At 70.9% G+C, this 55,659-nt stretch carries 54 protein-coding genes and 1 tRNA gene (1 of these 55 cut by a window edge); 25 read left to right on the top strand and 30 right to left on the bottom strand.

What is annotated here, in order from left to right; translation table 11 throughout:
• The 4 genes in view from iolB to ABZ880_RS08470 are tightly spaced (at most 41 nt apart) and all read left to right on the top strand, a layout consistent with a single transcriptional unit that may run on beyond the window.
• A protein-coding gene (iolB, locus tag ABZ880_RS08455; protein WP_361258908.1) for a 5-deoxy-glucuronate isomerase crosses the window boundary here: on the top strand, positions 1–328 show its end. Its footprint begins 563 nt before the window's first position; the window shows 328 of its 891 coding nt (coding positions 564–891); the start codon falls outside the window, past its left edge; it ends in the stop codon at positions 326–328.
• Positions 328–2,205: a 3D-(3,5/4)-trihydroxycyclohexane-1,2-dione acylhydrolase (decyclizing) gene (gene iolD / locus ABZ880_RS08460; protein ID WP_361258911.1), complete on the top strand. Its 1,878-nt coding sequence runs from the start codon at positions 328–330 to the stop codon at positions 2,203–2,205. Before iolB ends, iolD begins: the two co-directional genes overlap by 1 nt.
• A 41-nt stretch (positions 2,206–2,246) precedes the next feature.
• Complete coding sequence (locus ABZ880_RS08465; RefSeq protein ID WP_361258914.1) at positions 2,247–3,740, top strand: CoA-acylating methylmalonate-semialdehyde dehydrogenase; 1,494 nt, start codon at positions 2,247–2,249, stop codon at positions 3,738–3,740.
• 35 nt (positions 3,741–3,775) lie between these two features.
• A complete protein-coding gene (locus tag ABZ880_RS08470) occupies positions 3,776–4,561 on the top strand; it encodes a GntR family transcriptional regulator (RefSeq protein ID WP_361258917.1) in 786 nt (261 codons plus the stop codon).
• 33 nt (positions 4,562–4,594) lie between these two features.
• On the opposite strand, the gene ABZ880_RS08475 is transcribed toward ABZ880_RS08470, so the two are convergent.
• The 8 genes from ABZ880_RS08475 to ABZ880_RS08510 all read right to left on the bottom strand — a co-directional run bounded on the left by ABZ880_RS08475 (position 4,595) and on the right by ABZ880_RS08510 (position 14,690).
• A complete protein-coding gene (locus ABZ880_RS08475) occupies positions 4,595–5,542 on the bottom strand; it encodes an NAD-dependent epimerase/dehydratase family protein (protein WP_361258920.1) in 948 nt (315 codons plus the stop codon).
• Positions 5,539–6,879 (bottom strand): nucleotide sugar dehydrogenase, encoded by a 1,341-nt coding sequence (locus ABZ880_RS08480; protein ID WP_361258923.1) that lies wholly within the window; start codon positions 6,877–6,879, stop codon positions 5,539–5,541. Before ABZ880_RS08480 ends, ABZ880_RS08475 begins: the two co-directional genes overlap by 4 nt.
• Before the next feature lie 74 nt (positions 6,880–6,953).
• On the bottom strand, positions 6,954–7,946 hold the full coding sequence (locus ABZ880_RS08485) for an endo alpha-1,4 polygalactosaminidase (RefSeq protein ID WP_361258926.1): 993 nt from the start codon (positions 7,944–7,946) through the stop codon (positions 6,954–6,956).
• Positions 7,906–8,820, bottom strand: a complete 915-nt coding sequence (locus ABZ880_RS08490) for an NAD(P)-dependent oxidoreductase (RefSeq protein WP_361258929.1) — start codon at positions 8,818–8,820, stop codon at positions 7,906–7,908. The genes ABZ880_RS08485 and ABZ880_RS08490 overlap by 41 nt, the downstream gene beginning before the upstream one ends.
• Complete coding sequence (locus tag ABZ880_RS08495; RefSeq protein WP_361258932.1) at positions 8,817–9,554, bottom strand: sugar phosphate nucleotidyltransferase; 738 nt, start codon at positions 9,552–9,554, stop codon at positions 8,817–8,819. The genes ABZ880_RS08490 and ABZ880_RS08495 overlap by 4 nt, the downstream gene beginning before the upstream one ends.
• Before the next feature lie 35 nt (positions 9,555–9,589).
• Positions 9,590–11,008: a hypothetical protein gene (locus ABZ880_RS08500; protein ID WP_361258936.1), complete on the bottom strand. Its 1,419-nt coding sequence runs from the start codon at positions 11,006–11,008 to the stop codon at positions 9,590–9,592.
• On the bottom strand, positions 11,005–12,585 hold the full coding sequence (pelF, locus tag ABZ880_RS08505) for a GT4 family glycosyltransferase PelF (RefSeq protein ID WP_361258939.1): 1,581 nt from the start codon (positions 12,583–12,585) through the stop codon (positions 11,005–11,007). The genes ABZ880_RS08500 and pelF overlap by 4 nt, the downstream gene beginning before the upstream one ends.
• Positions 12,586–12,599: 14 nt before the next feature.
• Entirely contained in the window at positions 12,600–14,690 is a 2,091-nt protein-coding gene (locus ABZ880_RS08510; RefSeq protein WP_361258942.1) for a hypothetical protein, read from the bottom strand.
• Between the two features lie 262 nt (positions 14,691–14,952).
• Between ABZ880_RS08510 and ABZ880_RS08515 the strand changes: the two genes are divergently transcribed.
• Positions 14,953–15,675, top strand: coding sequence for a TetR/AcrR family transcriptional regulator (locus tag ABZ880_RS08515; protein WP_361258945.1), 723 nt, complete (start codon positions 14,953–14,955; stop codon positions 15,673–15,675).
• Between the two features lie 134 nt (positions 15,676–15,809).
• Positions 15,810–16,898 (top strand): UDP-glucose 4-epimerase GalE, encoded by a 1,089-nt coding sequence (gene galE, locus ABZ880_RS08520; RefSeq protein WP_361258948.1) that lies wholly within the window; start codon positions 15,810–15,812, stop codon positions 16,896–16,898.
• On the opposite strand, the gene ABZ880_RS08525 is transcribed toward galE, so the two are convergent.
• Together ABZ880_RS08525 and ABZ880_RS08530 are read right to left on the bottom strand one after the other, a co-directional pair.
• Positions 16,846–18,651, bottom strand: a complete 1,806-nt coding sequence (locus ABZ880_RS08525) for a glycoside hydrolase family 15 protein (RefSeq protein ID WP_361258951.1) — start codon at positions 18,649–18,651, stop codon at positions 16,846–16,848. The genes galE and ABZ880_RS08525 overlap by 53 nt on opposite strands.
• 192 nt (positions 18,652–18,843) lie before the next feature.
• Positions 18,844–20,079, bottom strand: a complete 1,236-nt coding sequence (locus tag ABZ880_RS08530) for an FAD-dependent oxidoreductase (RefSeq protein ID WP_361258954.1) — start codon at positions 20,077–20,079, stop codon at positions 18,844–18,846.
• Positions 20,080–20,293: 214 nt separating this feature from the next.
• On the opposite strand from ABZ880_RS08530, the gene ABZ880_RS08535 reads away from it, so the two are divergent.
• Genes ABZ880_RS08535 through ABZ880_RS08545 form a run of 3 tightly spaced genes read left to right on the top strand, consistent with a single transcriptional unit; the run spans position 20,294 to position 23,961 of the window.
• Positions 20,294–21,589, top strand: a complete 1,296-nt coding sequence (locus ABZ880_RS08535) for an exopolysaccharide biosynthesis polyprenyl glycosylphosphotransferase (protein WP_361258957.1) — start codon at positions 20,294–20,296, stop codon at positions 21,587–21,589.
• A gap of 12 nt (positions 21,590–21,601) precedes the next feature.
• The gene (locus ABZ880_RS08540; protein WP_361258960.1) at positions 21,602–22,822 is read left to right on the top strand and encodes an ATP-grasp domain-containing protein; all 1,221 of its coding nucleotides are present in this window, start codon (positions 21,602–21,604) and stop codon (positions 22,820–22,822) included.
• Positions 22,819–23,961 carry a glycosyltransferase gene (locus ABZ880_RS08545; RefSeq protein ID WP_361258963.1) on the top strand — a complete coding sequence of 381 codons (1,143 nt, stop codon included), beginning with the start codon at positions 22,819–22,821 and terminating at the stop codon, positions 23,959–23,961. Before ABZ880_RS08540 ends, ABZ880_RS08545 begins: the two co-directional genes overlap by 4 nt.
• Here the strand turns inward: ABZ880_RS08545 and ABZ880_RS08550 are convergent.
• A complete protein-coding gene (locus ABZ880_RS08550) occupies positions 23,932–24,705 on the bottom strand; it encodes a polysaccharide deacetylase family protein (protein WP_361258966.1) in 774 nt (257 codons plus the stop codon). The two genes, ABZ880_RS08545 and ABZ880_RS08550, sit on opposite strands and share 30 nt — an antisense overlap.
• Positions 24,702–26,855, bottom strand: a complete 2,154-nt coding sequence (locus ABZ880_RS08555; protein ID WP_361258969.1) for a glycosyltransferase — start codon at positions 26,853–26,855, stop codon at positions 24,702–24,704. The genes ABZ880_RS08550 and ABZ880_RS08555 overlap by 4 nt, the downstream gene beginning before the upstream one ends.
• A gap of 249 nt (positions 26,856–27,104) precedes the next feature.
• Between ABZ880_RS08555 and ABZ880_RS08560 the strand changes: the two genes are divergently transcribed.
• Entirely contained in the window at positions 27,105–27,839 is a 735-nt protein-coding gene (locus tag ABZ880_RS08560; protein WP_361258972.1) for a TetR/AcrR family transcriptional regulator, read from the top strand.
• 7 nt (positions 27,840–27,846) lie between these two features.
• On the opposite strand, the gene ABZ880_RS08565 is transcribed toward ABZ880_RS08560, so the two are convergent.
• Together ABZ880_RS08565 and ABZ880_RS08570 are read right to left on the bottom strand one after the other, a co-directional pair.
• Positions 27,847–29,145, bottom strand: coding sequence for a phospholipase D-like domain-containing protein (locus ABZ880_RS08565; RefSeq protein WP_361258975.1), 1,299 nt, complete (start codon positions 29,143–29,145; stop codon positions 27,847–27,849).
• Positions 29,146–29,372: 227 nt separating this feature from the next.
• Positions 29,373–29,446 (bottom strand) — tRNA-Pro (locus ABZ880_RS08570).
• Between the two features lie 100 nt (positions 29,447–29,546).
• On the opposite strand from ABZ880_RS08570, the gene ABZ880_RS08575 reads away from it, so the two are divergent.
• From ABZ880_RS08575 to ABZ880_RS08585, 3 genes are all read left to right on the top strand, one after another.
• Positions 29,547–30,071, top strand: coding sequence for a DUF309 domain-containing protein (locus ABZ880_RS08575; RefSeq protein WP_361258978.1), 525 nt, complete (start codon positions 29,547–29,549; stop codon positions 30,069–30,071).
• Between the two features lie 76 nt (positions 30,072–30,147).
• Positions 30,148–30,921: a precorrin-6A synthase (deacetylating) gene (cobF, locus tag ABZ880_RS08580; protein ID WP_361258981.1), complete on the top strand. Its 774-nt coding sequence runs from the start codon at positions 30,148–30,150 to the stop codon at positions 30,919–30,921.
• Between the two features lie 82 nt (positions 30,922–31,003).
• Positions 31,004–33,124 (top strand): MDR family MFS transporter, encoded by a 2,121-nt coding sequence (locus ABZ880_RS08585; RefSeq protein ID WP_361258984.1) that lies wholly within the window; start codon positions 31,004–31,006, stop codon positions 33,122–33,124.
• On the opposite strand, the gene ykgO is transcribed toward ABZ880_RS08585, so the two are convergent.
• Genes ykgO through rpmG form a run of 3 tightly spaced genes read right to left on the bottom strand, consistent with a single transcriptional unit; the run spans position 33,105 to position 33,718 of the window.
• Entirely contained in the window at positions 33,105–33,227 is a 123-nt protein-coding gene (gene ykgO, locus ABZ880_RS08590) for a type B 50S ribosomal protein L36 (protein ID WP_361258987.1), read from the bottom strand. The two genes, ABZ880_RS08585 and ykgO, sit on opposite strands and share 20 nt — an antisense overlap.
• Positions 33,228–33,251: 24 nt before the next feature.
• Positions 33,252–33,512, bottom strand: coding sequence for a type B 50S ribosomal protein L31 (locus tag ABZ880_RS08595; RefSeq protein ID WP_361258990.1), 261 nt, complete (start codon positions 33,510–33,512; stop codon positions 33,252–33,254).
• Between the two features lie 41 nt (positions 33,513–33,553).
• The gene (gene rpmG / locus ABZ880_RS08600) at positions 33,554–33,718 is read right to left on the bottom strand and encodes a 50S ribosomal protein L33 (protein WP_361258993.1); all 165 of its coding nucleotides are present in this window, start codon (positions 33,716–33,718) and stop codon (positions 33,554–33,556) included.
• Between the two features lie 123 nt (positions 33,719–33,841).
• Between rpmG and ABZ880_RS08605 the strand changes: the two genes are divergently transcribed.
• Positions 33,842–34,648 carry an HAD-IIA family hydrolase gene (locus ABZ880_RS08605; protein WP_361258996.1) on the top strand — a complete coding sequence of 269 codons (807 nt, stop codon included), beginning with the start codon at positions 33,842–33,844 and terminating at the stop codon, positions 34,646–34,648.
• Here ABZ880_RS08605 and ABZ880_RS08610 read toward each other — a convergent pair.
• The 3 genes from ABZ880_RS08610 to ABZ880_RS08620 form a co-directional block, all read right to left on the bottom strand.
• Positions 34,634–35,407, bottom strand: coding sequence for a sulfite exporter TauE/SafE family protein (locus ABZ880_RS08610; protein WP_361258999.1), 774 nt, complete (start codon positions 35,405–35,407; stop codon positions 34,634–34,636). The genes ABZ880_RS08605 and ABZ880_RS08610 overlap by 15 nt on opposite strands.
• A gap of 71 nt (positions 35,408–35,478) precedes the next feature.
• The gene (locus ABZ880_RS08615) at positions 35,479–36,006 is read right to left on the bottom strand and encodes a universal stress protein (RefSeq protein WP_361259002.1); all 528 of its coding nucleotides are present in this window, start codon (positions 36,004–36,006) and stop codon (positions 35,479–35,481) included.
• A gap of 28 nt (positions 36,007–36,034) precedes the next feature.
• Positions 36,035–37,222, bottom strand: a complete 1,188-nt coding sequence (locus ABZ880_RS08620) for a thiolase family protein (RefSeq protein WP_361259005.1) — start codon at positions 37,220–37,222, stop codon at positions 36,035–36,037.
• A 136-nt stretch (positions 37,223–37,358) separates the two neighbouring features.
• Between ABZ880_RS08620 and ABZ880_RS08625 the strand changes: the two genes are divergently transcribed.
• The 7 genes from ABZ880_RS08625 (at position 37,359) to ABZ880_RS08655 (ending at position 41,387) form a co-directional block, all read left to right on the top strand.
• Positions 37,359–38,168: a lysophospholipase gene (locus ABZ880_RS08625; protein ID WP_361259008.1), complete on the top strand. Its 810-nt coding sequence runs from the start codon at positions 37,359–37,361 to the stop codon at positions 38,166–38,168.
• Positions 38,169–38,266: 98 nt separating this feature from the next.
• Positions 38,267–38,524, top strand: a complete 258-nt coding sequence (locus ABZ880_RS08630) for a WhiB family transcriptional regulator (protein ID WP_361259011.1) — start codon at positions 38,267–38,269, stop codon at positions 38,522–38,524.
• Positions 38,521–39,003, top strand: a complete 483-nt coding sequence (locus ABZ880_RS08635; protein WP_361259014.1) for a DNA starvation/stationary phase protection protein — start codon at positions 38,521–38,523, stop codon at positions 39,001–39,003. Before ABZ880_RS08630 ends, ABZ880_RS08635 begins: the two co-directional genes overlap by 4 nt.
• A 43-nt stretch (positions 39,004–39,046) precedes the next feature.
• Positions 39,047–39,379, top strand: coding sequence for a DUF3140 domain-containing protein (locus ABZ880_RS08640; protein ID WP_361259017.1), 333 nt, complete (start codon positions 39,047–39,049; stop codon positions 39,377–39,379).
• Positions 39,376–40,023, top strand: coding sequence for an endonuclease (locus tag ABZ880_RS08645; RefSeq protein ID WP_361259020.1), 648 nt, complete (start codon positions 39,376–39,378; stop codon positions 40,021–40,023). Before ABZ880_RS08640 ends, ABZ880_RS08645 begins: the two co-directional genes overlap by 4 nt.
• Before the next feature lie 76 nt (positions 40,024–40,099).
• The gene (locus ABZ880_RS08650; RefSeq protein WP_361259023.1) at positions 40,100–40,912 is read left to right on the top strand and encodes an SAM-dependent methyltransferase; all 813 of its coding nucleotides are present in this window, start codon (positions 40,100–40,102) and stop codon (positions 40,910–40,912) included.
• An 82-nt stretch (positions 40,913–40,994) separates the two neighbouring features.
• Entirely contained in the window at positions 40,995–41,387 is a 393-nt protein-coding gene (locus ABZ880_RS08655; protein WP_361259026.1) for a helix-turn-helix domain-containing protein, read from the top strand.
• A 9-nt stretch (positions 41,388–41,396) separates the two neighbouring features.
• Here the strand turns inward: ABZ880_RS08655 and ABZ880_RS08660 are convergent, their stop codons facing one another.
• The 9 genes from ABZ880_RS08660 to ABZ880_RS08700 all read right to left on the bottom strand — a co-directional run bounded on the left by ABZ880_RS08660 (position 41,397) and on the right by ABZ880_RS08700 (position 50,735).
• Positions 41,397–42,302 carry an NAD(P)-dependent oxidoreductase gene (locus tag ABZ880_RS08660; protein WP_361259237.1) on the bottom strand — a complete coding sequence of 302 codons (906 nt, stop codon included), beginning with the start codon at positions 42,300–42,302 and terminating at the stop codon, positions 41,397–41,399.
• 5 nt (positions 42,303–42,307) lie between these two features.
• Complete coding sequence (locus tag ABZ880_RS08665; protein ID WP_361259029.1) at positions 42,308–42,997, bottom strand: SDR family oxidoreductase; 690 nt, start codon at positions 42,995–42,997, stop codon at positions 42,308–42,310.
• The gene (locus ABZ880_RS08670) at positions 42,994–43,869 is read right to left on the bottom strand and encodes a cupin domain-containing protein (protein ID WP_361259032.1); all 876 of its coding nucleotides are present in this window, start codon (positions 43,867–43,869) and stop codon (positions 42,994–42,996) included. The genes ABZ880_RS08665 and ABZ880_RS08670 overlap by 4 nt, the downstream gene beginning before the upstream one ends.
• Positions 43,866–45,218 (bottom strand): amidohydrolase family protein, encoded by a 1,353-nt coding sequence (locus ABZ880_RS08675; RefSeq protein ID WP_361259035.1) that lies wholly within the window; start codon positions 45,216–45,218, stop codon positions 43,866–43,868. The genes ABZ880_RS08670 and ABZ880_RS08675 overlap by 4 nt, the downstream gene beginning before the upstream one ends.
• 22 nt (positions 45,219–45,240) lie before the next feature.
• Positions 45,241–46,221 (bottom strand): alpha-ketoacid dehydrogenase subunit beta, encoded by a 981-nt coding sequence (locus ABZ880_RS08680; protein ID WP_361259038.1) that lies wholly within the window; start codon positions 46,219–46,221, stop codon positions 45,241–45,243.
• Positions 46,209–47,189, bottom strand: a complete 981-nt coding sequence (locus ABZ880_RS08685; RefSeq protein ID WP_361259040.1) for a thiamine pyrophosphate-dependent dehydrogenase E1 component subunit alpha — start codon at positions 47,187–47,189, stop codon at positions 46,209–46,211. The genes ABZ880_RS08680 and ABZ880_RS08685 overlap by 13 nt, the downstream gene beginning before the upstream one ends.
• Positions 47,189–48,523 carry a Xaa-Pro peptidase family protein gene (locus ABZ880_RS08690; RefSeq protein ID WP_361259043.1) on the bottom strand — a complete coding sequence of 445 codons (1,335 nt, stop codon included), beginning with the start codon at positions 48,521–48,523 and terminating at the stop codon, positions 47,189–47,191. The genes ABZ880_RS08685 and ABZ880_RS08690 overlap by 1 nt, the downstream gene beginning before the upstream one ends.
• 52 nt (positions 48,524–48,575) lie before the next feature.
• Entirely contained in the window at positions 48,576–49,232 is a 657-nt protein-coding gene (locus tag ABZ880_RS08695) for a cupin domain-containing protein (protein WP_361259046.1), read from the bottom strand.
• Positions 49,233–49,571: 339 nt separating this feature from the next.
• Complete coding sequence (locus ABZ880_RS08700) at positions 49,572–50,735, bottom strand: histidine kinase (RefSeq protein WP_361259049.1); 1,164 nt, start codon at positions 50,733–50,735, stop codon at positions 49,572–49,574.
• 169 nt (positions 50,736–50,904) lie between these two features.
• On the opposite strand from ABZ880_RS08700, the gene ABZ880_RS08705 reads away from it, so the two are divergent.
• From ABZ880_RS08705 to ABZ880_RS08720, 4 genes are all read left to right on the top strand, one after another.
• Entirely contained in the window at positions 50,905–51,276 is a 372-nt protein-coding gene (locus ABZ880_RS08705) for a DUF4333 domain-containing protein (protein ID WP_361259052.1), read from the top strand.
• 22 nt (positions 51,277–51,298) lie between these two features.
• Positions 51,299–51,982: an ABC transporter ATP-binding protein gene (locus tag ABZ880_RS08710; RefSeq protein ID WP_361259055.1), complete on the top strand. Its 684-nt coding sequence runs from the start codon at positions 51,299–51,301 to the stop codon at positions 51,980–51,982.
• 16 nt (positions 51,983–51,998) lie between these two features.
• Entirely contained in the window at positions 51,999–54,008 is a 2,010-nt protein-coding gene (locus tag ABZ880_RS08715) for an FtsX-like permease family protein (RefSeq protein ID WP_361259058.1), read from the top strand.
• 69 nt (positions 54,009–54,077) lie between these two features.
• Entirely contained in the window at positions 54,078–54,788 is a 711-nt protein-coding gene (locus tag ABZ880_RS08720) for a response regulator transcription factor (RefSeq protein ID WP_361259061.1), read from the top strand.
• On the opposite strand, the gene ABZ880_RS08725 is transcribed toward ABZ880_RS08720, so the two are convergent.
• Positions 54,785–55,636 carry a Cof-type HAD-IIB family hydrolase gene (locus ABZ880_RS08725; protein ID WP_361259241.1) on the bottom strand — a complete coding sequence of 284 codons (852 nt, stop codon included), beginning with the start codon at positions 55,634–55,636 and terminating at the stop codon, positions 54,785–54,787. The two genes, ABZ880_RS08720 and ABZ880_RS08725, sit on opposite strands and share 4 nt — an antisense overlap.
• Between the last annotated feature and the right edge of the window lie 23 nt (positions 55,637–55,659).

The raw sequence follows: 55,659 nt of genomic DNA on the forward strand, positions 1-55,659 counted from the left end.
AGAGGTCTACTACTTCGAGTTCGCCGACCACGACGGCATCCCCGGCCTCGGCTACCAGCGCGTCTCCCCCTCCGGACACGGCCGCAACACCGACGTCCTGGCCGAAGTGCGCGGCGGAGACGTCGTATTGATCCCCGACGGCTGGCACGGACCGTCCATGGCGGTGCCCGGCCACCACATGTACTACCTCAACGTCATGGCGGGCCCCGAGCCCGAGCGCGCCTGGCTGATCTGCGACCACCCCGATCACGCCTGGGTCCGTGACAGTTGGCCCGACCAGCCGGTCGACTCCCGTCTCCCCCTCTACACGGCACCGGAGAAGTCCTGATGAGCACCCCCACCCGCCGCCTGACCGTCGCCCAGGCCCTGGTGCGGTTCCTGTCCGCCCAGTACACCGAGCGCGACGGCGTACGACAGCGGCTGATCGCCGGCACCTGGGGCATCTTCGGCCATGGCAACGTTGCCGGACTCGGCCAGGCCCTCCTGGAGGCGGGCGAGGACACCATGCCGTACCACCAGGGCCGCAACGAGCAGTCCATGGTGCACGCGGCCGTCGGCTACGCACGCCAGCTCGACCGCCTCTCCGCGCAGGCCGTGACGACGTCCATCGGCCCCGGCGCCACCAACCTGGTCACCGGCGCCGCCCTGGCGACGATCAACCGCCTCCCGGTGCTGCTCCTTCCCGGCGACTACTTCGCCACCCGCGTGGCCGACCCGCTCCTCCAGCAGCTGGAGCACCCGACCGAAGCGGACGTGTCGGTGAACGACACCCTGCGCCCGGTGTCGAGGTACTTCGACCGCGTCACCCGCCCCGAGGCCCTGATCCCCTCCGCCCTGGGCGCCATGCGGGTGCTCGCCGACCCCGCCGAGACCGGCGCGGTCACCCTGGCCCTCCCCCAGGACGTGCAGGCCGAGGCCTACGACTGGCCGGAGGAGTTCTTCGCCGAGCGCGTGTGGCACGTACGGCGTCCCGCGCCCGACCCGTTCGAGCTGGCGGAGGCGGTGGCGGCGATCCGGGCCGCCGAGCGCCCGCTGATCGTCGCGGGCGGCGGCATCCACCACAGCCGCGCCGAGGAGGCGCTGAAGGCGCTGGTGGACGCGACCGGCATCCCGGTCGCCTCGACCCAGGCGGGCAAGGGCTCGCTGCGCCACGACCACCCCGCCGACCTCGGCGGCATCGGCCACACCGGCACGGCGGTCTGCGACGACATCGCGCGCACCGCCGACCTGATCATCGGCGTCGGCACCCGGTACACGGACTTCACCACCGCGTCCAACACGCTCTTCCAGAAGCCGGACGTCCGGTTCGTCAACCTCAACATCGCCGCCTTCGACGCGCACAAGCTGGCGGCGCGCACGGTCGTCTGCGACGCGCGCGCGGGGCTCACAGCGTTGACGGAGGCACTGTCGGGTCACCGTGTGAACTCGGTTTACGAGGCCGAGTACCGCGCGGGCAAGGACCGCTGGGAGCAAGTGGTTGACGCCGCTTTCACCGCGGCCGACGAGAACGCCGTCCCGACCCAGACGCAGGTGCTCGGCGCCCTGGATGCGGTCGTCGGCGACGACGACGTGGTGATCAACGCGGCCGGCTCGCTCCCCGGCGACCTGCACAAGCTCTGGCGGGCCCGCAGCCCCCGCCAGTACCACCTGGAGTACGGCTACTCCTGCATGGGCTACGAGATCCCGGCCGGCATCGGCGTCCAGCAGGCCGCCCCCGACACCCCGGTCTGGTCCCTGGTCGGCGACGGCACCTACCTGATGATGCCGACCGAGATCGTCACCGCCGTCCAGGAGGGCCTGCCGGTCAACCTCGTCCTCATCCAGAACCACGGCTACGCCTCCATCGGCGGCCTCTCCGAGTACGTCGGCGGCGAGCGCTTCGGCACCGCCTACCGCTACCGGACCGCCGACGGCACCTTCTCCGGCGCCCCGCTCCCCGTCGACCTGGCCGCCAACGCGGGCAGCCTCGGAATGGACGTCCTGCGCGCCAAGACGGTCCGCGAACTGCGCGAGGCGCTCGCCGCGGCCCGCGCCTCCGATCGTCCGACCTGCGTCTACGTCGAGACCGACACCGCCACCGCGACCGCTCCCCCGGCCGAGGCCTGGTGGGACGTGCCGGTCGCCGAAGTCGCCACCCGCGAGGCCGCGTCGAGCGCCCGCGAGGAGTACGACCGCCAGGTCTCCGACCAGCGCCGCCACCTCTGACATCCCCCCGCACGACCCCTTTTGTGAAAGGCCCCCGCACCATGAAGACCATCACCCACTGGATCGACGGCAAGCCCGTCGCATCCGCCTCCGGCCGCCACGGCGCCGTCTACAACCCGGCGACCGGCGCCCAGGAGAAGCAGGTCGGTTTCGCGACCGTCGACGAGGTGGACGCCGCTGTCGCCTCCGCCAAGGCCGCCTTCGAGACCTGGGGCACCTCCTCCCTTGCCAAGCGCACCGCGATCCTGTTCAAGTACCGCGAGCTGCTGGACGCCCACCGCGACGAGATCGCCGAGCTGATCACCGCCGAGCACGGCAAGGTCCACTCCGACGCCCTCGGCGAGGTCGCCCGCGGCATGGAGATCGTCGAGCTGGCCTGCGGGATCAGCGTGCAGCTCAAGGGCGAGCTGTCCACCCAGGTCTCCACCCGCGTCGACGTCGCCTCGATCCGTCAGCCGCTCGGCGTGGTCGCGGGCATCACGCCGTTCAACTTCCCGGCCATGGTGCCGATGTGGATGTTCCCGCTGGCGATCGCGTGCGGCAACACCTTCGTGCTCAAGCCGTCCGAGAAGGACCCGTCGGCATCCTTCCGCCTCGCCGAACTGGCCTCCGAGGCGGGCCTGCCCGACGGTGTGCTGAACATCGTGCAGGGCGACAAGATCGCCGTCGACCGTCTCCTGGAGCACCCGGACATCGAGGCCGTCTCCTTCGTCGGCTCGACCCCCATCGCCAAGTACATCCAGCTCAAGGCGGTCGAGCACGGCAAGCGCGTCCAGGCCCTCGGCGGCGCCAAGAACCACATGCTGGTCCTGCCCGACGCCGACCTGGACTTCGCCGCCGACCAGGCGATCAACGCCGCGTACGGCTCGGCGGGCGAGCGCTGCATGGCCGTGTCCGTCGTGGTCGCGGTCGGCGACACCGGCGACGAACTGGTCGCCAAGATCGCCGAGCGCGCCAAGAGCCTGAAGATCGGCCCCGGCAACGACCCGTCCTCCGAGATGGGCCCGCTGATCACCCGCGAGCACCGCGACAAGGTCGCCTCCTACGTGTCCTCGGCCGCCGAGCAGGGCGCCGAGGTCGTCGTCGACGGCACCGGCTACACGGTGGACGGCCACGAGGACGGCTTCTTCCTCGGCGTATCCCTGCTCGACAAGGTGCCGCTGACCGCCGACGCGTACCGGGACGAGATCTTCGGCCCCGTCCTGGCCGTGGTCCGTGCGGAGTCGTACGACGAGGCCATCAAGCTGATCAACGACTCCCGCTGGGGCAACGGCACCGCGATCTTCACCCGGGACGGCGGCGCCGCCCGCCGCTTCCAGCTGGAGGTCAAGGCGGGCATGGTCGGCGTGAACGTGCCGATCCCGGTCCCGGTCGGCTACCACTCCTTCGGCGGCTGGAAGGACTCCCTCTTCGGCGACCTGCACGTCTACGGCAACGACGGCATCGCCTTCTACACCCAGGGCAAGGTGATCACCACGCGCTGGCCGGACCCGGCCGACGCGGGCATCAACCTCGGTTTCCCCAGCCACTCCTGACACTTGGTCAGTCTTCTTCGGAGGGAGGTACGTCCATGGCGAAGACCCGTGGCGCGACCCGCGCCGCGAACGCCCCCGCGCTCGACTCCCTGGACTTCGCCCTGGACCGGGGCAGTCCGGTGCCGCTGTACTACCAGCTCGCCCAGCAGCTGGAGGCGGCGATCGAGCACGGGGCCCTCGCCCCGGGAAACCTCCTGGGCAACGAGATCGATCTCTCGACACGCCTGGGCCTGTCCAGACCCACGGTCCGGCAGGCCATCCAGTCCCTGGTCGACAAGGGGCTGCTGGTGCGCCGCAGAGGCGTCGGCACGCAGGTGGTGCACAGCCAGGTCAAGCGCCCGCTGGAACTCTCCAGCCTCTACGACGACCTGGAGGCGGCCGGACAGGGCCCGACCACGCAGGTGGTGCGCAACGAGCGCGTGCCGGCGTCCCCGGACGTCGCGGCCGCGCTCGGCATCGCGGAGGGCACCGAGGTGATCGCCCTGGAGCGGCTGCGCCTGACGCACGGCCACCCGGTGGCCCTGCTGTGCAACTACCTGCCGGCGACCCTGCTCGACCTCGACAGCGAGCGCCTGGAGTCGACGGGCCTGTACCGGATGATGCGCACCGCCGGCATCACCCTGCACAGCGCCCGGCAGACCATAGGAGCCCGCTCCGCCACCGCCGAGGAGGCGACCCGCCTCGACGAACAGGAGGGCGCGGCGCTGCTGACCATGCAGCGCACGGCGTACGACGACACGGGCCGGCCGGTCGAGTACGGGACGCACATCTACCGGGCTTCGCGCTACGCGTTCGACTTCCAGCTGCTGGTCAGGCCCTGAAGAACCCGGCGAACGGCAACGTGCGGCGCACCGTCACCCGTGCCGGGCGTACCAGTCGACGGTGCGCCGTACGCCTTCGTCCAACGACACGATCGGGGCGTATCCCGTAAGGGAGCGCAGGAGGGTGAGGTCCGGGCAGCGGCGGGCAACCGAGTGGGCGGGTGCGGGCCGGTATTCGAGTTCCGGATTGTGACCGGTGATGTCCAGGATGAGCTTGATCAGGTCTCCGATGTTGGTCTCCTCCGTGTCGTTGCCGATGTGGACGATCCGACCGCCTGCGGCCTCATTGGTCATCAGCCGGTGCACCGCGTCGACGGCATCGTCGACATGACAGAACGCACGGGTCTGATCGGCGCCGAAAACGGTGAACGGGTCCTCGCGGCGCAACGCGCGCAGGGCCACCTCCGGGATCACATGGGCCGCACCCATCCGAGGGCCGTAGACATTGTGGAACCGTCCGATGACATAGGGCAGGCCCTTCGCCCGGGCAGTGTGAGTCACCGCGGCTTCGCCGAGCATCTTGCTGGTCCCGTAGGCGAATCGAGGTGCGGTGATGTCTTCCACCGTCAGGGGGACGGTTTCCGGGGTGGGCACGGGCACTATTCCGGCGCTGACTCCGCCGGCGTACACCTCGCTCGTGGAGGCGAAGAACAGGCGCTCGCCCGGCCGCATCCAGTCCAGTGTGTTGAGCAGGGCCAGGCTGTTGATCCGGATGGCCCTGGCAGGATCCTTGTCCACATTACGGACCCCGACGACGGCGGCCAGCATGTAGACCTGATCCCACCCGTGCGGGATGTCCTGGTAGCACGAGGGATCGGTGAGGTCGGCGTGCAGCACCTCGGCGTCGACGGACGCCAGCTCGGGGTCGTTCCGCCCACGCGAGAAGTCGTCCACGATCGTCACGGAACAACCCTCGGCCAGCAGCCTCCGAGTCAGGTGCAGCCCGATGAAGCCGGCACCTCCCAGTATCAGCGTCTTCATGTCGTCACCGCCGGGACAGGAGGGGCACTGGCCGCGGAGAGGTAACCGAGGCCGGCATAGCGAACGCCTCGGGCAGTGATCTCGGCGGCGTCGAGGATCCGCCACGAGTCGAACACGAGCTGCACACGGGAACCGTCCAAGGCACGGCCCACGTCGAGGGTGCGGTAGTCGGGGTGATCGGTGATGACGAGCACCGCGTCCGCGTCCTGGAATCCAGTGTGGACGTCGACGGGCTCCCCGCCGTACGCACGGATCACGTCAGCGCCCACCAGGGGGTCATGACCGAGGATCCGCAGTCCGGCCGCCGCGAAGACCGGCATCATCGCCACGATCGGAGTGCCCCGCATGTCGTCGGTGGGGGGCCATCCCTTGTACGCCCAGCCGAGCACGGCGAGTGTCGTTCCACCCGCCTCCCGGATCATCTCGACGACCCTGTTCGCGACATGGACGGGGAGATCCTCGTTCAGCCTCCTGGCCGCACGGACCAACTCCGGCACGTACCCGACGCGTTCGGCTCCGGAGGACATGATGTAGGGATCCTTCGACAGGCAACCGCCGCCCACGTACCCGGGCTTGTGGATGTCCGGCCGCGGATAGTCCAGGTTCGCCGCCTTGATCACTTCGAGCGGGTCGAGGCCGAATCGTTCACTGAGCTCGGCCACCTCATTGCCGAACGCGTAGATCACGTCGGTGTGGCAGTTGTTCGTGAGCTTGACCAACTCGGCGGCCTCGAGACTGGACACGGGTACGACCTCCGTGGCGAGGCCGCCGAACAGGGCAAGGCCGAGGCGCAGGCTGTCCTCGTCGAGTCCGCCCACGACTTGGGGCAGCTCGAGCAGCTCCCGCAGGGCCCGCCCCTGAACGGTCCGTTCCGGCGCCATCGCCAGCCGGGCCCGGCCCCAGGCGCCCAGCAACCGCGGGAGAACCACCGCCCTGCTGGTCCCGACCGGCACGGTGCTGCGTACGACGACGAGGGTGTCGGGCGTGCAGCGATCGGCCACGTGCCCGGCGGCCGCGGCAAGGTTCTCCAGAAACGGCCGTCGCGTCACCTCGTCGACGGGGGTGGACACGCAGATGATGGCCGCGTCGACGGACTCGTCCGGCAGCTCGGAATCGATGAAGATGTTCTTGCCGATGAGTTGGGCGAACGCATCCTCGACACCCGGTTCGTAGACGTGGGCCCGCCCCTGTCCCAGGGACTCCAGCACCGACGGTTGGACGTCGACGCCATGAACCTCGTAGCCCTTGCGGGCCATTGCCGCGGCCAGGGTCAGACCGACATACCCCATGCCGATGATGCCGACCCGGTGAAATTCGCGCGATGCGCCTTCCTTCATGACATTTCTCCTGTCGGTGTGGGAATTTCAGGGCAAAAATTTCATTCAGGACGCTTCATCAAAGGAAATATCTTTCAGGGACACGGCGGACGGACCTGGTCCAGGTCCCGGACGGTCACGTAGCCGGCGAAATGTTCTTTCCGGTAGTTGCGGCAGGCAGTGGCGATGTTCTGGGGCCGGTCGGCATAGTCGACCGCGAACACGATCTTCCCGGCCCTTCGCAGCGCACGTGTCGCCTTCAGTTTCGGCGCGCAGAAGTCCTCGTTGCACGGGACGTCGGTGGCCTGGAAGAACAGCCCTTCCACGCCGATCCCGTCGATGGCATCGCGATACCCGGGGTGGCGTTGCAGCTCAGGGGCGTTCAATGGGAAGACCCAGAATCCCGGCTTGGTTGCTTTGGCGTACTCACTGATCCGCCGGATGAGACCGACCATTTTCGCGCCCAGATCGTCCCGGCTTTCGCCGGGCAGCCGATGGAGGTCGATCTCGTCGTAGGCCACCACGGTGTCGAGGAAGACACCGTCGAACCCGGCCGCGATCGCCCGGTCCACACGTGGCTTGATCGCCTCCTCCCACCATCGCCGGTCCCAGTACTTCACGAAGTACTCACCGGGCCAGTCCGACCATTCACCGATGATGAGATCGGGGTTCTTCTTCCGGAAACTGGGATAGTCCGGCCGGAACCATTCGAGTGACCCGATTTCGAAGTAGGCGAGAACCTTCTTGCCGGACTGCTTCAGCCGACTGATCTCGTCCGCCGAGAAGTACGACGCCGAAGCGTCTCTGGCCAGGTCGATGACGGCCAGCTGATACCGCCCGCGAGCCAGTTCGTCGAGCTTCCCGTCCTTGTAGCCCTGAAGCTGCACCACCGCATTGGTGATTTCGTCCGGACTGGTCGGAGCGGGTGTGCCGGCGCGTGTCCGGTCCGGTTGTTTCACGCCCGCGGGCATGGCACAACCCGCGAACACCGCGATGCAGCACGCGTAGAGAACCGCTCTCAGGAGTTGCTGCGACTTCACGGGACGCTCAGCCTTCCCAGCTTGCCCGGATCGACGTGTCGAGGTCATGGGTGGGTTTCCAGCCGAGGACGTCGCGGATCCTGTGCACGTCGGCGGCCATCCACTGCACCTGACGAGAGCGCGCCGGTGCCCCGTCGGACTCGTGCACCTGCCCGACGAACCCCGCGGCCTTCACGAGCAGCGCGACCGCGTCGCGCACCCTGACGGCGGTTCCGCTGCCGACGTTGAGCACCGGCTGCGGCACGTGACCGGCCAGCGCCGCCGCACCGATCGCAGCCGCCACGTCCCGCACGTCGACGAAGTCCCGGTAGGCGTCCAGCGGGCCGAGGGTGATGTGGTCCGCACCGCTTCTGAACGCTGCCCGAATGGCCTGCGCGGCCCTGCCGAGCAGATTCTCGGGCGGCAGTCCGGGGCCGACCGGGTTGAACACCCGCAGCGCCACGGCGTCCAGGGCCCCCTCGCCCGCAGCGAGTTCGATCAGCCGGGTGCTCACCAGCCGCGTCACCCCGTACGCGCTCACGGGGTCGCCCGCAGCGTCCTCGGTGACCGGCCTGCCGGGGGCGACGACGCCGTACTCGGCCGCCGAACCCAGCACCACCAGTCGCGCGGTCGGCAGCGCCGTCTTCATGGCCTCCACCAGACGCGCGGTGACCAGGGCATTCGCCTCCACCAACGCGACGCTGTCACCGGACAGCCGACCCGCGCAGTTGATGACGGCATCCGGACCGACCCGCCGCAGCAGCGGCACCAGTTCGTCGACGTGCCCCTCGACCAGGTCGTGCCGTACCCAGTCGGCCTCGTGCGGCCGCTGCCGCCGGCTCACCTTGACGAGCGTGCCGACGCGCGCGTCATGGGCGAGGAAATCCGCGACCGCGCGACCTATGAATCCCGACGCGCCGAACAGCAGCACCGTGGCGTTCATGCGACCACTTCCTCGGCGGCAGGAATGGCCGGCAGCAGCGTGGAGCGCATTGCCTGGTAGCTGCGGTTGGCCTCTTCGTAGTCGTCCGGGCAGCCGATGTCCAACCAGTAGCCGCCGAAGTCGTAGACCCTCGGCTCGTCGCCGCAGGCGAGCATGTCGAGCACCAGTTGGTCGAAGCCGAGAGGCGTGTTCTTCGGATACCGGGCGAGCGTCCTGCCGGAAATGGCGTACACGCCCATGCTGACTCCGTAGGAAAGCGTCGGCTTCTCGCTGAACCTGACGAGACGGTCGCCCATCGTCTCCAGCGTGCCGAAGTCGATCTTGACCTTGCGCTGGTAACTGGCGATGGTCAGGGGCGCACCCGACCTCTCGTGGTCCCTCAGGAGGTGGGCGTAGTTGAGGTCGGTGAGAATGTCGCCGTTCATCACCAGGAAGTGCTCGGGCAGCCGGTCGAGGAAATTGAACAGCGGACCGATCGTGGACAGCGGCTGGTCCTCTTCCGCGTAGTCGGCCGTTATGCCCCAGCGCGCACCGTCACCTACGAATGCGCGGATCAGCGAGCTGAGGTGACCCACCGCGAGCGTCACCCGCCGAAATCCCTGGGCCCTGAGCTGCTGCAGGATGATGTCGATGATGGCGTATTCCCCGCCGATCGGCATCAGCGGCTTCGGCAGTGCGGTGGTATAGGGCCTGAGGCGCATCCCACGGCCTCCTGCGAGGATCGCAACATGCATGACATGACCTCCTTGGAAACGGAGTCTGTTTCGGATCACCTGTATTGATGAACGTCGCCGATGTTCGGCCGCAGAGCCAGCAACAGCAGTGCTAGCAGAACAACACAACTGACCAGGAAGATCGGCACCTCCCCATACGGCGCAAAATAGTGGGCCAGCGAAATCCTCGCGGCGATGTTCAGAACGAGCACCAGGCCGGTGATTTCCAGAATCGAGCGGAAGTGGCCGTGATTGACCGTGATGAACCCCACGAAATACGCACCGCCGAGCACCAGGTACGTGACGACGAGCAGCACCCCGCGCGCGGTGAGGAGCCCTGCGACGGAAAGAGAGACCAGCAACAGGGTGGCAAGAAACGCCAGAGCCAGAACACACAGCGTCAGTTCGCGCAGCAGCAGATGCCACACACGGCGATGGAATTCGGCGGCCATCCGTGAACGGTGCACCAGCTCGACGGCCTGGATATTGAACCGGTGCGTCCGCCACTCCACGGTTCCCATCCCCAGCACCAGGGGTGCCATCGCAAGGGCGAGGTCCAGCGGTGCCGTCACGAAGGGGACGGTGTTGCAGAGCAGGAACAGCGCGGACAGCACCGCATAGGCGATGCAGGGCAGGACCGAGAAGAGGGCGGGCTGCACGGGGGCCTGCTGTGCCCGGTCGCGCGGTTGCCTCGCCGAGCCGGTGGCCCACCAGGCCACTCCCGCCGTCAGCACACACGTACCCACGGCGGTGATCAGCACGGGTGCCGTATGGCCGGCGTCGTACCCGTGAGCGAGATGGGCCCCGCCCGCGACGAACGTGGGCAGCACGAGCACCGCGAGGCGCCATTCCATGCCGTAGAAGACCAACACGCCCGAGGCGAGCTGGAAACTCATCTGCAGCACGACGAACACGGCCAGCCGTGCGTCACCCGCGCCGGTGGCCGCGAGGATCAAGGCGTCCACCAGCGCGATGCCCAGTCCGAGTGCACCCAGGCATCGCCACATCCGTGCGGCCGTCTGCGGGTACCCCTGCCCGAGCAGCCGGTAGGCGGTGACGCTCGTGCCCATGCCCCAGATCCAGCCCAGCGTGGTGGCCAGCAGCATCCCCCGCAGCAGCGCCGGTCCGCCGATCGCGACGAGTACCGCCGGATACGCCGCGCCGGGAACCGAGTAGAGCAGGCCGTGCGTCAGCAGCACATACCGCTGCGGCTGACTCACGGACGTCTCGTCCAGGGGCGTGGCCGGCCAGTCGGGCAGCCGTCGGAACATCTCGCCGGCCAGCGCGAAGACGTCCTCGGAGCCGTACTTGTCGCGGGCCTCCTGGTCGGTCACGCCCTGGCGTTCGAGCAGGGTCGCGGTGTGGAGCTCGTCGACCACGACCGGCGGGCTCGGTTCCAGCGTCGCCACCAGCTGCCCGACCGGGTCGGCTCGCCCCGACCCGCCGGAGTCCGCGTGGTTGTCGATCTGCCTCATGAGATCGCCGCCCTCTCCCGGTCCGCAACGCGGCGTGGGCCCGAAGGCGGGTCGAGCACCAGGTCGTCGTACATCTTGCGGTAGCCGTCGTTCCACTGCGACAGCGTGAACTTCTCCAGCACCCGCTCCCGCGCGGCCGTGCCCAGCCGGCGCCGCAGCGCGACATCGCGGAGCAGCCGCACGCATGCCTGTGCCACCGCGGCATGGTCACCCGGCGGTACGAGGATCCCCGCGTCGCCGACCGCCTCCGAGACACCGCCGACGTTCGTGCAGACCTGCGGGCGTCCCGTGGACATCGACTCCACCACGGTGTACGGGAATCCCTCCGACACGCTGGTCAGCACCGTCAGATGGCCGGCCTGGTAGGCATCCACCTGCCGGGGCACCCTGCCCTCGAACACCGCGGCGCCCGTCAGCCCGAGTTCCTCCACCAGCGCCAGGCAGCCTGCGTGGTAGTTCTTGTTCTCCGCCGGGACCGGACCGAAGATGCGCAGCCGGGCTTCGGGAACCTCGCGCCGCACCAGGGCGAACGCCCTGATGAGCGTGTGCAGGTCCTTCAACGGGTCGATGCGCCCGACGAACACCATCGTCGGGACGTCCGGCTCCCCTTCGGCGACCGGGTAGTCGGTCGGGTCGATGCCGTTGTACATGGTGCGGATCCGGGCCGGGTCGGCTCCGCCGTACAACTGCCAGCGCCGGTTGTACTGGGAGTGCGGGGCCAGCACGTCGACCGCCCGGTAGGCCGCCACGGTCATCGCACGGCAGAAGCGGAGCATCAGCAACTGACCGGTGTTCGGATGGGGTTCGCGGAGTATCTCCATGTACCGCTCGCGCAGATAGACGCCGTGCTCGGACATCACCAGCGGTGTGCCGAACGCCCATTTGCTGATCAGCCCCACGAGGACACTGGACCCGCACATCGCCAGGTGGCATACGTCCGCGTCGATCGGCGGGCGGGACAGCGGACGCAACGCGTGCTCGATGAGGTCGGCCGCAGTGAACGCGTCGTACAGGGAGAGCTTGCCGCCGCGTCCGGACTCGCCGGCCGCAGTGTCGCCGTAGGTGTCCCGCCACGCCCGCATCATCCGGTCCAGGGCGTCGTTGGAGACGAACACCTGCCGGACATCGCCGACCTGGGCGTAGTCGAACAGGATCCGAGCCATATACAAAAACGATTCTGCGAGCTCCCGGTCGTGGTCCGGGTCCTGCTGCGGTGGACGCATCAGTACCCGCAGGAAGTTCTCGTGCGCCTCGACGACCGACCGCGGTGGCCTCAGTCCGCCGGCGGTCCGGGACGGAGCGGCCCACATCGGCAGGTTGACGACCTTGACGAGGTTGTCGGGGGAGGGCCAGACCTGGGGTTCGCTGCCGTCGACCGTGAGCGACACGACGGTGAACGAATTCTCCGGCATGCCCCGGATGATCTGGTCGCACCACAGGCTCACCCCGCCGGGGTGGTAGGGGTAGGTGCCCTCGGCGACCAGCAGGACCCGCAGCGACCTGCCCGCGTCGGCGGGGACCAGCTCGACGTACCGAGGGCCGATGCCCTGTTCACGGCGGTCTTGGTCGCCATTCACCCGAACCGGACTGGTCATCGCGGCCTCGCAACGAGGGTGACGGCGTCACCCCGGTTCAGGCCGAGCCGGGAGACCGAGTCGGAGCCGTATGTCTCCGCCTCGTCCGGACCGCGCTGGTCGGACTCGGTCGCGGGCCTGGTCGCGACGCCGGTGACGAACAGCGAACCGTGCGCGGAAGGGGTGTAGGTGATGGCGTTGGTGACCCGGTTCCACACCGCGTCCTCATGGCTCTTGAGCTCGGCGAAATGACTGTTGCGGGCTTCGACGTATTCGGCGAGGGTGAGCCAGTCGGGATTCTTCAGTGGCACCCGGAAGTACGCGCTGTACTTGGCGAGCAGCGTCTGCAACCAGTCGAAGGTGAGACTCCTGTCGGGCTCGTACTGATGCGCGTTGCTCTGATGCAGGGTGTGTGCGTAGACCGAGCCGGTGATCAGGTGCACCAGCGCCAGATCGGCTTCGTGATCGATGGTCTTCCAGTAGTAGGTGTGCGTGTCCTTCTTGTCCACCGCGTTGTCGTAGTACTGCGCCACCTGCTCCGCCGGGTTGATCGCCTCGAAGGCGATGGCGACCGGCCAGTCCGGCACCACCATCAGGTCCGGCTGCAGTGGGTGGCGGACACCGCAGTTGAAGCAGGCAGGCCGGTGGCTGGGGAAGGACATGTTGCCGTGCAGGTACTTCACCCCGAGATCACTCGCCGCTTTGAGCAGCGCCTTGTTGGAGGCCCTCAGGCCGTGATCGACCGGCTCGGCCAGTGAGTTCGCCTGGGGGGCGTATACGCCGAGCCCCGAGTACTCCGGGGTCTTGAGCACCGTCGTGGGCACGGGAAGGCCGATCGACGCCGCCCTTTCGAGGTTGTCGCGGATCTCGGCGTAATTGCGGTGGTACGACGTCGAGTTCATCTGGGGATGACTCACCGTGTGGCTGATCCAACGGAACTGGCCCTTGAGGCAACGGGTGTAGCTCGTCAGCTCGTCCGGCGTCTTTCCCGGATGGCACATCGCCGGCGCGTTGGGGTTCAGCAGGCTGCCGTTGAAAGCAAGGTTGAGCCTGAAATCCCCGCTGAGTGGATACCGGCGCCGGAACTCGGCCTGCTGGCGGCTGAGTGCCAGTGCTTCCCGGCCCGTGATGCGGAACGACTTGGCCTTCGCGTCTCCGGGCGCGCCGTGCTGTGTGGTGAGGAACCAGTCGTCGATGTCGACATTGAGCCAGTGACGCTGCTCGCCGAGGAAGACGCCCCTGGTGGCCCACCGGACCAGCCCGAAGCCGAGCAGGTCGCCCGTCATGTCACCGCGCCCGACGGAGAATCCCACGCCGAGCTCCTCCCGGCCGTCCTTGTCGGTGTGGAGCGAGCCGACGACCGACGAGCCGAGGGTCAGGATCGGTTGCGTACGGCAGCCGGGCTTGACGGTCGAGCGGTACACGTAGCTGTTCGCCAGAGGGATGCGGATGTCCGGCGAGAGGTAGTCGAAGATCTTCCGGCCGCTGCGGGTCAGCGCGGCGTGGGCCGGCTTGTTGCCCACCGCTCCCTCGGACTCGGCCCGCAGGCAGGGGAAGCCCGCCGCGGCGGTGTTCAGCGAGACCTGCCGCACCTTGTAGGTGCGTTCGTAGGTCCACAGGGCGTCCCACTCGGCGTTGCTGACGGTGCTCGAGCCCGTGGACGAGTCGCTCAGAGTGCTGTTGGTCATCAGGACGGCGTCGTACCGGCCGATGCCGTCGGGGCGTACCAGCCGGTGCGCGTCGATGCGCTCGTGCCTGGTCAGCAGGACGTCGTAGGGCGTGCCTATCCGGTCCAGGATCAGCCGCCATGCCGGCAGTCCGAAGTCCCGGGCGTCGGTCGCAATGACCAGCTGCCGCAAGGCCACCCGGTCGCCCGGATGCGCCGGGGACCTCGGAGTCGCGTCGAGGCGCACCGGCACGAGTTGCTTGCCAGGTTCCTGTGGCGCGGGCGGGGTCGCCCCCGTGTCCGGGACGTGCAGACCGTCCGGGGCCGCCTGCCAACTGGTCCCCCGGGGCGCCACGGCCAGCGTGATGATCAAGGGGATGACCCCGACCGCCACAGCGAGGAGGATCAGCGGGCCGCGAGGCTTCTCGATTACGGCGCTCAACTTCATCGAACATCCTCGATCGACTTGTTCATGCGGTCACGGTGGGGACACGTCCGTCGATCTGCGCGAACCTGCGTCGTATCTCATCTCCAGAACCAGTAAACTTACGTCGTATACGCCCACTTTGCACCCGTATGCCGGGATGGTCAAGCAGAGGTAGACGTATCTGGTATATTTACGTCGTAAACGTACGGAATACAGCGACGGGTGCGCACCGTCCAGGCGAGGGCCTTGCACCGACCGAGGGGCGAGGAGGCGCGGAATGGCGACTGGCTCAGGGCTCGGCCCGGCACGTCACGCCGGTGAGCACGGGCGTGGCGGCGGGCTCAACCGCGAGCGCGTGCGGGCCGCCGCGCTGGAACTGGTGGATCGCGAAGGCCTCCCGGCACTGAGCATGCGGCGACTCGGCACCGAGCTCGGTGTGGAGGCGATGGCGCTCTACCGGTACGCCGCGAGCAAGGAGGTCCTTCTGGAGGGCCTGGTCGAAGCGCTCTACCGCGAACTCGAGGAACGCCTGATCACCGCGCCGGGCCCCGGCGTGACACCCGGCACGCCCACGTGGCGCGCCGAACTCCAGCGGATCGCCCGAGCGACGTACGACATGTGCCTCGCGCACCCCCATGCCGCCCCGCTGCTCGCCACGCGCGTCCCCGCGGTCCCGCCGACATGGCAGCCGACCGCCGTCCTGCGGGACCACGAGAGGGTGCTCCGGCTGCTCCGCGAGGCCGGGCTCGACGACGTCCGCAGCGCCGCCGCCTTCCAGGCGTTCACCGCCTGGCTCCTCGGCTACGTGTCCGTGGAACTGCGGCCGACGGTGGACAACCCCGATGAACCGGATCCGGCGTTCCGCCTCGGACTGCACCGCCTGTCGGCCCAGGAGATGCCCACGCTCCGCGAGACGGCCACCGCGCTCGCCGAGCGGGGCGGACCGGACGGGCTGGCGCTCGGACTGGACGCCCTGCTCGACCGGTTCACACGGGAGTAGGCGCCGCGGCACCCTGCCGCGCCCGCACCCGTTGGGTCCGGTTCCCCGCTTGACGCCCGTCCGCCATGACGGCACAGTATGTACACATACGTCGTAAACTTACAGCCTGGGACGCATCTCGGGAGCCTGTTGGCATGACACGCAGAGACCTCGACGGAACCGGGCCTCCGGGCCCGCCGTCGACGATCCTCGTCACCGGCGGCGCCGGTTTCGTCGGCAGCCACGCCTGTGTCGAGCTGCTCGACCACGGCTACGAGGTGATCGTGGTCGACGACTACTCCAACAGCACCCCCCAGGTCTTCCCCCGCGTGGAACGCATCGCCGGCCGCTTCGTCGGCGCCGTCTACGAGTTGGACATCCGTGACCGGCGGGCCCTCTCGGCCGTCTTCGACCGGCACGCGGTGGACGCCGTGGTGCACTGCGCAGGCCTCAAGGTGGCGAGCGCGTCGACCGTGCTGCCCGTCGAGTACTACGACGCGAACGTCGGGGGCACGACCGCCCTGCTGCGGACCATGCACGAGCACGGGGTGCACCAGCTGATCTACTCCTCCAGCTGCTCGGTCTACGGCGACGCCGGACCCGGGCCGCTCGGCGAGGACACTCCCGCCCGGCCCGCGAGTCCGTACGCGGCCTCCAAGGTGCTGTGCGAGCAGATCCTCGCCGACATCTGCCGCCGGCACTCCGAGTACACCGTGCTGTGCCTGCGGTACTTCAACCCGGCCGGTGCCCACCCCAGTTGGCTGCTCGGCGCGGATCCCCGCGGCGAACCTGACGATCTGATGCCGTACATCGCCCAGGTGGCCGTCGGCCGACGGCCACGGCTCCGGGTCTTCGGCGGCGACTACCCCACGCGCGACGGGACCGCGGTCCGGGACTACGTCCATGTGATGGACACGGTCGAGGCGCACCGTGTCGCGCTCGACCACCTCGCCGACGGGCCCGGCATGCGTGTGTACAACCTGGGTGTCGGCAGGGGAAGTTCGGTACTGGACGTGGTCGCCGCGTTCTCCGAGGCGTGCGGCCGCAGCGTGCCGTACGAGATCGTCCCCCGCCGTCCGGGCGACGTGGCCGAACTGGTCGCCGACGCGAGCGCCGTGGCGCGCGACTGGGGCTGGCGCCCCACCCGCGACCTCACCGACATGTGCCGTGACGCCTGGCGCTTCCAGCGGCTCAACCCGCACGGTTACGCGGGCGCCGTACGCCGCCCGAACTCGAAGCACTGAGTGCGAACGCCGTCTCCACCAGGGCGATGTGACTGAACGCCTGGGGTGCATTGCCCAGTTGGCGGCCGGAGTCGGGGTCCCACTGTTCCGCGAGCAGACCGACGTCGTTGCGGATGTCGAGTACCCGCTCGAAGACCTGCCGGGCCTGTTCCGTACGGCCGGTCGCGGCCAGGGCGTCGGCGTACCACAGGGAGCACGCCACCAGCATGCCCTCCGAGTACCGCGCACCGCCGCCGTTCAGTGAGTACCGCCGTACGAAGCCGCCGTGGCCCAGATGCCGCATGGCGCGGACAGTTCCGCGCACCCGCTCGTCCCACGCCGGCAGGAAGCCGAGCCTGGGCATCAGCAGGGCGGAGGCGTCCAGGACGGAGGAACCGTAGGACTGCACGAAGCTGCCCCGCTGCGCGTTCCAGCCCTCCCGGCACACCTGCCGGTGCACCTCGTCCCGCATGGCCCGCCACTCCCCCGAGGAGCCGTTGCGTCCGAGCAGTTCCCCCATCCGCAGGGCACGGTCGGCGGCCACCCAGGCCATCACCTTGGAGTGGACGAACTGCCGCCCCGGTCCGCGGACCTGCCACAGGCCCTGGTCCGGTTCCCGCCAGTGCCGCAGCAGATAGCCCATCATCGCCTCGACCAGGCTCCACACATGGGCGGGCATGGGGATCCCGGCCCGCAGCGACTGGCAGAGGACGTCCAGGACCTCGCCGTACACGTCCAACTGGAACTGGTTCGCCGCGGAGTTGCCGAACCGGACGGGCCGCGACCCCTCGTAGCCGGGCAGCCACGGCGCCTCGGTCTCCGGCAGCAGGCGCTGCCCACCCACGCCGTACACGGTCTGCAGGTCGGCGGGGTCGCCCGCGATGGCGCGCACGAGCCAGTCCAGCCAGGCCGCCGCCTCGTCCCGGTAGCCGCTGCGCAGCAGACAGGACAGGGTCAGGGTGGAGTCACGCAGCCAGCAGTACCGGTGGTCCCAGTTGCGCCCGCCGCCGATACGGCCGGGCAGCGACGTGGTCGGCGCGGCGACGATTCCGCCCGTGGGCGCGTAGGTGAGCGCCTTCAGCGTGATCAGGGAGCGCACCACGGCATCCCGCCAGGGTCCGGCGTAGCGGCACTGGGCGGCCCAGCGCCGCCAGAAGTCGCCGGTCTCCTTCAGCAGGGTCTCGGCCGGGACGGACAGCGGTGCGGGCGTCTCGGGCCGGTGCGAAGGCGCCCACACCAGCGTCAGCGCCAGCCGTCGTCCGGCCGCGACGGTGAAGTCGTACACCATGGAGTCTTCACGGTCGAGCACCCGTACGGGGCCGTCGGCGTCCAGCCAGACGGCGTCCGGGCCGGCGACCGCCACCGCGCACTCGTCGACGGCCCGGACCCAGGGCACGACCCTGCCCTGGTGGAAGCGCAGCCGCAGCTCGCTGCGCATGGTCACAACGCCGGAAAGGCACTCGACGACCCGGACGATGCAGGGCAGTTGCGCCCGCGGCGGCATGAAGTCCGTGACCCGCACGGCGCCGGTCGCGGTCTCCCACCGCGTGTCCAGGACGAGCGTGTCCGGCCGGTAGGCGCGCTGTGCGCACGGTCCGCGGGCGACGGGAGCCACCCGCCAGAAGCCGTTGTCCTCCGTGCCGAGCAGCGCCGCCAGACAGGCCGGCGAGTCGAACCGGGGCAGACAGAGCCAGTCGACGGAGCCGTCCCTGCCGACCATGGCCGCGGTCTCCAGGTCACTGATGAGGGCGTAGTCCTCGATGGGGGCGCTCATGATCGCCAGTCACTCAGATTCGGGCGGCCGTGCGGAACAGCGCCGACGGAGGTGGCAGCTCCGCCGTCGGCGCTGCTCTGCGGACACATCCCGTTCCACATCATCGATCACCATTGTGTGAGCCGTATATTTACGGCGTATACGTACATCTTCTCGCGGTGCGGCTCGCGAGTCAACTCCGGGCGGGACCGCTCAGCCGCCCATGGACAGTGCGGCGCTGATCCGCCTGGCGGTGAATCCCGTGCCGCACACGAAGCGCAGCAGCGGCCCGAAGGTGGGAGCGGCGGCCAGACCCGCGAAGTACAGACCCGGCACCGACGACTGGAAGTCGGCGGACAGCTGCGGCGCACCGGCCAGTTGAGGCGGCTCGACCGCACTCTTGCGCACGGCCCGGCGCAGCTGCGGACTCAGCAGTTCCACCCTGTCGACGTCGACCAGATATCCCGTCCCCGCGATCACGTGGTCGGCGTACAGGGTCTCCAGGCCCCCGCCGACGTTGCGCACCTTCAACCGCACCCCGCCGTTGTCGCGCGCCGCCGAGTGGAGGCTGCGGCCGGACAGCACCGGGACACGGTCCTGCACACGCTCCCGGAGCCACCAGGCGCCGGACGGCCCCAGGACCGTACGCAGGAGGTGGGCACGGATGCGGGCCGGCAGGTGCCGGATGGCGGCGGGCCCGCGGCTGCAGACCACCAGCGGCCATCCGGTGCCCATCGCGGCCTCCGGCCACAGCAGCCGGGCGTGCAGCGGACGGTCCGCCGCCCGGTCGGCCACCGGCGGCGGACCGAAGAACGGACGGGTGCGGGCGACCACCGCGGGCTCCGCCCCGGCCTCGTTCAGCAGGGCGGAGGTCTCCAGAGCCGACTGGCCGCTTCCCACCACGACGATGCGCCGCCCCGCGAACACCGAGAGGTCCGTGTGGTCCGCGGTGTGCGAGACGAGGCCGCCCTCGCGCAGCCCGGTCAACTCGCGTGGTACGTACGCGAAGGGGTTGACGCCCGTGGCGACGACGACAGCCCGCGCGGCGAACTCCTCCCCGGAGTCCAGCTCGACCCGGAACCGGCCGTCAGGGGGGCGGTCGACATGGCGCACAGCGGTCCGCTCCAGCCCGGGCACGCAGCTCTGCTGGAACCACAGCCCGTAGCGCACGAATTCGGACAGCGGCACCGGCTCCCGCTCGCGGCCGGGGTGGCGCCCCTCCCTGGCCCGGAAGTCGCCGAGTCCGTACCCGGGAGCGGGAGCGGAGATCGACGACGCGAACGGGGACGACTTGAGGTACATCTCGCGCGGCATGTGCGAGCGCCAGCCGTCCATGGGCTCGCCGAAGATCCGGTACGGCACTCGGCGGGCCTGGAGGTGGGCGGCGACGGAGAGCCCGTAGGGGCCTGCTCCGACCACGGCGACTTCGGTGTCTCCGGGAGGCTTCATGGTCCGGGCACCCTTTCCATCAGCGACTTCTTGACTTTCGCCCGATAAGGGGCGTATGTATATTTACATCGTAAGCGTACGGAATTGGGCAATCAAGACCGGCCAAGAGGTGAGGAAGCGAGCCGTGGCCGTCGCAAACCGAACGACCAGCATCGGAACGGCGAGGAGGAGGACCGCGGGACAGGCGCGCAGGCGCCCTCGCCGCAGGTCTTCGGTGCCGGTCCTGCTCGCCGTCGACGCGCTTGCCGCGAGCGTCGCCGCGGGCGGCGTGCATCTGCTCTTCCATCGCTGGTTCGTCCCGGCCGTACTCGTCCCGCTGTGGCTCGGCGCTCTGGCGTCACAGCGGGCTTACGGCGCCGGTGCCGACGCGGAGGGTCCGCGCCGGGTGCTGCGGGCGGCCTGTCCGGCCGGCGCCGCGGCCGGCGCCGCCTGGTGGTTCGTCCCGCGCGACGAGCTGCTGCACGACACCCTGATCGCGCTGCCGCTCGCCGCAGGGCTTACGCTCGGGCTGCGCCGGTACCGGCAGGCGAGGGTGCGTGCGGACGCGGGCCGGGTGCTCGTGCTCGGACCCGCCCGGTCCGCCGCCCAGTTGATCGCGGTCCTGCACAGAGGGCGCGCCCCCGAGACGCACGTCGTCGGAGTCTGCCGCACCGGCCCCGCGGCCTCCGACGGCGGTGCGATGGACCTGCTCAAGACCGTACGGCGGACCGGCTGCGACACGGTCGTCGCGCTGCCGTGCCCCGAGCTGGACGCGGAGCGGCTGCGCCGGCTGTCATGGGAACTGCGGGCGGCGGGCGTCGAGTTGATGCTCGCACCGGTGCTCGCCGACGTCTCGGCCGGAAGACTGGCCGTGCGTACGGTCGCCGGAGTGCCCCTGCTGCGGCTGAGCGCTCCCAGGATCTCCGCGCTGCCGCGCGTCCCCAAGGAGCTGGCCGACCGTCTGCTGGCCCTGCTCGGCATAGTGCTGCTGGCTCCGCTGATGGTGGCCATAGCCGTGTGGGTACGGCTCGACAGCCCGGGACCCGCGTTCTTCCGGGAGCGCAGAATCGGCCGCGACAGCCGTGAGTTCACGCTGCTGAAGTTCCGGACGATGCACCGCGGTGCGGACCGCCTCAAGGCCGAGCTCGCCCACCTCAACCTCTATGGCAGCGACCGGTTCTTCAAGATCGTCAATGATCCGCGCGTCACCAGAGCGGGCTCGTTCCTGCGCTCGTCCTCACTGGACGAACTGCCGCAGCTGTTCAATGTGCTGGCGGGCCACATGTCCCTGGTCGGCCCACGGCCCCTGGTGAAGGACGAGGTCGCCGCGCTGAGCGAGGACGCGAGCCACCGTCTTCTGGTGAAACCGGGCATGAGCGGGTTGTGGCAGGTCAGCGGCCGCTCCTGCCTGCCGACCGAGGAGCGGGACCGGCTCGATGTGAGCTACGTCGAGAACTGGTCGCCCGCCCTGGACCTGTCCATCCTGCTGCGGACCCCGTCCGCGGTCGTACGTCGGACCGGCGCCTGCTGACAGGAGCCCCTCATGAGCGACCAAGTACCGGCACTGCTCGTCAAGCTGGGGCGTTTTCCCCAGCTCCACGGAGGGCTCGGGGTGATACGCACCCTGGGACGCATGGGTGTCCCGGCGTACGCCATGGTCGAGGACCGCTTCACCCCCACCGCCCTCTCACGCCATCTCGCCGGCCGCTTCGTCCTCCCGACGACCGGCCGGGAGGACACGGCGGAACTGGTGGAGGCCCTTGTGCGGATAGGCCGGAGGATCGGACGCCCCACGGTCGCGGTGCCGGAGGGGGACGAGGCCGCCGTACTGCTGGCGGAGAACGCCGACCGGCTCGCCGAATGGTTCGTGCTGCCCCCCGTGCCGCCCGCGCTGCCCCGCAGGGTGGCCAGCAAGGAGGGGCTGCACCGGATCTGCCAGGAGCACGGGGTGCCCACGCCCCGGACCCGATCGCCGGTCGACCGCGCCGAGTTGGTCGCGGTGAGCCGTGAGTGGGGTTTCCCGGTGGTTCTGAAGGACCGGGAGGCGTTCACCAAGCTCAACGGCTCCGCCATGGGGCACACCACCGTCGTCCACGACGAGGACGAGCTGCTCGACCGGTGCGGGGCGGTCGAGTCCCCCTCCGTCATCGTGCAGGAGTACATCCCTCTCGAGATCGCCGAGGAGTGGTTCACCCACCTCTACGTCGGCGCGGGAGGTACGCCCCGGCTCGTCTTCACCGGGCACAAGCTCCGCTCCTGGCCGCCCAGGACGGGCCTCACCACCCGGGCCCGGGCCCGGCCCAACACGGTCCTCGCGACGCTGGCCGCCGAGCTGTGCCGGGCGATCGGCTACTGCGGGATCGCCGACCTCGACTGGCGGTTCGACCGCCGCGACGGCCGCTACAAGCTGGTGGACTTCAACCCGCGGTTCGGACAGCAGTTCCGCCTCTTCAGCACCGCGCGGGGGATGGACGTGGTCCGGGCGCTGTACCTGGACCTGACGGGCGGGCACGTTCCGGGCGGGTCGCAGATCCACGGCCGGGGCTTCATCGTGGGCAACCTGGACGCCGTGTCGGCGACGGTGAGTGCCTGGCACGAACGCCGGCTCCCGGCGGCGCTGTCGCGGCGAAACCTCGAACGGGCCTGGTTGACCCCGGACGATCCCGTGCCGGCGGTCGCCGAAGCGGTGCGGTTCAGCGGGACCGTGGCACGGCGACTCACGAAACCCGTCCGCGCCCTGGCGCAGAAGGGCGCGGTGTCGTGACGCGGACCATCCTGCACATCGCGCAGTCGAGCGAGGCGGGCGTCGCCCGAGTGGTCACGGACCTGGCCGCCGGGCAGTGCACGCAGGGCGACCGGGTCGTCGTGGCGTGTCCGACCGCCGGCACGCTGGCGCGGACCGCCGCTAGGCGCGGGGCCCAGGTGGTGCGGTGGGACGCCGTACGCTCCCCCGGTCCGGCGCTCCCGCGCGAGGTGGCCGGAGTGCGGCGCATCGTGGACGGGGTGCGTCCGGATGTGGTGCACCTGCACAGCGCGAAGGCCGGCCTCGCGGGCCGCCTGGCGATCCGCGGCCGCCTGCCCACCGTCTATCAGCCGCACGCCTGGTCGTTCGACGGCGCTCCCGCCGCCCTGCGGACCGCCGCCGTGCGGTGGGAGCGGGCGGGCGCGCGATGGGCGCACCAGGTGGTGTGCGTCAGCGAGGGCGAGCGTGCCCACGGGGCGGCCGCCGGCATCCGGTGCCGGTACGCCGTCGTACGCAACGGGGTGGACCTCGACTGGTGCGGTCCGCCGGAGGCCTCCGCGCGGGAGGCCGCCCGGCACCGGCTCGACGTCCGGGTGCCCGGACCGCTGGCCGTGTGCGTGGCGCGGCTCTGCCGTCAGAAGGGGCAGGACGTGCTGCTCGACGCCTGGGCGGAGGTCGAGGCGCGGATACCGCAGGCGCGGCTGGTCCTGGTCGGGGCCGGGCCGGACCGTTCGCTGCTGGCCGCGCGAGCGTCCCCGGCCGTCGGGTTCGCCGGAGCCGTCGTCGACCCCCGCGACTGGTATCTCGCGGCCGATCTCGTGGTGCTGGCCTCGCGCTGGGAGGCGGGCATGGCCCTCGCCCCGCTGGAGGCCATGGCCTGCTCACGTCCCGTCGTCGTCACCGATGTGCCGGGGGCACGGGAGTTCCTGCCGCCCCGTCATCTTCCCTTCGCCGTCGTGCCGTTGGGGCACCCGGGTGCGTTCGCGGCCGCCGTGGCACGTCTGCTGGCCGATCCGGCGACCGGCCGTGCGCTCGGCGAGGAGGCGCAGGCGCACATCCGCCGCCATCACGACGTGCGGCGGGTCGTCGAGCGCATGTACAGCGTGTACGACGACGCCCGCCGCGTCTGGTCAGGGCCGGTGGGCGCAGCCGATCAGTGAGTGCAGGGCGGGGCGCAGCCTGGGCACCGCCCCGGACATCCGGCGGACGGCGGGATAGCCCCGCCAGGTCTTCAGCCGGAAGCTCGCGTCGACCTCGGTGGCGTTGATGTCGACGCGGGGGACGGCGTAGCGCCGGGCGCCGTCGTGCACGCTGAACGCGATCTCGAACCCGGCTGCGGCAACCGCCTTGCGGGCGGCGGCGTCATGCGCCCCGTAGGGGTAGGCGAAGGCGCGGGCACGCTTGCCCGTGATGTCGGCCAGCGCGGCTGCGGCGTCCACGAGATTGCGGGCGAGGGTGCCGTCGTCGGCGTTCGCCAGGTCGCTGTGGTCCCAGCCGTGGCATTCGACGTCCAGTCCCGCGGCTGCCAGTGCGCGTATGCCGTCGGCGTCGAGCAGCGGCTCGTCGGGCATGTCGGTCATCCAGGTCGAGGTGCCGCCCAGCACGCCGGTGAGCACGAAGGCGGTGGCGGGGAACCCCAGTTCACGCAGGACCGGCACCCCCTCGTCCAGCAGGCCCTGGTAGCCGTCGTCGAAGGTCACCAGCACGCTGCGCCTGGGGAAGTCACCGCTCAGACAGCGGTCGAGCGTCAGGGGCGTCCAGCCCCGGTCGAGCAGCCGCCGCAGTTGTCGGTGGAGCATGTCCGGCGGGACGAACAGGCAGAACGGGTCCTGGTGGGCGGGGCGCTTGCCGACTCCGTGGTACATCAACACCAGTGGTCGCCGGGTCGGCGCGGAGTGACTCATCGGGGGCCCTCCGCATCCGGCCCGCGTGCGACGGCCCTGTCCGTTCTGGTCCGACCGGCAAGTCCGCGCCCGGCTCCGGCCGCCTTGGCGAGGTCGCGCACCGCCGCGGCGAAGGGGACGAGGGGCAGCGCCGTCCAGTGGCGTCGGCGGACGGCCCTGGCGAGCGGCAGTGACACGTAGGCCGCGAACGCGGTGGTCGCGACGGACCTGGTACGCGTGCCTCGCACCGCCGCGGCGAGGGCGCCCGCGTAGGCGAAGGCTCTGGCCAGGTCCCGGCCAAGCGCGCGCGGGTCCGCCGAGTGTGCGTCGCCCTCGCCGTAGCGGACGTACATCGCCACGGTCTCCCGCAGCGTCGGCCGCTGCTCCCAGCGGACCTCGGCGGAGGTGGCCAGGACTGCCCGGTGGCCGGCCCCGACGACGGCGCGGCCGAAGACCACGTCCTCGGCGGTGAGCAGCCGTTCAGGGAAGCCTCCGACGTCCTGCCAGGCGGCGCGGGTGAAGGCCATCGAACGCCCGGTGGGCATGGCCGCGTCGAGTCCGCGGCCGAAGAGCCTGCAGTACGCGCGGGTCCACAGGCCGGGATGGCGGGCCTCCTCGGGGACCGGATAGCCCACCGCGGACATGGCCCGGGCCGACGCCCCGCGGCCGTACACCCGGTAGACACCGGTGATCAGGCCTGCCGGGTCGGGTTCGGCCGCCGCCGCGCGCAGCCGGTCCAGCCAGTGCGGATCGGGGTAGCAGCCCGCGTCGGTGCAGGCGATCAGCGAGTTGACCGCCTTTTTCACACCGGCGTTGCGGCCGGCCGAGATGCCCGAGCCGGGGAGGCGGAGCAGACGGATCCTGGCGTCCTTCGCGGCCCATGCCTCGACCCGGTCGGCCGTGTCGTCGGTCGAGCCGCCGTCGACGACGACGATCTCGTCCCCGTTCTCGACCAGTTGGGGGACCAGCAGGCTGAGCAGCTTGTCGATCACGCCGGCCTCGTTGAGCACGGTGGTCACGACCGAGACCGGCGCGGCCCCGGTCAGCCCCGCACCGGGCAGCCCGGCGGCCTCGGACAGGATCTGCGCCAGGCGTCCGGCGCACTCGGCCGGGCCCGGATGGGAAGCGGTCAGACGCTGCCCCTCGGCGCCCATGGCGACGCGGGTGTCGCAGTCCGCCAACTGCCGTAGCGCCAGGCCCACTTGGGTGGGGTCCCCGGGCGGCACGGCGATCCCGGCGGGCGCCGCACCGGGTTGCGCCACCCGTTCGGCGACGGGGCCGGGCGTGGCGATCACCGGGATCGCGGAGCGCATCGCTTCCAGTGCGACCGCGCCGAACCCCTCCGGATGCGGCATGGCCGGGGTGGGCTTGGTCAGTACCGCGACCGCGTCGGCAGCGGGGATGCTCCGCCACGCGTCCTCGATCCAGCCCGTGAAGTCGACGCGGTCGCCCACTCCGAGGTCGGCGGCCAACTGGAACAGCCGGCTGCGCTCGTCCGGTTCGGCCGGGTCGTCGCCCCCGACCGCGACCAGCCGCCAGCGCTCGCCCCCCGGCTTCGCCAAGGCCTGGATCGCGTCGTCCACGCCCTTGTTGGCGACGATTCGGCTGAGGGTGAGCAACACGGGATCGTCGTGGCCGTTGAGCCGGACGCCCTGTCGTACCAGATTCTCCCGGGCCGCCTCGCGGGGCAGTGCGGTGCCCTCCGGCGCCGGGAACGGCACGAGGACGGCCCGGGGGTGGCGCGAGGCGACGACCAGTCCGTCCGCCGTCGCCACGCAGTCGTCGATGAGCGCGGCCAGGAGCTTCATCAGCCGCGGGTGGGTGTAGTCGTGCTTGGCCCACACGCAGCGCACGCCGGTGAGCCATGCGGCCGGGCCGCACACGCACGCCGCCTTGATCCCGTTGGCGAGGACCACGTCCGGGGGGTCCGCCCGCAACCGGCGTGCGAACCATGCCACGGAGGCCGCGATCGCCGCTCCGGTACGGCCGGTGCGGTGCGTGACGCAGGGGATGCCCCGGCGGCGGAACTGCTCGCCCAGTGGCCCCTCCCCCAGCATCACCGCGTCCACGTCCAGCCGGTCGGTGGCGTCGAGCAGCGCCAGCAGCCACAGTTCTGCACCGCCGAGGATTCCGGCGGTCGTGACGACCGTGACGCGCAGTGGACGGTTCATGTGTCCCTCCAACCAGAGTCGCGGCGCTGATCTGCCGCCGACCCGAGGAGGACAGACCAGCGCCGCCCAGAGGATTCACGGCAGCTGTTCTATGTATATTTACGTTGTACACGTACAGACTAGGACGAAACGGACGAACGGTCAAGGCGGGGAAATCCGACCGCTTCCGGCTAGCATCCGTGTTTACGTCGTATACGGATGCCGTCGGCCCCCGAAGGGACCTGCGGCCGCATGGCGAGGAGACGCGCAATGGCGAAGAGCGCCTCGGATCCCGGCCCCACGCGTCGCGCCAGCGACCGCGGACGCTACGGCAGGCTCAATCGCGAGCGCGTGCTGGCCGCGGCGCTGGAACTGGTGGACCGGGAGGGCCTGTCCGCGCTGAGCATGCGCCGGCTGGGCGCGGAGCTCGGTGTGGAGGCGATGGCGCTGTACCGGTACGCGTCGAGCAAGGACGCCCTGCTCGACGGCCTGGTCGAAGCGCTCTATCTCGAGCTGGAGGAGCGCCTGGCCGCCGGACCCGGGACCGGCTCGACGGAGACCGTGCCCGCCTGGCGCGCCGAGCTGCACCGGATCGCCCGGGCGACGTACGACGTCTGCCTCGCGCACCCCCGGGCCGTACCGCTGCTCTCCACGCGCATGCTGGCGGTTCCGCTGGCCCAGCGGCCGCTCGCCGTCCTCAAGGACCACGAGCGGGTGCTGGCCCTGCTCCGGGACGCCGAGCTGGACGAGGCCCGCTCCGCGGCCGTCTTCCAGGCCTTCACCGCCTGGCTGCTCGGCTATGTGTCCGTGGAGCTGCGCCCCATGGTGGACAACCCCGACGAGCCCGATCCGGGCTTCCGCCTGGGCCTGCACCGCATGCCCTCGCAGGAACTGCCCCGGCTCCGGGAGACCGCACCCGCCCTGGCCGAGCAGGGCGGGCCGGAAGGGCTGGCGGCCGGGCTGGACGCGCTGCTCGACCGCTTCACCCAGGCATCCGGAAAGTGACCGCCCGTCACCCCCCGCAGGCGGAGCGGATCTTGTAGAAGGTGCTCAGATACTTCGCGTGGTACGACGCGCTGACGATCCGTACGAGCGCCTCATCGGCCGAGCGCAGCGACGACCCGGCGAGATTGGCACTGCCCGTGTAGACGCGCGGGGTGATGCTGCCGCCGTAGTCGCCGTCGATCAGGATCTCCTTGTTGTGCGGACGGACGTCGATGCCCGGGCCGTTGGGGATGCGGCACCTGCGGTGCTGGATGCCGGCCACGGTCAGCTTGTTGGTGATCTTGGAGTCGCTCTCGGCGTAGATGATGTCGATCCAGCAGCCCCTGCCGCGCAGCTGGGCCAGCTTGTCGGCGACCTGGATGCGCGAGCCGTAGAAGGTGTGCATCAGGATGCGGATGTCGGTCTGGTGCCGTTGCCCGTCCGTTCCGGTGTAGGCGCAGCTGACCTCGTTGAGAGCCTTGACGACGGTGTCGGTGGCCGGGTTGTTGTACGAGGCGTCGCCGCGCGGGAAGAAGAAGGCCCGGTAGGTCGAGCCGGTCGGGGTGGAGAAGTACACGTGGTTGTTGCCGCCCGCGAGGGTGCGCCCGACGCGCTGCTTCTCGTGGTACGACGCGTAGCCGTCGTAGACGGTGGCGTCCACGAAGGTCACGGCGTCGTTGAAGGACTCGACCTTGTACCAGTCGGAGAGGTTCGAGGAGGTCTGGAAGACGACCTTCGAGTAGCTGGTGCCGTCGTCGAAGGGGCCGACCTTCGAGAAGATGAAGTACTTGTTGTGGTTGTACGCCGGTGCGGGCGGGGCGACGCTCAGGCAGCCGCGCATGACGTCGTCCACGCCGTCGGCGTCCTCGAACCTGTCGTCGCAGACGACGATCCAGGAGCGGGCGGCGTCATTGGTTCCGAGCCCGGACCTGAGGGACCGGTAGACCGGGTTGTTGTACCCGACGCCCCCCTCGCCGACATAGGTCGACTCGTCGACGATGAGCCTGACGTTGACGCCGCGCTCGTCGGCGGCGAGCAGTGCGTCGGCGACCTCCTGGTCCTGGAACTCGTACATCGAGCCGCGGATCGTCGCCCCGGCGGGCGTCGCGTCGATCAGCCGGACGAGCTGGGTGAAGATCGCCTTCTGCTGCTCCGGGGTGCCCAGCGGGTCGTTGAACACGGGCCCGTTGATGACCGGCTTGGTCAGCGCGGCGGCGGGTGTCGCGGTGCCGACGAGAAGAGCGGCCACCAGATGGAGGACTACGGCGACGAGCGCCGGCACACGGAGGGGGCGAGCCGGCTGCGGGCCCACGGTCGAACGGGTCATCTTCGCCCTTTCCTCGAGAGTAGGGAGGGAGCACGGAAGCGAAGAGATCACTCTGTGCCGGGCGAGGTCACTTTGTGCGGCAGGGGTGCGGCGGGCGACTGGAGAGTCCAGGCATTCGGAGCATTGGGGAAGCTCGACGAGTGGCGAGTGCGCACGAGCGGCGAGCGGTAACCGAAGCATACGAAAAGGGCCCCGCAGGCTCTCGCCCGCGAAGACCCTTCGCACCGTCGGGACGACAGGATTTGAACCTGCGACCCCTTGACCCCCAGTCAAGTGCGCTACCAAGCTGCGCCACGTCCCGGTGCGCTGTCCGCTGTGAACCGCGTGATCGCGCGGACAGCACTTTACCCCACGTCGGGGACCGCGCCGAAGCCGGTCACGGGGCGCGGGACAATCGGCGTATGGGCAGTACATCCTCAGGACGATCGACGGGCGCGCGGGACCGGGACGGCGAGGGGCGGGCGCGCAATGCCCGGCCGCGGGACGGGCTCGGGCGGCCCCTCCCGTACGAGGCGCAGGGCGTGGCCCGGCAGCCCGAGGGCATCGTGCGCACCCCGGAGCAGAGCGTCGCCGAGGCGCAGGGGTTGCTGGACGCGGGCAGGCCCTTCCACGCGCACGAGGTGTTCGAGGACGCCTGGAAGTCGGGGCCGCAGGAGGAGCGGGAGCTGTGGCGGGGGCTGGCGCAGGTCGCCGTGGGGCTCACGCACGCCGCCCGCGGGAATGTCACGGGCGGCGCCCGGCTGCTGCGGCGGGGCGCCGGCGGCGTGGAGCAGTGGGCGGCGCAGTCGGGGCGGCAGCGGCCCTACGGGATGGATCTGGTGGGGCTGGTCGCCTGGGGGCGGGGGCTGGCGGACGACGTGGAGGCGGGCGGCGGGACCGTCGACGCGCAGGCTCGGGCGCCGCGGCTTCGGGGGCAGGTGCCGTAGGGGACGAGTCCCTGCCCTGTCCGCTCGGTGCGGAGGTGATGTACGGACTGTCAGTGGCGTGCGGCAGACTCGGGGGGTGCGAAAGATTCATGTCATCGGCATCGGCGCGGGCGACCCCGACCAGCTCACCCTGCAGGCCGTCAAGGCGCTGCGGAGCACGGACGTCTTCTTCATTCTCGAGAAGGGCGAGGTGAAGAGCGATCTCACGCGCCTGCGTCGGGACATGCTCGACGCGCACATACCGGAGGGGTCCTCGTATCGAGTGGTCGAGGCGCGGGACCCGGAGCGGGACCGGAGCGCGGGCGGTGCGGCCTACTCCCCCGCCGTCGGGGACTGGCGCAGCGCCCGTGCCGGCATCTACGAGCGGCTGATCGCCGAGGAGCTGGGCGAGGAGCAGAGCGGCGCGTTCCTGGTGTGGGGGGACCCGGCGTTGTACGACAGCACGATCGGGATTCTCGAAGAGGTGCTGGAGCGGGGCGCAGTGGACTTCGACTACGACGTCGTGCCGGGGATCAGCAGTGTCTCGGCGCTCGTCGCCCGGCATCGCACGGGGCTCAACCGCGTCGCCGGGCCGGTGCAGATCACCACCGGGCGGCGGCTCGCCGAGGGCTTCCCGGAAGGGGTGGACGACGTGGTGGTGATGCTGGACGCCCACCAGACGTTCCGGAAGTACGCCGGGCAGGACATCGACATCTACTGGGGCGCCTACATAGGCACCCCGGACGAGATCCTCGCCTCCGGGCCGATCGCCGAGGCCGCGCCGCGGATCGAGCGGCTGCGCGCGGAGGCCCGCGAGCGCAAGGGATGGATCATGGACACGTATCTGCTGCGGAGGAAGCCCGAGGACTGACCCGCAGCGGCTGTGTCGCATAGGCCACCCGAGCGGACCGGTCCCGCATGCACGGGTGGTCCACCGGTGTGATCGTGACCACGTGACAGTCGCCGAGGACATCGCCCCGCCCGCCGCCTCGCAGCCGCCCGTGCTGGACTCGCGCCGGCGCAACGTCGTCTTCGTGACGATCATGCTCGGGATGCTGCTCGCGGCCCTGGACCAGACGATCGTGGGCACGGCCCTGCCGACGATCGTGTCGGACCTCGGCGGTGCCGCACACATGTCGTGGGTGGTGACCTCGTACCTGCTCGCGGAGACCGTCTCGACGGTGCTGGTCGGCAAGTTCGGCGACCTGTTCGGGCGCAAGGTGGTCTTCCAGGTCTCGGCCGTCGTCTTCATCACCGGCTCGTTCCTGTGCGGTCTGGCCACGAACATGTCGCTGCTGATCGCCTGGCGGGCGATGCAGGGCATCGGCGCGGGCGGGCTGATGGTGACGGCGATGGCGCTGATCGCCGACGTGATCCCGCTGCGGGAGCGCGGCAAGTACCAGGGAGCGATCGGGGCCGTGTTCGGGGTGGCCACCGTCATCGGGCCGCTGCTGGGCGGGGTGTTCACCGACCATCTGTCCTGGCGCTGGGCGTTCTACGTCAACGTGCCGATCGCGATCCTCGTGGTCGTCGCGGCTGCCCGCACCATCCCGGTGGTGAAGTCCGCGTCCCGGCCCGTCATCGACTACCTGGGCATCGCCCTCGTCGCGGTCGGCGCGAGCGCGCTGATCCTGGCGACGAGTTGGGGCGGCAACGAGTACGCGTGGACTTCGGCCACCATCATCGGCCTGTTCGCCGGCGGCGCGGTCGCGCTCGGGCTGTTCTGCTGGGTGGAGACCCGGGCACGCGAACCGATGCTGCCCATGCGGCTGTTCGCCAACCCGGTGTTCACGGTCTGCTCGGTGCTCAGCTTCATCGTCGGGTTCGCGATGCTCGGCGCGATGACGTATCTGCCGACCTATCTGCAGTACGTCGACGGCGACTCGGCCACGATCTCGGGCGTACGGACGCTGCCGATGGTGATCGGGCTGCTGATCGCGTCGGTGTTCAGCGGCAACGTGGTCAGCAAGACCGGCCAGTACCGCTACTTCCCCGTCGTCGGCTCGCTGGTGATGGGCGTCGGCCTGTATCTGATGTCCCTCATGGGGCCGTCGACCGGCGCCTGGCTGGAGTCGCTGTACATGTTCGTGCTCGGCACCGGCATCGGCCTGTGCATGCAGGTCCTGACGATCGCCGTGCAGAACACCGTCGACTACGCCGACCTCGGCACCGCGACCTCCGGTGTGACCTTCTTCCGTACGCTGGGCAGTTCCTTCGGTACGGCGGTGTTCGGCACGATCTACACCAACACCCTCAAGCCGAACCTCACCGACGGGGTCGCGGAGGCCGCGAGGTCCGGAGCCGTGAACCCGGCGGTCGTCGCCAAGGCGGCGACCAGCCCCGAGGGCCTGCACAGGCTGCCCTCGGGGGTTGCCGCCCCGATCATCGACGCGTACGCCGACACGCTGCAGACCGTCTTCCTGTGGACCGTGCCGGTCGCGGCCGCCGGGTTCCTCGTCTCGCTGTTCCTCAAGCAGGTCGAGCTGCGCGACAGCGCGCGGGCGGGCTCGACCGACATGGGCGAGGGGTTCGCGTCACCGCACGGCGCGGACTCGCAGCGGCTGCTCGAAGCGTCCGTCGGGAAGATCATCGGCAGTACGGACCTGGACACGGTGCGCCGGATCATGGCGGAGTGCGACACCCGGCTCGACATCGCCGGCGCCTGGGCGGTGATGCAGGTCGAGCTGTTGAACCGACTCGTCGGTCATGCGAGCCTCGGCGTGATCGCCGCCCGCCGCCACCTGCCGCCCGAGGTACTGCTGCCGGTCTTCGACCGCATGGCGGACGAGGGATTCCTCACCCGCGACGGCTCGCTCCTCTCCCACACCGAGGCCGGCGCACGCGAGGCCGCGGTCATCAGCCAGGCGTGGGCCAAGTGGCTCGAGGAACGGGTACAGCAGGACATCGGCCGCCCCTCCGGGACCGATCTGCGCGCTGCCGTGGACACGATCGCAAAGCGGCTGCTGGTCGAGGACCTGTCACACGGCCTCTCCCAGCGTCCGGTGGAACTGGCGTCCAGCGGCGCGCACCGGGCAGCCGACGTCCGGAACTCCGTCAGCCCTGGCGGGCCTTGAAGCGGGGTTCCTTCTTGTTGATGACGAAGACCACGCCGCGTCGGCGCACCACCTGGGCGCCGGGCCTGGACTTCAGCGAGCGCAAGGACTTGCGCACCTTCATGGTTCTGCTCTCCTCATTCCGTCGTCAGCTGCGGTTCTCGGCCGCGCGGCCGTAGCGGCGCTCGAAGCGCTCCACTCGGCCGGCGGTGTCCAGAACCCGCGACTTCCCTGTGTAGAAGGGGTGGGACGCCGACGAGATCTCGACGTCGACCAGCGGGTAGGTCCGGCCGTCCTCCCACTCGATCGTCCTGGTGGAGTCGGCGGTGGAACGGGTCAGGAACGCGACGTCCGCGGCGCGGTCGCGGAAGACCACGAACCGGGTGTCGGGATGAATGCGGGGCTTCATGGGGTTTGCCTCCTCGGAACCTGGGGCTGTTTCTGACGGGTTCAGCGCTCTTCGCGGAACAGGACGTGCGCGCCGACCACCGGGTCGAACTTGCGCAGGACCAGCCGGTCGGGGTCGCTCAGTCGGTTCTTGCGGGTCACGTAGGTGACGCCGGTTCCGGCCGTCGACTTCAGCTTGACGACGGGGCGCGCGGTGCTGCGTGCCATGGGGTCCTCCCTTCGCCCACACCACGGATCCTTGATCCGGGCATGTCAATTACAGTCGTTGTAACGCCGCCTCCCCCCGTTGCATTCCCGGACCGCCGGCTCGTCCGCCGCTATCGTCCAGCCATGGAGTCTGTACGTGCCGTCCTGATCGACATCGACGGGGTCCTGACCGTCTCCTGGGAGCCGCTGCCGGGTGCCGTGGAGGCGTTGCGGGAGCTCCGGGAGGCCGGGCTCGGTGTCGCGCTGGTGACCAACACGACGTCACGGACCCGTGCGTCGATCGCCGGGACGCTGCGGGAGGCGGGGTTCGCAGTGGACGCGGCGGACATCCTGACCGCGCCGGTCGTCACCGCCGCGTATCTCGCCGAGCATCACCCGGGGGCGCGGTGTGCGCTGCTCAACAGCGGGGACATTCGGGAGGATCTGGAGGGTGTCGCGCTGGTCGATCCGGCCGACGTCGACAGTGACTCCGTGCCGGACGTCGTCATCGTCGGAGGCGCCGGGCCCGAGTTCGGCTACGCGGCGCTCAACCGGGCCTTCGGGTATCTGCAGCGCGGGGCCCGGCTGGTGGCCGTGCACCGGAATCTGTACTGGCGCACCGACGCCGGGCTGCAGCTGGACTCCGGTGCGTTTCTCGCCGGACTGGAGAAGGCCGCCCGTACCGAGGCCGAGGTCACGGGGAAGCCGTCGGCCGCGTTCTTCGGGGCGGCGCTGGCCCGGCTGGGGGTCGATGCGGGCGAGGCGGTGATGGTCGGGGACGACATCGAGTCGGACGTGCTGGCCGCGCAGCGCGCCGGCATCACGGGAGTGCTGGTCAAGACCGGGAAGTACCTGCCGGAGACGCACCGGGAGGCGAGCGGCAGGCCCGACCATGTCATCGAGTCCTTCGCGGACCTGCCGGCGCTGCTGCGCGGGTCAGCGGAGAAGTAGCTGCAGGCCGCCCACGACCGTGGCCGCGATCACGAGTTGCTCGAAGAGCCGCTGGTTGATTCGGTTCACAGCCCATTTGCCGAGGAACGCACCGGGTACGACGAACACCGCGAGCGCGGCGTCAAGGAGCAGTGAGGGTCCGTCGATCAGGCCGAGGCCGGCGCTGAAGGGCACCTTGGACAGGTTGACGATCAGGAAGAAGAAGGCCGAGGTCCCGAGGAAGCCCAGCTTGCGGAAGCCCGCGGACAGCAGATACATCGACATCACCGGGCCGCCCGCGTTGGCGACCATCGTGGTGAAGCCGCCGAGGACGCCGTACGAGCGGGCTTTGACGCGGCCCGAGCGAGTGGCGACCGAGTCCGGCTCCTCCTCGACCTCGGCCGTGCGTCGCCGCCAGACCGTCACCGCCGCCATCAGCAGCAGGATCGCGCCGATCGACGTCCGTACGATCCCGTCGTCGGCCCACACCAGGAACAGCGTGCCGAACACCACGCCCGCCGCGACCGCCGGGAACAGCCGCCAGAGCGTGGGCCAGTGGGCGTGCCGCCGGTAGGTGAGGACGGCGAGGACGTCGCCGACGATCAGGATGGGCAGCAGTACGCCGGTGGAGGCGCGGGCGGGCAGCACCGCCGCGAAGATGGCGAGGCTGACCGTGTTGGCCCCGCTCACCGCGGTCTTCGAGAAGCCGACGAGGAGGGCCGCGAAGGCGAGGGCGGCGAACTCCCAGCCGGATATGTGCCAGAGCGTCATCGTGTCCATGCGGGGACCGATGCTATGCGCACGCATCCGGCGGCGTAAGGAGCGTCTCGACAGGTGGCGACTGCCCGGCCCTATCGGTGATGCGGCGGTGGCGGAGGCGGTGGCGGTATGTCCGCGAGGTCCGGTGCCGGTTCGGGCCAGATGAGCAGCACGGGGCACGGGGCGTGGTCGACCACGAAGCGGGCGGCCGGGCCCAGGCTCTTGGGCCCAAGTCGGCTGCGGTCGCCGTCCCGGGCCAGGATCAGCAGGCCGGCGTCCTCGGCCGCCGCGACGACCTCGCGTTCGACCCGGCCGGTGCGCTCCACGCGGGTGCAGGGGCGGCCCAGCCGGTCGGCGGCGGCCTGCAGCAACTCCTGGGCCGAAGCCGCTGCGAGGTGCTCGACCTGAATGCCGGGATCCCTCCCCCAGCCTTCGGCCGGGCGGTGCCCCCAGGGGTGCCCGCGGCCGAGCAGTCCGGCGAAGGCGCCGTGCGCGACGCCCGGGAGCTCGTGCCCGGTCACGTGCAACAGCACGATCTCGTCGTCCTCGGCTGTATGAGCGCGGGCGGCGTCCACGCATGCCGGCCAGGTGCCCTCGACGATCCAGACGACGACAGCCATGCGGAGGCCTCCACCCTGTGAGGAACGGCTAGTGCCTCTCTACCAGCACCGCGCTCCCCTGTCCCACCCCCACGCACATGGTGGCCAGGCCGCGCTCCGCCCCCGTGCGCCGCATGCGGTGCAGCAGTGTCGTCAGGATGCGGGCTCCCGAGCAGCCCAGCGGGTGGCCGAGGGCGATCGCGCCGCCGCTCGGGTTGACCAGGTCGGGGTCGATGCCGAGTTGGTCCACACAGGCGAGGGCCTGGGCCGCGAACGCCTCGTTGAACTCGGCCTCCTGGATGTCGGCGACGCTCCAGTCGGCACGGGCGAGGGCCTTGCGGGTGGCCGGGACGGGGCCGATGCCCATGACGTCGGGGTGGACGCCGGCCGAGGCGCCGGCGACATAGCGGCCCAGCGACTCCAGGCCCAGGTCGTTGAGCGCCTCCTCGCTGACCAGGAGGAGTCCGGCGGCGCCGTCGTTCATCGGGGAGGCGTTGCCCGCCGTCACCGTGCCGCCCTCGCGGAAGACCGGCTTCAGGCGCGCGAGTTTCTCGTACGACGTGTCCTCGCGGATGCACTCGTCGGCGTCGACGAGCACGCCGTCCGGCCGCTCCACCGGCAGGAGTTCGTCGTCGAAGTGGCCGTTCTTGCGGGCGTCCGCGGCGCGTTGGTGGCTGCGCAGGGCGAACTCGTCCTGGCGTTCGCGCGGGATGCCGTAGCGCGAGGCCACCTCTTCGGCGGTCTCACCCATGGAGAGCAGGCCGTGGAGGTCCTTCATCGCCGGGTTGACCAGGCGCCAGCCGAGGCGTGTGTCGGCGGTCTCGATGCGGTGCGGGAGCGCCTCGTCGGGGCGGGGCAGGACGAAGGGGGCGCGGCTCATCGACTCGGAGCCGCCCGCGAGGACCACGTCGGCCTCGCCCGCGGCGACGGTGCGGGCGGCCAGCGTCACCGCCTCGAGGCCGGAGGCGCACAGACGGTTGACCGTGGCGCCGGGAACGGACTCGGGGAGGCCGGCGAGCAGTGCGGCCATGCGGGCGACGTTGCGGTTGTCCTCGCCGGCCTGGTTGGCGGCGCCCCAGTAGACGTCGTCGATGCGCGCCGGGTCGAGGGCGGGTACGTCGGCGACGAGCCCGCGGATGACGGCCGCGGCGAGGTCGTCGGGCCGTACGGCGGACAGGGCTCCGCGCAGTTTGCCGATGGGGGTGCGGCGGGCGGCCGCGAAATGGACGGGACGCACGACAGGACTCCTGAGCTACGGCGGCTGCACCCGGGCGGCAGCCGTTTAATTAGCACCGCTAGTTTTGGACTATAGACCGCCGGGCGGCTCCCTGGGAAGATCCACGGGGACCTTCACCGACGCAGCTGGAGGAGACATGGCCGACGCCCGCGAGCACGTCCTGACCGGAACCAGGGGCACGATCACCGCACGAGAGTGGCCGCACGAGCGACCGCGGTACGTCGCCCTGGTGGTGCACGGTTACGGCGAGCACATCGGCCGGTACGAGGAGCTCGCCGACGTCCTGGTCGGGCACGGCGCGGCCGTGTTCGGGCCCGACCACACGGGGCACGGGAGGTCGGCGGGCGAGCGGGTGCTGGTCGGGGACTTCGAGGACGTGGTCACCGACCTCCACGCCGTGGCCGCCCTCGCCCGGTCCGCGCACCCCGGCGTACCGGTCGTCATGATCGGGCACTCCATGGGCGGCCTGATCTCGGCCCGCTACGCCCAGCGCTACGGCGACGAACTCGCCGCCCTGGTGCTGTCCGGGCCGGTGATCGGGGTCTGGGAGCTGCCGGGCCGGCTGCTCGCGCTCGACGAGATCCCGGACACGCCCATCAGCCCGGCCTCGCTCTCCCGGGACCCGGCGGTCGGGGAGGCGTACGCCGCCGATCCGCTGGTCTGGCACGGGCCGATGAAGCGGCCGACGGTGGAGGCGTTCGCCCGCACCCTGGAGACCGTCGCCAAGTCCGGCGACATCGGCGGGCTCCCGCTGCTGTGGCTGCACGGCGACGACGACCGGCTGGTGCCCCTCCCGGGCAGCCGCGTCGGCGTCGAGCAGCTGAGCGGCGGCCGCCTCGTGGAGCGGATCTACGCCGGTGCCCGGCACGAGGTGTTCAACGAGACGAACAAGGCCGAGGTCTTCGCGGACCTGACGCGGTTCGTGGACGACGTGCTCACGAACTGACGCCATCCGAGTCCTGGACAGCGTGTTCACACGCTGAGACGACATCGCGCCGCCCGGCGCCGTGTTTGCACCGGTTCGCCCTGGGCACCCGCCGCCGCATGGAGTGGTTGCGCGGTGCTGCCTGCACGGGAGAGGACCCCGAGCTGTTCTTCCCGGTGGGCACCCAGGGACCGGCGCTGCGGGACGTCGCCGCGGCCAAACGCGTCTGTGCCCGCTGCCCGGTGACCGTCGAGTGCCTCGACTGGGCCCTGCGCAGCGGCCAGACCTCGGGGGTGTGGGGAGGGACCTGCGAGGAGGAACGCACCGCACTGCTCCGCACCGGCACGCACGACGCCAGAAGGAGAAGCACCCTATGACTGTCGTGAAGAGCACACTTCCGGAACCGGCCCGCAAGGTCGCCGGAGAGGCACTGCAGAGCACTCTCGTGGATCTTCTCGGGCTCTCGCTGATCGGGAAGCAGGCGCACTGGAACATCGTGGGCCCGCGGTTCCGCTCGATCCATCTGCAGCTCGACGAGGTCGTGGACACGGCGCGCACCTTCGCCGACACGGTGGCGGAGCGCTCCGCCGCGCTCGGCCTGCCGCCCGACGGCCGGCCCGAGACGATCGCGGCGGCCTACACGCTGCCGGGCCCGAAGGACGGCTGGCTGCGGGACACCGAGGTCGTCCAGCTCGTCGTGGACGCGCTGGAGGCGGCGATCGGGCGGCTGCGCGAACGTATCGACGCGACCGCGGAGCCGGATCCGGTCACCCAGGACCTGCTGATCTCCCTCACCGCCGAGCTCGAGAAGCAGCGGTGGATGTTCGACGCGGAGAACTGGCCGCGCGACAACTGACCGGCCGGCCCGTGGAGCACGTACGTACGGAAAGGGGGACGCGATGACCGACGCCCTCGAACTCGACGCGCTGTGGGAGGACTTCCACCGCGTGGTGAACATGACCTCGCAGGAACTGGCCGCGTGGCTGCGGGTGAGCGAGGCCGACGAACAGACCGAACCGCTGCCCGAGCACGCGGGCTCGCCGACCGGCCAGCATGTCCTGGCGATCCTGCAGAAGCGGCGCACCGACCTCACCGAGGACGACCTCGAGGTGATGTACGAGGTCGTGGACACGGTGACGGAGCAGGCGGACGTGGAGAACGAGCCCGAGGCCGAGGAGACCCGTCGTCGGCACATGCTGATGACGATCGGCCACGATCCGCTGAAGCCATGACCGAACAGCAGCGCGTGGTACGGGAGTTGGTGGGTGCGCACGGGCGTACGTTCGCCGAGGAGGCGGGCATCACGCTCAAGGACACCCCGCAGCCGCTGTACCGGCTGCTGGTCCTCGCGCTGCTGCTGAGCGCCCGTATCCGCGGATCCGTCGCGATCGACGCGGCCCGCGAGCTGCACAAGGCCGGACTGCGTGATCCGCGGCGGATGGCCGCGGCCGACTGGCAGGAGCGCGTGGACGCGCTGGGCCGGGGCGGCTACCGGCGCTACGACGAGCGCACCGCCACCCAACTCGGCGACGGCGCCGAGCTGTTGACCGAGCGGTGGGGCGGTGATCTGCGCCGGATGCGCAAGGAGGCGGACGGCGATGTCGCCGAACTGCGCCGTCTGCTGCGGGAGATACCCGGCATGGGGCCCGCGGGCGCCGACATCTTCCTGCGCGAGGCTCAGCCGGTGTGGCCGGAAGTGGCGCCGTACATGGACCGCAAGGCGCTCGACGGAGCGGAACGGCTGGGGTTGCCGAAGGATGCGGACCGGCTCGTGAAGCTGGCCGGGAACACTCAACCGGCCGTCCTGGCCGCCGCGTTGGTGCGGGCGTCGCTGAACAAGGAGGTGGCCGAAGACAGTCTCCGTCGCGCCGCATGATCGTGTCAGACTGCTCGCACGTCCTGTCGGGTCCGCCGACACACCCTGTCGGGTCCGCCGAGCAGAGGAGCAGTACGTGACCGCGACCGAGCCGGCCGGCCCCCGGATCGACACGACCAGGCCGCATCCCGCGCGCGTCTACGACTGGTTCCTCGGCGGCAAGGACAACCACCCGGTCGACGAGGAGCTCGGCCGGCAGATCATGTCGATACAGAGCGACGCACCCAGGGCCGCCCGGGCCAACCGCCGCTTCATGCAGCGGGCCACGCGCAGGCTCGTCGGGGAGTCGGGAATCCGCCAGTTCCTCGACATCGGCACCGGCATCCCCACCGAGCCCAACCTCCACCGGATCGCCCAGACCGTGGCACCGGACGCGCGTGTCGTCTACGTCGACAACGACCCGATCGTTCTCGCCCACGCGGGCGCACTGCTGCGCGGCACCCCGGAAGGTGTCACGGAGTACTTCCAGGCCGACGCCCGCGACACCGCCGCGATCCTCGAACAGGCGGGCCACGTCCTGGACTTCGACCGTCCCGTCGCCCTGTCCCTGATCGCCCTGATGCACTTCATCGCGGACGAGGACGGCGCCTACGACCTGGTCGGCACCCTCGTCGACGCGCTCGCCCCGGGCAGCTGCCTCGTCCTTTCGGCGATGACCGCCGACTTCGAGCCGGAGAACGTACGGCGGGGCATCGAGGCGTACGCGGCGGGCGGTGTGACCCTGGTGGCCCGTACCCACGCCGAGACGGCCGGCTTCTTCAAGGGGCTCGACCTCGTCGAGCCGGGGATCGTGTCGGTGGTGGACTGGCATCCCGGGCTCGGCGTGGACGAGACACCGGACGGGACGGGGCCGGTGTCGCTGTACGGGGGCGTCGGCGTCAAGCCCTGACGGCCGGTGCCGCACCAGCCCCCGACCAGCCCCCGAGCGCACTAACTTTTCGAAAGTGCCCACCCTGGGGTAAGCTGCCTTCATGGGCGTGAACGACACAACACTCGTCGACCAGGTACGGTTGGCCGACGGCGTCACGATGTGCCCCCACCGTCTGGTCATGGAACACGTGACGAGCCGCTGGGGCACCCTGGTGCTGATCGCGCTGCTGGAGCGCTCGTACCGCTTCAGTGAGCTGCGCCGGGCGATCGGCAGGGTCAGCGAGAAGATGCTGACGCAGACGCTGCAGACCCTGGAACGCGACGGTCTGGTCCACCGCGACGCGAAGCCCGTGATCCCGCCACGCGTGGACTACTCCCTCACGGACCTCGGCCGGGAGGCCGCCGAGCAGGTCAGCGCCCTCGCCCGATGGGTGGACCGGCAGATGCCGGCGGTGGAGAAGGCACGCGCGGAGTACGACGCGGCGAAGGCCTGACCCGGGTCCTCACCCAGGCTTGGCGCGCAGGTACTCCGCAATTGCGCTCAAGTCCCGTCCCCCGAAGCCCTGTTCCAGGGCCTCACCCACCAACCGGCGATTGGTGACGGCCTGTTGCATGGGTGCGCCCACGCGTTCGGCGAGGGCGAGGACCAAGTCGAGGTCCTTGGCGACCAGTTCGAGGGTGAAGGCGACCGCGGCACCCTCCGGGTGCAGATACGCGTCCCTCTTGTACTGCACGAACGGCGCCCCCGCGGCGCCCGCCGCGAACACCTCGTACGCCGAATCCCGCGGTACTCCGGCCCGTTCGGCGAGGACGAGGGCCTCGGAGAGGGCGTGGTTGAGGCCGAGCAGAAGAGAGTTGACCGCCAGCTTCATCGCCGCGCCGTTGCCGCCGGGGCCCAGGTGGACGACTCGCGCCGCCAGGACGTCCAGCACCGGCCGGGCTCGCTCCAGGGCCGCCGCGTCCCCGCCGGCCATCACCGTCAGCCTGCCCTGCTCGACAAAGCCGACGCTGCCGGAGACCGGCGTGTCCAGCAGGGTCGCGCCCGCCTTCTCGACCAGCGGGCTCAGGGCGATGACCGTCTCGGGGGCGACCGTGCTGGTCTCCAGCACGACGGCGCCGGGTCGCAGTCCGGCCACGATGCCGTCGTCGCCGCCGTACGCCCCCGTCACGGCCGTGGCGTCGGCCAGGGATACGAGGACGATGTCCGCCGTCGCGGCGGCCTCGCGGGGCGTGCCCGCGAGGGCGGCGCCGGTGGCCGCGGCCTTTTCCCGCGTGCGGTTGTACGCGGTCACGGTGAAGCCTGCCTTACGCAGCCGTACCGCCATGGCGGCTCCCATCCGGCCCGTACCGACGACCGCGACGCGCGGTCTCGTGCCACCGCCCCGATCGATGCCGCTCCCCCGATCCATGTCGCTCACCCGAGGAGCCACCCCCCGTCCACGCTCAACTCCACCGCGTTGATCGAGCGGTTGCGCAACAGGAAGTCCACCGCGTCGACCACGTCCGCCATCGTCGCGAGCCGTCCGGTCGGGGTCCTGGCGCGCAGCCCGGCCAGTACCTCCTCCGGCTTGCCCTGCCAGTAGGGGCTGTCGCCCACGACGCCCGGGTGGACGGCGTTGACGCGGACCGGCGCGAGTTCGACGGCGAGGGTGTTCACCAGGCCCCGTACGCCCGCGTTGACGGTCGCCACCGTCGTCGCGCCGGGGTAGGGGCGCTCCTTGGCCTGGCCGCCGAAGACGACGATCGCGCTGTCGTCGGTCATACGGGGCCGCAGGACGTGCACGACCTCGGTGTAGCCGACGAGTTTGAGCGTGACGAGGCGGAGGGCGGCGCTGATGTCGTAGTCCGCGGCCGTGTTCTCGTCGCGCGAGACTCCGGCGAGCACCAGGTGGTCGACGCGCTCCACCTCGGTCAACGCCCCTGCTATCTCGCGCGGTTGGGACAGATCCAGGGAGAGGCCGCGCGCGCCGATCTCCTTGGCGACGGCTTCGGCGCGGGCGGAGTCGCGGCCGGTGAGGACGACCTCGTCGCCCCGTTCCGACCGCACGCGGGCGAACTCGCGGCCTATGCCGGACGTGCCGCCGACGACCAGGACGCTGCTCATGACTCCAGGGCCTCCCTCAAGTAGTCCCAGTCGCGCGTGAACCGGTACGAGTGCCGTGGCGGCGGCTGCGGCGCCTGGGTCTCCAGCCAACGCAGCGGCCCCTGCCCGGCGTTGGTGAAGCCGTGCACACAACCGGCGCCCGCCCAGGCGCAGTCGCCGGGCACCAGCCGGTAGGTCTCGCCGTCGAAGGTGGCGTCCGCCTCACCTTCGAGGAACAGGTACGTCTCCTCGAAGGGGTGGTCGTGCGTGCCGGCGACGCCGTCGGGCGCGTACTGCACCATGAACATCGTCGAGGCGACCGCGCCGAGGTCGCTGTCGACCATCATCTTCACGGTGATGCCGCTGTAGACGAGCAGTGCGGTGCGCATGCTCGCCGAGACCGCGAGGAGGTCCTGGGACTGTTTGCCGGGGTCCATCTGAGCGGGCTCGAAGTGGCCGAACGAGCGGGTGCGCGGGTCGCGGACGTCGATGCGGACGGGGTCGCGCGCGGGCAGCGCGGGCACGGCCTGGGTGTCGTACCCGTAGCGGGCCCGTGGCACGGGCGCCAGCATGTCCGCCCAGCGTGCGGCCGTGCCCCCGGCGCCGCGCCAGGCGTGCGGGACACCGGCCGGCAGGAGGCCGTAGTCGCCCTCCTCCAGCAGGAAAGCTCCCTCCGGCACATCGAGGATCACCGCCCCGTCGAGGATGTGGAAGGTCTCCTCGTACGAGTGCACATGGGCCGGGAGCGTGCCGTCGGGCCGCAGTTCGCACAGGCCGAAGCCGGTGTGCACGCTGCCGTCGTCCTCGCCGACCAACGTCCGCCTGCGGTATCCGAGTTGGTCGTACGGCGGCTCGGTCGCCGCGGCGGCCCGTCGCACCAGATGCCCGGTCATGCCTTCGGCTTCGCCTCCTTCGCCGCCAGGAGCCGGTCGCGGGACTCCTCGACGAGCTGTCGGGCCCGCGCGACGTCGGCCGTCAACCTGCCGTCGCGCTTGCGGATCACACCGTCGACGATGACCGTCTCGACGTTGGAGACGTCGGCCGACAGGGCCACCGCGGCGGCCGCGTCGTGCACCGGCGCGACGTTCAGGGCGGTGGCGTCGAGGGCGACGACGTCGGCGCGCTTGCCGGGGGTCAGGGAACCGGTGCGGTGCTCCAGTCCCGCGACGTGCGCGCCGTTGAGTGTCGCGATCTCCAGCATCTGACGTGCCGTCAACATGGTTTCCGGCACCGGCATGTTGGCCTTCCAGCAGTCCGCGTTGACGCGGGCGCGCTCGGCGCCGAAGGCCGCGCGGATCTGGGTGAACATGTCGCCGGGGACGGTGGTGACGACGTCGATGCTCAGGCTGGGCCGCAGCCCGAACTCGATCGCCTTCATCACGGGCGGCCAGCCGTGCCCCATCTGCGTCTCGACCTGCGGTGCGATCGAGACCGTGCCGCCGCTGTCGGCGACCATCCGCCACTCCTCCTCGCTGAAGTAGCAGCAGTGGATGTACGTGGTGTCGGGGCCCAGCAGGCCGAGATCGTTGAGCTGCTTCACCATGCCGAAGCGGCCTGCCAGCCGCCCCATCGCCACATGCACGGTGATCGGGATGTCCAGCTCGCGCGCGAGCGCCCACTCGGAGGTGACGACGTCGTTGACGCAGAAGCCCGGGCCGCGGGTGGCGAGCCCCATGGTGAGCAGACCGTCGTCGGAGGTGAAGTACTTGGCCCGGATACGGCGGACGTCGTCGCCCGGAATCGCGATCTTGCTCTCGAACCAGTATTCCGCGAGGGAGGTGTTGGCGCTGCCGTACGCGTACTGTGCGCGGATGCCGGTCTCCGTGAGCGCCTGGACCGCGGCGTCCGGGTGCTCGGGGGTGTTGTTGATGTGGGACCAGTCGACGAGGGTGGTGATGCCGGCGTTGAGGCATTCGAGGGCGCCGGCGAGGTTGCCCGCGTACACGTCCTCGGGGGTGTACAGCGGGGCGAAGGTGTCGAGGATGTCGACGAAGTAGTCGTCCAGGGTGGCGTCCGGGGCGACGTTGCGGATGGACGCCTCCCAGGTGTGGCGGTGGGTGTCGACGAAGCCGGGGATCACGATGCGCCCGGTCATGTCGAGGACTTCGGCGTCCGCGCCGATCTCCGGTTGCACGGCCTCGATCCGGCCGTCCTCGATGAGGACGTCACCCCTCGGCAGATCCCCGACGGAGGGATCCATCGAGATCACGTGCCCCCCACGAAGCAGTATCCGATCGGTCATCGCGCTTCCTCCTCAGGGGTGTTCAGTACGCGGCGAGACTCCGGACGGCCGCCACGACCTTCTCTACGGTGGGGATGACCCGCTCCTCCAGCGCGTCGGCGAACGGCAGTGGCACGCACTCCCCCGCCACCCGGCGCACCGGCGCGTCCAGCAGACTGAACCCCTCGTCGGCGACGACCGAGACGAGGGTGGCGCCCCAGCCGCCCTGGTACGGGTTCTCCTCGACGGTGACGAGCCGCGAGGTCTTCCCGAGGGAGGCGAGGACGGTGGCGGTGTCGAGGGGGACGAGGCAGCGCAGGTCGACGACCTCGACGTCGATGCCCTCCGGGGCAAGGAGTTCGGCGGCCTTCAGGGCCAGGGGCACCATCGAGGCCAGGGCCACGAGGGTCACGTCGGCACCCTCGCGCACGACCGCCGCCCGCCCCAACTCGACCACGTGGTCCGGCGGTGGCGGCGCACCCTTGCTCGCCAGCAGCCCCTTGTGCTCGAAGAAGACGACCGGGTCGTCACTGCGGATCGCCGCCGCCATCATGCCGATCACGTCGGCGGGCGTGGCCGGTGCCGCGATCTTCAGGCCGGGAACGGTCAGCGCCCAGTTCTCCGTTGCCTGCGAGTGCTGGGCGCCGAAGCCGAGCCCGCCGCCGTTGGCGGTGCGTACGACGAGGGGCACGGTGACCTGACCACCCGTCATGTAACGCACTTTGGGTATCTCGTTGGCGAGGTAGTCCCAACAACAGGCCAAAAAGTCGGAGAACATGATTTCGGCGACCGGCCGCATCCCGGTCATCGCGGCGCCCATCGCCGCGCCCACGATGGCCTGTTCGGAGATCGGCGTGTCCCAGACCCGCTCGGGACCGAACTCCTTGAACAGCCCGGCCGTCGTCTTGAACACCCCGCCGGCCTCGCCGATGTCCTCGCCGAGGCAGACGACGGCCGGGTCCCGGCGCATCTCCCGGGCGATGCCTTCCGCGACGGCATCGCGGTAGGTGATCACGTCCGCCATGCCGCACCTCCGTCCGCCCACACGTCGGTCAGCGCCTCGCTCGGATCCGGCGGCGACGCGTTCTTCGCCGCATCGACCGCCTTTGCCACGACGTCACGGGCGCGCTCGTCGGCCGCGGTGACCGTCTCCTCGGGCACCCCCAGCTCGACGAGGCGGCCGCGGGCCAGGTCCAACGGGTCGTGCTTGAGCCAGCGTTCGACCTCCTCGGCCGGACGGTAGGTGGCCGGGTCGGCGCGGCTGTGCCCGAAGTGGCGGTAGGTCTCGGCCTCCAGGACAGCGGGCCCGTCTCCTGCCCGGGCCCGCTGAGCCAGCCGGGCCACCGCCTCCTGCACGGCGACGACGTCATTGCCGTCGACGACCTCGCCCGGGATGCCGTACGCGGGCGCACGGTCGGCCGCGGGCCGGGCCACCGCCGTGACGTCGGCGATGGGCGTGTACTCCATGTACAGGTTGTTCTCGCAGACGAACAGTACGGGCAGTTTCCATACGGCGGCCAGGTTGAGCGCCTCGTGGAAGGCGCCGATGTTGGTGGCGCCGTCGCCGAAGAAGGCGACCGCGAGCTGTCCGGTGCCACGCAGCCGGGCCGACCAGGCGGCGCCGACCGCCATCGGGAGGTGGGCGCCGACGATGGCGTACGAGCCGAGCATGTTCGTGGACGCCTTGGTCAGGTGCATGGAGCCGCCCTTGGCCTTGCACAACCCCGTTGCCCGGCTCATGAGTTCGGCGAGGCACTCCTCGGGGGTGGCGCCGCGGGCCATGGCGTGGTGGTGGCCGCGATAGGTGGCGAAGACGTAGTCGTCGGGGCGCAGTGCCGCGCTCGCGCCGACGGCGATCGCCTCGTGCCCGGCGGCGAGATGGGTGGTGCCCTTGACCAGGCCGGACATGAACAGGTCGTGGGCGGCCTTCTCCGTACGACGGATGAGAGCCATCTGCTCGTACAGGGCGAGGAGTTCGTCGCGGTCGACCATCAAGCACCCCCGTCGTTACGGGTGTTGAGGTGGGACTGTGCTTCGCGGCGGGTGTTGAGCTCGCCGCCGACCGTCCAGTACTTGCGGCCCGCGACCAGCAGTTCCTCGGCCGGGAACTTGGTGATGACCTCGCAGCCGTCGGCGGTGACGACCAGTTCCTCCTCGATCCGGGCCGCGGACCAGCCGTCGGCGGCCGGCCAGTAGGTCTCCAGGGCGAACACCATGCCCTCTTCGAGGACTTCGGGATGGTCGAGGGAGACCAGGCGGCTGAAGATGGGCTTCTCCCAGATCGACAGGCCGACCCCGTGGCCGTACTGGAGGGCGAAGGCGGCGGTCTCGTCGGCGAAGCCGAACTCCTCGGCGCGCGGCCAGACTTGGACGATGTCGGCGGTGGTCGCGCCGGGCCGCACCAGCGCGATGGCCTCGTCCATGTACTCGCGGCAGCGGACATAGGCGTCGCGCTGGGCGGCGGAGGCGCTGCCGACGGCGAAGGTGCGGTAGTAGCAGGTGCGGTAGCCGAGGTGGCTGTGCAGGATGTCGAAGAAGGCGGGGTCGCCGGGGCGGATCAGACGGTCGCTGTAGACGTGCGGATGGGGTGAACAGCGCTCGCCGGAGATGGCGTTGACGCCTTCGACGTACTCGCTGCCGAGGTCGTAGAGAACCTTGCTGACCAGGCCGACGCACTCGTTCTCGCGCACACCCGGGCGGAGGTGGCCGTACAGCTCCTCGTAGGCCGCGTCGACCATCGCGCAGGCCTGGGTGAGCAGGGAGATCTCGTCGCGGGTCTTGGTGCGGCGGGCCTCGAGGAAGACCTGCTGGCCGTCGACGACGTCGATGCCTTCCGCGCGCAGGGCGGTGAGGATCGGCATCTCGGCGACGTCGATGCCGAGGGGTTCGTTCGCGAGGCCGTGTTCGCGCAGTTCGGTGGCTATCTTGCGGGCCACGTCCTCGGCGATGCCGGCGTCCGGATGGAAGGCACCGCGCAAGGTCGAAATCCCGGCGCGGGCGCCGGTGGGCGGGCCGCCCTTGCCGTCGCTGTAGTCCAGCCACGGGTTGTACAGCTGGTGGTGGCGGGCCGCGGAGCCGAAGTCCCAGACGACCGGTTCGCCGCCGCGCACCAGCAGGGCGAAGCGGATCAGCTTGTCCATCGCCCAGGTGCCGATGTGCGTGGCGGTCATGTAGCGGATGTTGGCGAAGTCGAAGCTGAGCACCGCGCCCAGCGAGGAGCGGTTCAGGGTCTCGTGCAGCCGGGCCAGGCGCTCCTTGCGCAGCCGGTCCAGGTCGATGCGCTCTTCCCAGTCGACGGCATTGGGTCCATATGTACGGATCGCCATGGCGACCACCCCCACTTCGGAGTGAACGACCACACCTGGCGGGTGTCAAGTGTTACTGAACACTTTGGCTGGACACGAACCAGACGCCGACGGCCGGCTCAGCACCATCGTTGCGGTAGCGATGCGGGGTTGTCGACTCGAAGCAGACGGCGTCGCCGGGCCGGAGCGTGTGCTCGTCGAAGCCGAGGGTCAGGACGAGTTCGCCCGAGGTCAGATAGCCGTACTCGGTGCCCGCGTGCCGCATCAGGCCGCCGGAGCTGGAGGAGGAGCCGCCGGGCCGGTAGGTCACGAGCAGGAAGTCGACGTCCGTGCCGGGCACGTGCCCGAGACGCTCCCACACGACCCCCGAGTCCAGCTCCAGCACGTCCCGCTCACCGGGCGTGACCAGTGGTCCTATACGGCGGCCGGGGTCGGCGGCGAAGGCGGCGAGGGCGTGCAGCACGGTGGCGGGGGCGGCGGACGCGGTCACCACCGGGGGCGCGGCGACCTCGTCCTCGTATCCGTCGAAGAGCGACTCGACGGAGATCGACAGTGCGGTCGTGATGGCGTACAGCGTGCTCACCGACGGCTGGCTCTTGCCGGTCTCGATCTGGGAGACCAGGCTCGCGGAGACGCCGACGTCCCGCGCGAGGCCACGCAGGCTCACGCCTTTGGCAAGGCGCGCCTGCCGGATGCGCGCACCGACGGGCGGCACGGCGGCAGGAGACACGGTGGCTCCCCTCTCGGGCGGACATGTGCAGCACCATTGAACAGCCGGGGTCGGCCGCAGCACCAGAGGGGCTCGTCCCCGGCGACATCACTGGCCACCGTCACCCCCGATGGCCCGGTACAGGGCGACCAGCGCGGCGCACACGCCTGTCGTGCCGCCGAACGCGACCGCGCCACTGCCCAGCACCTCGGGCCGGCTCACCCTGGTCGCCCGTGCGCCCCAAGCTGCGACCTTGGTCGGAGCTGCTCGGGGGAGGGCCACGACCGAGGGGTCCGGCCGGCCGCCCCTGCCGGGTGATCGACTGACTGATGGAGCGCTGGAGTCGCAGTGGACCGTCCCTCAGGGCCTGGTCACCGGAAAGACGGCCCGCACCTCCCACCCGGCATGCACCCGGGGCCCCGCGTGGAGTTCCCCGCCCAGCGCGGTCACGCGCTCCGTGAGGCCGACGAGGCCGAATCCGCCGCCGTGTGCGGCGGCGGGGAGCTGGGTGCCGCCGCGGCCGTCGTCGGACACCGAGACCTCCAGGCGGCCCCGGGACCAGCACATGCCGACGATGATCTCGGCGGCGTCGGCCGCGTGGCGGCGGACGTTCGTCAGGGACTCCTGGACGACTCGGAAGGCGGCCGCCTGGACCTCGTGCGGGAGGTCGTCCGGCAGGGTGGGGTCGCGGTGCAGGGTGACCTTCTGGACGGGGCTCGCGAAGCCCTCGGCCAGGCCGGTGATGGCCGCCAGGTCGCCGACCGGGCGGCGGTCGGCCGGTTCGTCGCCGGTGTCGCGCAGGACGCCGACCGTGCGGCGCATCGACGCCAGGGCCTCGGTGGCGGCGCGCTCGATGCCGGCGAGGACGGGGTCCAGGTCGTCCGGCCGGGTGGACGCCATCATGCGGGCCACCTGCGTCTGCACGAGGATGCCGGTGACGTGGTGGGCGACGAAGTCGTGCAGGTCGGCGGCGATCGCCACCCGCTCCTCGCGGCGGGTCTCGGTGACGGCGACGGTGCGGCGGTAGTCGAGGGAGCGCAGATAGGCCGCGAGCCCGGCGACGAGCCCGGCCAGGACCAGGCCCCCGACCATGAGGCCGAGGGCCCCGCCGTCCTGGAGCGAGTGGGAGGAGCGGACCGGCAGGAGCAGCAGGGCGACGCCGTCCAGCACACCGCACGCCACGGCCCATCGGGGCGTGCAGTGCCGTACGGCGACGAACAGCAGGCACAGCAGGATCGTCGCCTCTCCCGGCCCGAAGAGGATCTCCCGGCCGGTCAGCAGCGCGCCTGCCGTGAAGAGCACGGAGAGCAACGCCGTTACCGCGGTGCGCAGTTGAGGGGTCAGCCACACCGGGCGCCGCTCGGCCGGCCACAGGACGGCGGTGAGCCCGGCCAGGAGCAGCACGCCGGTCGGCCACAGGCTCTGGTCCGCGTTGCCCACGTTCGCGATGTCGGCGACCGACGCCGCGAGCACGAAGCCGACGCCGAATCCACGGGCGCAGCCCCGGCCGGAGATGGAGGTCATGGCCCTCACCGTAGGTGAGGACCGCAGGCGGCCGGATCGGCCGAACGGTCGAGGCGGCACCGCCGCACCGTGGCCGTATGGCCGAGGCGCGCGCAGGTGCCCGCGGGCGAGGGTGGAGCCGCTTCTCCCCGAACGGCCTCTCGTGGCCCTCAGTCATCAGGAGTACGTGATGCAGTCCAGCAAGTTCCTCGTCGGCGCCATCGGTGGTGCCACCGCCCTGGTCGCCCTCGGGGGCCTCGGCACGTACCTGCTGTCCGGGACCGAGTCGACCACCGAGCTCGACCAGTACTCGTCGGTGACGGTCGACGGCCACAAGGCCCTGTCCGGCAACATCGTGGCGGGGCGCGCCGAGAGCAAGTACCACCCGCTGCCGTGGGTCGGCAAGAAGGTCTCCGGCGTCACCTGCCCGACCGGCCTGAAGGCCGTCGCCGGCGCCACCATCACCTGCACCGGCAGGAGCACCGACGGCCGCAGCGTCGACATCCCGGTCTCCGTGGTCAAGGCCACGGGCTCCTCCGTCACCTGGAAGTTCGAGCGCTGAGAAGGGACCCGGGACACACATCATGAACACCGTTCTGGCCGGTTACGGCCTCACCAAGACGTACGGCTCCACCACTGCCCTGGCCGGGGTGGACGTCGAGGTCGGCGAGCGCGACTCCCTGGCGATCATGGGCCCCTCGGGGTCCGGCAAGTCCACGTTGCTGCACACCCTCGCCGGAATCATCCGCCCCGACGGCGGCCAGGTCCTGCTGCGCGGCGAACGCATCGACAAGCTGGGCGAGAACCGGCTGAGCGCCCTGCGCCGCAAGCGGTTCGGGTTCGTCTTCCAGTTCGGGCAGCTGCTGCCGGAGCTGCCCGCCGAGGAGAACGTCGCCCTGCCGCTGATGCTGGAGGGCATGCCCCGCAAGCGGGCCGTCGCCCGCGCCCGCCGCTGGTTCGCGCCGCTCGGCCTCGACGGCCTGGAGCTGCGCCGGCCGGGCCAGCTGTCCGGCGGCCAGGCCCAGCGGGTGGCGATCGCCCGCGCCCTGGTCATCGAGCCCGACGTGGTCTTCGCCGACGAACCCACCGGCGCCCTCGACCAGACGACCAGCACCGAGGTGGTCCGCCTCCTCACGTCCGTGACCCGTGGGCAGGGCGCCGCCTTGGTGGTGGTCACCCACGACGCCGACGTCGCTGCGCACTGCGACCGGATCCTCCAGGTCCGCGACGGCCGGATCAACAACTACAGCCAGTACACGGTCGCCTGACCCCTCCGGAGATGTGATGCGCTCCCCCGTCCTGCCCCTGACCTGGCACCTCGCCAAGTCGTCCGGCCGCCGCGGTCTGCAGAGCCAACTGCTCGCGGTCGGCGCCGCCGCCGTCGGCGCGTTCGTGATGCTGGTGATGATCGCCGCCATGCTCGGTTCCGGCGCCCGTGCCGACCGCACGGCCTGGCGCACCCCCGAACCCGCCGGGCACGGCACGGCCGTCCAGGCACTGGCCACGATCTTCGTCCGCCACGAGCCGGTCACGGTCGTGTCCCTGGCCCAGCTGCCCGGCCGCGCGGCGACCCCCGCGCCGCCCGGCCTGAGCAGCTTCCCGAAGCAGGGCGAGGTGTACGTCTCCCCCGCCCTGGCCGACCTGCTGCACAAGCTCCCGGCGAAGCAACTCGCCGACCGCTTCCCGAAGGTGACGTCCTACGGCACGATCGGCGCGGCCGGTCTCGCCTCGCCGGACGAGCTGGTCGCCGTGGTGGGGCGGGCGCCGGCCGACTCCGCGGTGTCCAGGGCCGCCGACGGCGGAGCGACCTGGTTCGACATCGGGCAGGCCGCGCGAGCCGAGATCTCCGGGTTCTCCGGCAGCCGGGCGAGCGTGTTCACCGACTCCGACCGGGCGGCCGCGACCCTGGGCGTGGTGCTGCTTGCGATGCCGGTGGTCGTGCTGTCCTCCGCGGCCGGACGGCTCGGCGCGGCCCGGCGCGAACAGCGGCTCGCCGCGCTGCGACTGGCCGGCGCGACCCCGCGGCAGATCCTCGCCATGACCGCGGTCGAGGCGGCGGCCGTCGGCGCGGCCGGGGCCCTCACGGGCGCGCTCGCCTACGTCGCCCTGCTGCCCGCCCTCGCGCAGATCCCGTACGGCGTCGGCAGCTGGTACACGGGCCAGTTGTGGGTGGGGGCGGCGTGGCTGACCGCGGTGGTCCTCGCGGTCACCGTGCTCATCACCGTCAGCGCCGTGTCGATGCTGCGGCAGGTGGCGATCTCCCCACTGGGCGTGGCCCAGCAGGCGGACCCGAGGCGCACCCGGTTGATCCGTCTCGCGGTGTTCGTGGCCGTCCTCGGCTACATCTGGACGAAGTCCGGTGGCGGCCAGCTCAGGAACCGTGACCTGCTAGCCCTTCTGCTCCTGTTCTACGGCGCGTTCTGGCTGTTCGGGCCGTGGGTCGTGGACCGGCTGGGCCGGGTCGTGGGCCGCTTCGCCCGCCGTCCGGCGACGCTGCTGGCCGCGCGCCGCCTCAGCGACGACCCGCGGGGCTCCTGGCGGACCGTCAGCGGGCTGGTGCTGGCCGGGTTCGCGGCCGGGTTCTTCTCCGTCAGCACCCTGGGCACCGACACCGCGCAGTACCAGGACCGGGTCGCCGTGGTCACCGCGGACGCCGGCGCCGCCCGGCACGCCGCCACCGAGGCCCGTACGCTGCTGCACCGCGCGGGCGTCACCGCGACCGTCACGGTCGGCCGCTCGGACGACTACGACAACCTGCTGGGCGGCACCCCGGGCGTCATCGCCCGTGTCTCGGGCGGCACCCAGGCCGTCGACACCGCCGCCACCGCGCTCACGCCGCTCGCCAAGAGCACGCCGCCCTACTCGCGGGACTACGCCGGAGCGCGCGACAGCACAGCCACCGACCGCATCGCCGAGGTCAGCATCGCCACCCTGGCCCTGAGCTTCGCCGTGGCGACCGCCTCCGCCGGACTGACCGCCGCCGCGAACGTCCTCGACCGGCGTCGTGTGTACGGCCTGCTGCGGCTGGCGGGCACTCCGCTGCGGGTGCTGGACCGGGCCCGGGTGCGCGAGACGGTCGTCCCGCTGGTGGTCCTGGCCGGCGGCACCACCGCGATGGGCATGTACGGCTCCAGCCGGCTCAACCAGGCGTTCGGCACCACGATCAACACCACCGGCCTCCTGGAACTGACCGCCTGCACGGTCCTCGGCGCGCTGGCGATGTTCGCCGCGATCAGCGGCAGCCGCCCGCTGCTGCGGAGAGTGACGGCCGACCCGGCCCAGACCGCGGACTGACACTGAACACGGAGCGGTCACCGGCCGGTGGCCGCTCCGCCAAAACTCCCCCTGAGGCATGATCGAGCCATGACGAGCCCCGCCCCCGCCGCTCCGTCCGGCGCCCCCATCCGCGTCCTCATCGCCGACGACCAGGACATGGTCCGCACCGGTTTCCGGTTCTTCCTGGACGCCCAGCCGGACATCACCGTGGTCGCGGAGGCCGGGGACGGCGAGGAGGCCGTGGCGCTGGCCCGGCGGGTGCGGCCGGACGTGTGCCTGCTGGACATCCGGATGCCGAAGCTGGACGGCCTGGAGGCGACCCGGCTGCTGGCGGGGCCGGACGTCGCCGACCCGATGCGGGTGGTCGTGGTGACCACCTTCGACCTCGACGAGTACGTGTACGGGGCGCTGCGCGGCGGCGCGTGCGGGTTCCTGCTGAAGGACTCCGGGCCGACGCTGCTGGCGGAGGCGGTCCGCGCCGCCGCGGCCGGCGACTCGCTGGTCTCCCCCTCGGTCACGGTGCGCCTGCTCAAGCACGTGACCGGCGGCGACTCGCAGGCCGAGGCCCCGGTACGGTCCGCGCCGCCCACCGAGTCCCTCACCGACCGCGAGCTGGACGTGGTCCGCCTGGTCGCCCTCGGCCGCACCAACGCCGAGATCGCCGCCGAGCTCTACGTCTCCCTCTCCACGGTCAAGACCCACCTCTCCAGCGTCCAGCTGAAACTGGCGGCCCGGAACCGCGTCGAGATCGCGGCCTGGGCCTGGCAGAACGGGTATGCGCAGCCCCCGGGTGCCTAGAGGTTCAGCACACGGGCGATGGTGCGCAGTACGCCGTTGTCGTTGTTGGACGGGGCCAGATGGCGGGCCCGCGCGATGACGTCCGGGTGGGCGTTGGCCATGGCGAAGGACCAGTCGGCGGCGTCCAGCATCTCCAGGTCGTTGAGGTAGTCGCCGAAGACCATGGTCTGCGCGGGCGTGATGCCCAGCTCCTGCTGAAGCCGGCGCAGGGCGGCGCCCTTGTCGGCGGTGCGGTTCATGACGTCGACCCAGTGCTCGCCGGAGACGACGACCTGGTGGGTGTCGGTGAGCGACGCCAGCGCCGGGGCGGTGGTCCGCTCCGCCGAGCCGAAGTCGAAGAGGGCCACCTTGATGACGTCGTCGTCGACCGCGGTGGCGTCCTCGACGACACGGTGCTCGACGTAGTACCTGCGCACCTCGGCGAGGAACGCCTCGTCGCTCCGCTCGACGTACGCGGACCGCTTGCCGCACACGACGGCGCCCACGTCGACGCCCTCGGCCACCAGCTGCCGTACGGCATGGACCACGCGGGTGGCGACGCCGGGCTCCAGCGGGTCCGAGCTGAGCTCCACGCCGTCGCGCACCACGTAGGTGCCGTTCTCCGCGATGAACACCATGCCCTCGGCCACCTCGGTGAACTCGCGCGCCAGCGTGGCGTATTGACGCCCGCTCGCCGGACTGAACAGCACACCGCGCCGACGCAGTTCGGCCAGCATCTGCCACAGACCGGCCGGGATCCGCTTGGCGTCGTCCAGCAGCGTGCCGTCCATGTCGGTGACGATCAGCCGTATGTCGGCGGAGCCGGTGGGCAGGTCGGGGGCGGTGCTCAGGGGCGAGAGGGCGGACATGACCTGCTTCCGGTGGCGGGCGC

The organism is Streptomyces sp. NPDC047043 (assembly GCF_040644055.1).
Taxonomy (GTDB): Bacteria; Actinomycetota; Actinomycetes; order Streptomycetales; family Streptomycetaceae; genus Streptomyces.

Coding starts and splice junctions, on each gene's coding strand:
- iolD (WP_361258911.1), top strand. CDS start 328: ATGAGCACCCCCACCCGCCGCCTGACCGTCGCCCAGGCCCTGGTGCGG.
- ABZ880_RS08465 (WP_361258914.1), top strand. CDS start 2,247: ATGAAGACCATCACCCACTGGATCGACGGCAAGCCCGTCGCATCCGCC.
- ABZ880_RS08470 (WP_361258917.1), top strand. CDS start 3,776: ATGGCGAAGACCCGTGGCGCGACCCGCGCCGCGAACGCCCCCGCGCTC.
- ABZ880_RS08475 (WP_361258920.1), bottom strand. CDS start 5,542: ATGAAGACGCTGATACTGGGAGGTGCCGGCTTCATCGGGCTGCACCTG.
- ABZ880_RS08480 (WP_361258923.1), bottom strand. CDS start 6,879: ATGAAGGAAGGCGCATCGCGCGAATTTCACCGGGTCGGCATCATCGGC.
- ABZ880_RS08485 (WP_361258926.1), bottom strand. CDS start 7,946: ATGACCTCGACACGTCGATCCGGGCAAGCTGGGAAGGCTGAGCGTCCC.
- ABZ880_RS08490 (WP_361258929.1), bottom strand. CDS start 8,820: ATGAACGCCACGGTGCTGCTGTTCGGCGCGTCGGGATTCATAGGTCGC.
- ABZ880_RS08495 (WP_361258932.1), bottom strand. CDS start 9,554: ATGCATGTTGCGATCCTCGCAGGAGGCCGTGGGATGCGCCTCAGGCCC.
- ABZ880_RS08500 (WP_361258936.1), bottom strand. CDS start 11,008: ATGAGGCAGATCGACAACCACGCGGACTCCGGCGGGTCGGGGCGAGCC.
- ABZ880_RS08515 (WP_361258945.1), top strand. CDS start 14,953: ATGGCGACTGGCTCAGGGCTCGGCCCGGCACGTCACGCCGGTGAGCAC.
- galE (WP_361258948.1), top strand. CDS start 15,810: ATGACACGCAGAGACCTCGACGGAACCGGGCCTCCGGGCCCGCCGTCG.
- ABZ880_RS08525 (WP_361258951.1), bottom strand. CDS start 18,651: ATGAGCGCCCCCATCGAGGACTACGCCCTCATCAGTGACCTGGAGACC.
- ABZ880_RS08530 (WP_361258954.1), bottom strand. CDS start 20,079: ATGAAGCCTCCCGGAGACACCGAAGTCGCCGTGGTCGGAGCAGGCCCC.
- ABZ880_RS08540 (WP_361258960.1), top strand. CDS start 21,602: ATGAGCGACCAAGTACCGGCACTGCTCGTCAAGCTGGGGCGTTTTCCC.
- ABZ880_RS08550 (WP_361258966.1), bottom strand. CDS start 24,705: ATGAGTCACTCCGCGCCGACCCGGCGACCACTGGTGTTGATGTACCAC.
- ABZ880_RS08555 (WP_361258969.1), bottom strand. CDS start 26,855: ATGAACCGTCCACTGCGCGTCACGGTCGTCACGACCGCCGGAATCCTC.
- ABZ880_RS08560 (WP_361258972.1), top strand. CDS start 27,105: ATGGCGAAGAGCGCCTCGGATCCCGGCCCCACGCGTCGCGCCAGCGAC.
- ABZ880_RS08565 (WP_361258975.1), bottom strand. CDS start 29,145: ATGACCCGTTCGACCGTGGGCCCGCAGCCGGCTCGCCCCCTCCGTGTG.
- ABZ880_RS08575 (WP_361258978.1), top strand. CDS start 29,547: ATGGGCAGTACATCCTCAGGACGATCGACGGGCGCGCGGGACCGGGAC.
- ykgO (WP_361258987.1), bottom strand. CDS start 33,227: ATGAAGGTGCGCAAGTCCTTGCGCTCGCTGAAGTCCAGGCCCGGCGCC.
- ABZ880_RS08595 (WP_361258990.1), bottom strand. CDS start 33,512: ATGAAGCCCCGCATTCATCCCGACACCCGGTTCGTGGTCTTCCGCGAC.
- rpmG (WP_361258993.1), bottom strand. CDS start 33,718: ATGGCACGCAGCACCGCGCGCCCCGTCGTCAAGCTGAAGTCGACGGCC.
- ABZ880_RS08605 (WP_361258996.1), top strand. CDS start 33,842: ATGGAGTCTGTACGTGCCGTCCTGATCGACATCGACGGGGTCCTGACC.
- ABZ880_RS08610 (WP_361258999.1), bottom strand. CDS start 35,407: ATGGACACGATGACGCTCTGGCACATATCCGGCTGGGAGTTCGCCGCC.
- ABZ880_RS08615 (WP_361259002.1), bottom strand. CDS start 36,006: ATGGCTGTCGTCGTCTGGATCGTCGAGGGCACCTGGCCGGCATGCGTG.
- ABZ880_RS08625 (WP_361259008.1), top strand. CDS start 37,359: ATGGCCGACGCCCGCGAGCACGTCCTGACCGGAACCAGGGGCACGATC.
- ABZ880_RS08630 (WP_361259011.1), top strand. CDS start 38,267: ATGGAGTGGTTGCGCGGTGCTGCCTGCACGGGAGAGGACCCCGAGCTG.
- ABZ880_RS08635 (WP_361259014.1), top strand. CDS start 38,521: ATGACTGTCGTGAAGAGCACACTTCCGGAACCGGCCCGCAAGGTCGCC.
- ABZ880_RS08640 (WP_361259017.1), top strand. CDS start 39,047: ATGACCGACGCCCTCGAACTCGACGCGCTGTGGGAGGACTTCCACCGC.
- ABZ880_RS08645 (WP_361259020.1), top strand. CDS start 39,376: ATGACCGAACAGCAGCGCGTGGTACGGGAGTTGGTGGGTGCGCACGGG.
- ABZ880_RS08655 (WP_361259026.1), top strand. CDS start 40,995: ATGGGCGTGAACGACACAACACTCGTCGACCAGGTACGGTTGGCCGAC.
- ABZ880_RS08660 (WP_361259237.1), bottom strand. CDS start 42,302: ATGGATCGGGGGAGCGGCATCGATCGGGGCGGTGGCACGAGACCGCGC.
- ABZ880_RS08665 (WP_361259029.1), bottom strand. CDS start 42,997: ATGAGCAGCGTCCTGGTCGTCGGCGGCACGTCCGGCATAGGCCGCGAG.
- ABZ880_RS08670 (WP_361259032.1), bottom strand. CDS start 43,869: ATGACCGGGCATCTGGTGCGACGGGCCGCCGCGGCGACCGAGCCGCCG.
- ABZ880_RS08675 (WP_361259035.1), bottom strand. CDS start 45,218: ATGACCGATCGGATACTGCTTCGTGGGGGGCACGTGATCTCGATGGAT.
- ABZ880_RS08680 (WP_361259038.1), bottom strand. CDS start 46,221: ATGGCGGACGTGATCACCTACCGCGATGCCGTCGCGGAAGGCATCGCC.
- ABZ880_RS08685 (WP_361259040.1), bottom strand. CDS start 47,189: ATGGTCGACCGCGACGAACTCCTCGCCCTGTACGAGCAGATGGCTCTC.
- ABZ880_RS08690 (WP_361259043.1), bottom strand. CDS start 48,523: ATGGCGATCCGTACATATGGACCCAATGCCGTCGACTGGGAAGAGCGC.
- ABZ880_RS08700 (WP_361259049.1), bottom strand. CDS start 50,735: ATGACCTCCATCTCCGGCCGGGGCTGCGCCCGTGGATTCGGCGTCGGC.
- ABZ880_RS08705 (WP_361259052.1), top strand. CDS start 50,905: ATGCAGTCCAGCAAGTTCCTCGTCGGCGCCATCGGTGGTGCCACCGCC.
- ABZ880_RS08710 (WP_361259055.1), top strand. CDS start 51,299: ATGAACACCGTTCTGGCCGGTTACGGCCTCACCAAGACGTACGGCTCC.
- ABZ880_RS08715 (WP_361259058.1), top strand. CDS start 51,999: ATGCGCTCCCCCGTCCTGCCCCTGACCTGGCACCTCGCCAAGTCGTCC.
- ABZ880_RS08720 (WP_361259061.1), top strand. CDS start 54,078: ATGACGAGCCCCGCCCCCGCCGCTCCGTCCGGCGCCCCCATCCGCGTC.
- ABZ880_RS08725 (WP_361259241.1), bottom strand. CDS start 55,636: ATGTCCGCCCTCTCGCCCCTGAGCACCGCCCCCGACCTGCCCACCGGC.